The organism is Brevibacillus sp. NRRL NRS-603 (assembly GCF_003013445.1).
GTDB classification, from domain to species: domain Bacteria; phylum Bacillota; class Bacilli; order Brevibacillales; family Brevibacillaceae; genus Brevibacillus; species Brevibacillus formosus.
Genome location: NZ_PXZN01000038.1, coordinates 1 through 57671, shown reverse-complemented (window position 1 = coordinate 57671; position 57671 = coordinate 1). Strand labels below are relative to the sequence as shown.

54 protein-coding genes (1 of these 54 running past the window's edge) are annotated in these 57671 nt (G+C 44.7%); 9 read left to right on the top strand and 45 right to left on the bottom strand.

Annotated features, from left to right (window positions below; translation table 11 throughout):
* Positions 1-284 carry the beginning of an excinuclease ABC subunit UvrB gene (uvrB, locus tag C7R94_RS24550; RefSeq protein ID WP_106785331.1) on the bottom strand. The gene continues 1693 nt to the left of window position 1, outside the view, so 284 of the gene's 1977 nt are visible here — the first part of the coding sequence; it begins with the start codon at positions 282-284; the stop codon falls past the left edge of the window.
* 180 nt (positions 285-464) lie between these two features.
* Here uvrB and C7R94_RS24545 point away from each other — a divergent pair, with 180 nt between their 5' ends.
* Entirely contained in the window at positions 465-1397 is a 933-nt protein-coding gene (locus C7R94_RS24545; RefSeq protein ID WP_106785330.1) for a flagellar hook assembly protein FlgD, read from the top strand.
* Between the two features lie 62 nt (positions 1398-1459).
* Here the strand turns inward: C7R94_RS24545 and C7R94_RS24540 are convergent, their stop codons facing one another.
* From C7R94_RS24540 to ftsE, 6 genes are all read right to left on the bottom strand, one after another.
* Positions 1460-3160, bottom strand: a complete 1701-nt coding sequence (locus C7R94_RS24540) for a hypothetical protein (protein ID WP_106785329.1) — start codon at positions 3158-3160, stop codon at positions 1460-1462.
* Positions 3161-3289: 129 nt separating this feature from the next.
* Complete coding sequence (locus tag C7R94_RS24535) at positions 3290-4651, bottom strand: PDZ domain-containing protein (RefSeq protein WP_106785328.1); 1362 nt, start codon at positions 4649-4651, stop codon at positions 3290-3292.
* A 15-nt stretch (positions 4652-4666) separates the two neighbouring features.
* Positions 4667-6136, bottom strand: a complete 1470-nt coding sequence (locus tag C7R94_RS24530; protein ID WP_106785327.1) for a S41 family peptidase — start codon at positions 6134-6136, stop codon at positions 4667-4669.
* A 92-nt stretch (positions 6137-6228) separates the two neighbouring features.
* Complete coding sequence (locus C7R94_RS24525; protein WP_106785326.1) at positions 6229-7431, bottom strand: murein hydrolase activator EnvC family protein; 1203 nt, start codon at positions 7429-7431, stop codon at positions 6229-6231.
* Between the two features lie 27 nt (positions 7432-7458).
* The gene (gene ftsX / locus C7R94_RS24520; RefSeq protein ID WP_106785325.1) at positions 7459-8355 is read right to left on the bottom strand and encodes a permease-like cell division protein FtsX; all 897 of its coding nucleotides are present in this window, start codon (positions 8353-8355) and stop codon (positions 7459-7461) included.
* Positions 8345-9031, bottom strand: coding sequence for a cell division ATP-binding protein FtsE (ftsE, locus tag C7R94_RS24515; RefSeq protein ID WP_069850788.1), 687 nt, complete (start codon positions 9029-9031; stop codon positions 8345-8347). The genes ftsX and ftsE overlap by 11 nt, the downstream gene beginning before the upstream one ends.
* A 331-nt stretch (positions 9032-9362) precedes the next feature.
* Between ftsE and C7R94_RS24510 the strand changes: the two genes are divergently transcribed.
* Positions 9363-10520 (top strand): iron-containing alcohol dehydrogenase, encoded by a 1158-nt coding sequence (locus C7R94_RS24510; RefSeq protein WP_106785324.1) that lies wholly within the window; start codon positions 9363-9365, stop codon positions 10518-10520.
* 56 nt (positions 10521-10576) lie between these two features.
* Here C7R94_RS24510 and C7R94_RS24505 read toward each other — a convergent pair whose 3' ends face one another.
* A complete protein-coding gene (locus C7R94_RS24505; protein WP_106785323.1) occupies positions 10577-11677 on the bottom strand; it encodes a GerAB/ArcD/ProY family transporter in 1101 nt (366 codons plus the stop codon).
* 139 nt (positions 11678-11816) lie between these two features.
* Between C7R94_RS24505 and C7R94_RS24500 the strand changes: the two genes are divergently transcribed.
* Positions 11817-12728: an acetamidase/formamidase family protein gene (locus C7R94_RS24500; protein WP_106785322.1), complete on the top strand. Its 912-nt coding sequence runs from the start codon at positions 11817-11819 to the stop codon at positions 12726-12728.
* A 60-nt stretch (positions 12729-12788) separates the two neighbouring features.
* Here C7R94_RS24500 and argH read toward each other — a convergent pair whose 3' ends face one another.
* Positions 12789-14234 carry an argininosuccinate lyase gene (argH, locus tag C7R94_RS24495; RefSeq protein ID WP_047069727.1) on the bottom strand — a complete coding sequence of 482 codons (1446 nt, stop codon included), beginning with the start codon at positions 14232-14234 and terminating at the stop codon, positions 12789-12791.
* Entirely contained in the window at positions 14231-15490 is a 1260-nt protein-coding gene (locus tag C7R94_RS24490; protein WP_047069728.1) for an argininosuccinate synthase, read from the bottom strand. The genes argH and C7R94_RS24490 overlap by 4 nt, the downstream gene beginning before the upstream one ends.
* Positions 15491-15767: 277 nt before the next feature.
* On the opposite strand from C7R94_RS24490, the gene C7R94_RS24485 reads away from it, so the two are divergent.
* Positions 15768-16307 carry a histidine phosphatase family protein gene (locus tag C7R94_RS24485; protein WP_106785321.1) on the top strand — a complete coding sequence of 180 codons (540 nt, stop codon included), beginning with the start codon at positions 15768-15770 and terminating at the stop codon, positions 16305-16307.
* A gap of 28 nt (positions 16308-16335) precedes the next feature.
* Here C7R94_RS24485 and C7R94_RS24480 read toward each other — a convergent pair whose 3' ends face one another.
* The 10 genes from C7R94_RS24480 to C7R94_RS24435 form a co-directional block, all read right to left on the bottom strand.
* Entirely contained in the window at positions 16336-17673 is a 1338-nt protein-coding gene (locus C7R94_RS24480) for an HD-GYP domain-containing protein (RefSeq protein WP_106785320.1), read from the bottom strand.
* Complete coding sequence (locus tag C7R94_RS24475) at positions 17657-18208, bottom strand: DUF5317 domain-containing protein (protein WP_106785319.1); 552 nt, start codon at positions 18206-18208, stop codon at positions 17657-17659. The genes C7R94_RS24480 and C7R94_RS24475 overlap by 17 nt, the downstream gene beginning before the upstream one ends.
* Positions 18209-18639: 431 nt before the next feature.
* Positions 18640-19611 carry an ornithine carbamoyltransferase gene (gene argF, locus C7R94_RS24470; RefSeq protein WP_106785343.1) on the bottom strand — a complete coding sequence of 324 codons (972 nt, stop codon included), beginning with the start codon at positions 19609-19611 and terminating at the stop codon, positions 18640-18642.
* On the bottom strand, positions 19556-22798 hold the full coding sequence (gene carB, locus C7R94_RS24465) for a carbamoyl-phosphate synthase (glutamine-hydrolyzing) large subunit (protein WP_106785318.1): 3243 nt from the start codon (positions 22796-22798) through the stop codon (positions 19556-19558). The genes argF and carB overlap by 56 nt, the downstream gene beginning before the upstream one ends.
* Positions 22791-23897, bottom strand: a complete 1107-nt coding sequence (locus C7R94_RS24460; RefSeq protein WP_106785317.1) for a carbamoyl phosphate synthase small subunit — start codon at positions 23895-23897, stop codon at positions 22791-22793. Before C7R94_RS24460 ends, carB begins: the two co-directional genes overlap by 8 nt.
* A 148-nt stretch (positions 23898-24045) precedes the next feature.
* Positions 24046-25227, bottom strand: coding sequence for an aspartate aminotransferase family protein (locus C7R94_RS24455; protein WP_106785316.1), 1182 nt, complete (start codon positions 25225-25227; stop codon positions 24046-24048).
* A complete protein-coding gene (gene argB / locus C7R94_RS24450; protein WP_106785315.1) occupies positions 25190-26035 on the bottom strand; it encodes an acetylglutamate kinase in 846 nt (281 codons plus the stop codon). The genes C7R94_RS24455 and argB overlap by 38 nt, the downstream gene beginning before the upstream one ends.
* A gap of 13 nt (positions 26036-26048) precedes the next feature.
* The gene (gene argC / locus C7R94_RS24445) at positions 26049-27089 is read right to left on the bottom strand and encodes an N-acetyl-gamma-glutamyl-phosphate reductase (RefSeq protein ID WP_106785314.1); all 1041 of its coding nucleotides are present in this window, start codon (positions 27087-27089) and stop codon (positions 26049-26051) included.
* 136 nt (positions 27090-27225) lie between these two features.
* Positions 27226-27615, bottom strand: a complete 390-nt coding sequence (locus C7R94_RS24440) for a c-type cytochrome (protein ID WP_106785313.1) — start codon at positions 27613-27615, stop codon at positions 27226-27228.
* A gap of 76 nt (positions 27616-27691) precedes the next feature.
* Positions 27692-27961 (bottom strand): YciI family protein, encoded by a 270-nt coding sequence (locus C7R94_RS24435; protein ID WP_047069739.1) that lies wholly within the window; start codon positions 27959-27961, stop codon positions 27692-27694.
* A 143-nt stretch (positions 27962-28104) separates the two neighbouring features.
* Between C7R94_RS24435 and C7R94_RS24430 the strand changes: the two genes are divergently transcribed.
* Positions 28105-29541 carry a PAS domain-containing sensor histidine kinase gene (locus tag C7R94_RS24430; RefSeq protein WP_106785312.1) on the top strand — a complete coding sequence of 479 codons (1437 nt, stop codon included), beginning with the start codon at positions 28105-28107 and terminating at the stop codon, positions 29539-29541.
* Here the strand turns inward: C7R94_RS24430 and prfB are convergent.
* From prfB to hpf, 4 genes are all read right to left on the bottom strand, one after another.
* A protein-coding gene (gene prfB / locus C7R94_RS24425) for a peptide chain release factor 2 (RefSeq protein WP_106785311.1) occupies positions 29531-30644 on the bottom strand; the annotation gives its coding sequence in 2 pieces (ribosomal slippage) (positions 29531-30562 and positions 30564-30644; 1113 coding nt in all). The genes C7R94_RS24430 and prfB overlap by 11 nt on opposite strands.
* 114 nt (positions 30645-30758) lie before the next feature.
* Positions 30759-31220 (bottom strand): hypothetical protein, encoded by a 462-nt coding sequence (locus C7R94_RS24420; protein ID WP_106785310.1) that lies wholly within the window; start codon positions 31218-31220, stop codon positions 30759-30761.
* 245 nt (positions 31221-31465) lie between these two features.
* The gene (gene secA / locus C7R94_RS24415) at positions 31466-33985 is read right to left on the bottom strand and encodes a preprotein translocase subunit SecA (protein ID WP_106785309.1); all 2520 of its coding nucleotides are present in this window, start codon (positions 33983-33985) and stop codon (positions 31466-31468) included.
* 197 nt (positions 33986-34182) lie between these two features.
* Entirely contained in the window at positions 34183-34746 is a 564-nt protein-coding gene (gene hpf / locus C7R94_RS24410; protein WP_047069744.1) for a ribosome hibernation-promoting factor, HPF/YfiA family, read from the bottom strand.
* A gap of 209 nt (positions 34747-34955) precedes the next feature.
* Here hpf and C7R94_RS24405 point away from each other — a divergent pair, with 209 nt between their 5' ends.
* A complete protein-coding gene (locus tag C7R94_RS24405; protein ID WP_106785308.1) occupies positions 34956-36008 on the top strand; it encodes an HD-GYP domain-containing protein in 1053 nt (350 codons plus the stop codon).
* A gap of 64 nt (positions 36009-36072) precedes the next feature.
* Here C7R94_RS24405 and C7R94_RS24400 read toward each other — a convergent pair whose 3' ends face one another.
* From C7R94_RS24400 to C7R94_RS24380, 5 genes are all read right to left on the bottom strand, one after another.
* Positions 36073-36270 carry a cold shock domain-containing protein gene (locus tag C7R94_RS24400; protein ID WP_047070322.1) on the bottom strand — a complete coding sequence of 66 codons (198 nt, stop codon included), beginning with the start codon at positions 36268-36270 and terminating at the stop codon, positions 36073-36075.
* Positions 36271-36355: 85 nt separating this feature from the next.
* On the bottom strand, positions 36356-37030 hold the full coding sequence (locus C7R94_RS24395; protein ID WP_047069746.1) for an amino acid ABC transporter permease: 675 nt from the start codon (positions 37028-37030) through the stop codon (positions 36356-36358).
* Positions 37031-37117: 87 nt separating this feature from the next.
* Positions 37118-37921, bottom strand: coding sequence for a basic amino acid ABC transporter substrate-binding protein (locus C7R94_RS24390; RefSeq protein WP_106785307.1), 804 nt, complete (start codon positions 37919-37921; stop codon positions 37118-37120).
* Between the two features lie 289 nt (positions 37922-38210).
* A complete protein-coding gene (locus tag C7R94_RS24385; protein WP_106785306.1) occupies positions 38211-38996 on the bottom strand; it encodes an OmpA/MotB family protein in 786 nt (261 codons plus the stop codon).
* Entirely contained in the window at positions 38989-39798 is an 810-nt protein-coding gene (locus C7R94_RS24380) for a motility protein A (protein WP_106785305.1), read from the bottom strand. The genes C7R94_RS24385 and C7R94_RS24380 overlap by 8 nt, the downstream gene beginning before the upstream one ends.
* 157 nt (positions 39799-39955) lie before the next feature.
* Between C7R94_RS24380 and C7R94_RS30390 the strand changes: the two genes are divergently transcribed.
* Together C7R94_RS30390 and C7R94_RS24375 are read left to right on the top strand one after the other, a co-directional pair.
* A complete protein-coding gene (locus C7R94_RS30390) occupies positions 39956-40132 on the top strand; it encodes a putative motility protein (RefSeq protein WP_167403221.1) in 177 nt (58 codons plus the stop codon).
* Between the two features lie 57 nt (positions 40133-40189).
* Positions 40190-41278, top strand: a complete 1089-nt coding sequence (locus C7R94_RS24375; protein WP_106785304.1) for a DUF2920 family protein — start codon at positions 40190-40192, stop codon at positions 41276-41278.
* A gap of 69 nt (positions 41279-41347) precedes the next feature.
* Here the strand turns inward: C7R94_RS24375 and fliT are convergent, their stop codons facing one another.
* From fliT to C7R94_RS24295, 16 genes are all read right to left on the bottom strand, one after another.
* A complete protein-coding gene (gene fliT / locus C7R94_RS24370; RefSeq protein ID WP_106785303.1) occupies positions 41348-41707 on the bottom strand; it encodes a flagellar protein FliT in 360 nt (119 codons plus the stop codon).
* A gap of 10 nt (positions 41708-41717) precedes the next feature.
* Positions 41718-42095 carry a flagellar export chaperone FliS gene (gene fliS, locus C7R94_RS24365; protein WP_106785302.1) on the bottom strand — a complete coding sequence of 126 codons (378 nt, stop codon included), beginning with the start codon at positions 42093-42095 and terminating at the stop codon, positions 41718-41720.
* Between the two features lie 15 nt (positions 42096-42110).
* On the bottom strand, positions 42111-43589 hold the full coding sequence (gene fliD, locus C7R94_RS24360) for a flagellar filament capping protein FliD (RefSeq protein WP_106785301.1): 1479 nt from the start codon (positions 43587-43589) through the stop codon (positions 42111-42113).
* A gap of 12 nt (positions 43590-43601) precedes the next feature.
* Positions 43602-43958, bottom strand: a complete 357-nt coding sequence (flaG, locus tag C7R94_RS24355; protein WP_106785300.1) for a flagellar protein FlaG — start codon at positions 43956-43958, stop codon at positions 43602-43604.
* Positions 43959-44034: 76 nt separating this feature from the next.
* Positions 44035-44739, bottom strand: coding sequence for an acylneuraminate cytidylyltransferase family protein (locus tag C7R94_RS24350; RefSeq protein ID WP_106785299.1), 705 nt, complete (start codon positions 44737-44739; stop codon positions 44035-44037).
* Positions 44736-45785, bottom strand: a complete 1050-nt coding sequence (locus C7R94_RS24345) for a nucleotidyltransferase family protein (RefSeq protein ID WP_106785298.1) — start codon at positions 45783-45785, stop codon at positions 44736-44738. The genes C7R94_RS24350 and C7R94_RS24345 overlap by 4 nt, the downstream gene beginning before the upstream one ends.
* 28 nt (positions 45786-45813) lie before the next feature.
* Positions 45814-46479: a class I SAM-dependent methyltransferase gene (locus C7R94_RS24340; protein ID WP_106785297.1), complete on the bottom strand. Its 666-nt coding sequence runs from the start codon at positions 46477-46479 to the stop codon at positions 45814-45816.
* Positions 46480-46513: 34 nt separating this feature from the next.
* Positions 46514-47176, bottom strand: coding sequence for a class I SAM-dependent methyltransferase (locus C7R94_RS24335; RefSeq protein ID WP_106785296.1), 663 nt, complete (start codon positions 47174-47176; stop codon positions 46514-46516).
* Between the two features lie 14 nt (positions 47177-47190).
* Positions 47191-48189 (bottom strand): hypothetical protein, encoded by a 999-nt coding sequence (locus tag C7R94_RS24330; protein ID WP_106785295.1) that lies wholly within the window; start codon positions 48187-48189, stop codon positions 47191-47193.
* On the bottom strand, positions 48173-49264 hold the full coding sequence (gene neuB / locus C7R94_RS24325) for an N-acetylneuraminate synthase (protein WP_106785294.1): 1092 nt from the start codon (positions 49262-49264) through the stop codon (positions 48173-48175). The genes C7R94_RS24330 and neuB overlap by 17 nt, the downstream gene beginning before the upstream one ends.
* A gap of 107 nt (positions 49265-49371) precedes the next feature.
* Positions 49372-50538 (bottom strand): UDP-N-acetylglucosamine 2-epimerase, encoded by a 1167-nt coding sequence (gene neuC / locus C7R94_RS24320; RefSeq protein ID WP_106785293.1) that lies wholly within the window; start codon positions 50536-50538, stop codon positions 49372-49374.
* The gene (locus C7R94_RS24315; RefSeq protein ID WP_106785292.1) at positions 50531-51712 is read right to left on the bottom strand and encodes a LegC family aminotransferase; all 1182 of its coding nucleotides are present in this window, start codon (positions 51710-51712) and stop codon (positions 50531-50533) included. Before C7R94_RS24315 ends, neuC begins: the two co-directional genes overlap by 8 nt.
* Positions 51709-52719 carry an NAD-dependent 4,6-dehydratase LegB gene (locus C7R94_RS24310; RefSeq protein ID WP_106785291.1) on the bottom strand — a complete coding sequence of 337 codons (1011 nt, stop codon included), beginning with the start codon at positions 52717-52719 and terminating at the stop codon, positions 51709-51711. The genes C7R94_RS24315 and C7R94_RS24310 overlap by 4 nt, the downstream gene beginning before the upstream one ends.
* Positions 52720-52734: 15 nt before the next feature.
* A complete protein-coding gene (locus C7R94_RS24305; RefSeq protein ID WP_106785290.1) occupies positions 52735-54600 on the bottom strand; it encodes a motility associated factor glycosyltransferase family protein in 1866 nt (621 codons plus the stop codon).
* Entirely contained in the window at positions 54587-55192 is a 606-nt protein-coding gene (locus tag C7R94_RS24300) for a DUF8042 domain-containing protein (RefSeq protein WP_106785289.1), read from the bottom strand. The genes C7R94_RS24305 and C7R94_RS24300 overlap by 14 nt, the downstream gene beginning before the upstream one ends.
* A 159-nt stretch (positions 55193-55351) precedes the next feature.
* Complete coding sequence (locus C7R94_RS24295) at positions 55352-55900, bottom strand: serine O-acetyltransferase (protein WP_106785288.1); 549 nt, start codon at positions 55898-55900, stop codon at positions 55352-55354.
* A gap of 115 nt (positions 55901-56015) precedes the next feature.
* On the opposite strand from C7R94_RS24295, the gene C7R94_RS24290 reads away from it, so the two are divergent.
* Entirely contained in the window at positions 56016-57485 is a 1470-nt protein-coding gene (locus tag C7R94_RS24290) for a hypothetical protein (RefSeq protein WP_106785287.1), read from the top strand.
* The last annotated feature ends 186 nt before the right edge of the window (positions 57486-57671 follow it).

The window sequence follows — 57671 nt, the reverse complement described above, 5'->3', positions numbered from 1 at the left end:
TAGTAATCGTAGTAGCTGACGAAGTATTCCACCGCGTTGTTCGGGAAAAACTCCTTAAACTCTGCACAAAGCTGAGCTGCCAGAGTTTTGTTATGTGCCATCACGAGTGTTGGCCTGTTCACCTGAGCAATTACTTGGGCAGCCGTATAAGTCTTTCCCGTTCCCGTCGCACCAAGCAATGTCTGGTGTCGCTTGCCAGCCTTTAACCCTGCCACCAGCTCGGCAATGGCGGTCGGCTGGTCACCGGACGGTTGAAACTCCGATACCAATTCAAAACGCTCCATTCCCTCGTTCATCTCCTCATAGCATGACTGTTTCTACTTCCATTATAACACAATTCCGGCTAGTTTAAGCCCAAAATTCGAACAAACGTTTGTCTTCATCTTTCCGCCGATTTTTCCGATATAAGATGAAGGAAGTACAAACATACGCAGATAGACTCGCCACCTTCAGGGAGGATTGACATGTCAGATACCGGAACAACCGTCAAAAATAACCCTTATATACAACCGCATATGAGCTATAAAGGCAAAAAAGAATTCTCCACAGAGCTCGACCAAAATGCCTTTATGAAGCTCATGCTGGAGCAGCTAAAGCATCAAGACCCTATGTCCCCCATGGACAACTCTCAGTTCATCCAGCAAACAAGTATGCTGACCATGGTAGAAAAAATCACAAAAATGACCACGCTGATGGAGCAATCGAACAACAGCATGGTCACTTTGGAAAAGTATGAAAAGCTGGTAGGTCGCACTGCCTCGTATTCTCTTACTACAAAAGACGAGATGACGGGAGAAACCAAGACGGAGAAGAAAGAAGGCGTACTTGATGCCGTCTACATGGATCAAGGCAAAATCTACTTCCGTATTGCAGGCGAATCGACACCGATTCCGCTGGCAGACGTCTCCGGACTGGAATCACAAGGTCTGGCAGGCAATACGCTCGATAACAGCGTGAAGTACATGGAAATGATCGGTCGAGAGATTTCCTATAAAGTAACCAAGGAAGTAGACCGGGATGGCAATCCAGATACCACTAACGACGTTTCCAAGGTTGATGAAATCTTGAATGGCGTCATCACTGGCTTTACCACCAAAAACGGTACCGCACAATTCCAACTGGATAATGGATCAACCGTAAAAGCCGAAGAAATTGTAGGCATGACAGTGAAACCTGAAAACAGAACAATGGGCAACTCGCTTGCCTACGCGCAAATGATCGGCTACAACATCACGTACAACCAGTCTACAACGAATCCGGACGGCACCACTTCCAATACTCCTCTTACCGGAGTAGTCAAAGCGGTCAGCATGAAAAACGGAGTAGTCGAATTCGTCCTTCAGGATGATAAGAAAGTCGCTCTCAATCAAATCACAGGATTCGAAGCAACTGCCTAGAATCCTATACAAAAAGCCGCACATCTTCGAATCGAAGAAGGCGGCTTTTCTTTTGCAGGGTCCTATTCGTTTACGATCACTTTTCCGGTTATCGCATCCACGTAAAACGTATCATCTACTTTAAATTCTCCCCCGCAGAAGCAATGCGGGCGAGTTTGACGAAACGAAAGGTCATAGCCAAGCTTCCATGTAATCGTGTTTTTCTTATGATCTGGCTGGTGAATGTAGGTCAACTCAAGTGGATAGGTTTGCAGTAATCGGGTCATGGCCACTTGTTCTTTAAGGGCTTGGGAACCGGCCGGGTATTTGACACTGGCCGGTTTGTTTATTCTCACCTGCTCCCATGTCCCCGTCCATGAATCGATCCGAATCGTATACATCCCGTCCTCCGCACTTTGATTGATCCCATAAACCGGAATCCCGTTCACAATGGGATCAGCTATGATCGAGGTATACCTTTCATCTCCATCCTCCGTTATTTGGAACTGATTGCTTCCAGACGGAGTCAGTCTGGTCAAAAGCTTATCCGCTTTCACTCGATCCCGCTTCTTATCCGTTTTCACATTAGACCATTGCGGATTGTTTACCTTCGTGGAAAATTCAAGAAATTCACCAGTCCTCGCATCTGTCACGAGGAGATGATGCTGCTCGCCGTTACTGCTTCCCTCAGGAAAGCTAGCCATTCGAGATATCTTGTCAGCATCGGGAACCCCCTCACCAAAATTTCCCCATATGAAATAACGAAGGGCTGGGCCATTATCGTAACTCGCCTCGTAGATGGACAGCGGCAGCTTTTCTGTTTCGAGTTTAAACAACATGCGTAACAAATCACGCGCTTGCGTTTCTGTTTGCGCAACCCACTTCTCACCTGTTCCATTCACATTGATGGTCTGAGACGGGCTCGTTGTCGCTCTTGAATTCGTTGTTACCAATCGGTTGCCACTGAAGGCATCTAATGCACTACCTGTATGTTGTTGGGTTATGATTCCATTTTTCAGGACATAGGCAAGCTTTGCTTCCACCTGATCGCTATGATTATGAGTAGGCAATAAATAAACAAGCTCCAATGGCCGGCTTTCTTGCCACTTTCGTACAGCTTGTTCGGCGGAGATGACGCGCTGCGGAGATGGGAGTGAAGAAGGACTTACTTTTTCATATAGCCTGCCATCAAACGTGGAAAACCAAACAATTCTTCCCGATGCATCAAAACTGACGAGACAGTCATAATCGTCATCAAGCACCACATTATTTATCACTCGCACCAGTCGAACCGTCAATAGGTCCTTATTTTTATAAACCTCTCTCGCCTGATAAGTATTACCTGTACCAGTTCCCTGCAAACCAGCGACAAAAGCCAACGCTCGTGCTTTGGCCTGCTGCTCATTCGGGTACGCAGGCTTTGTTGCTGCTTTAGGGGTAAGATTCAGTCTGAGAAGCTCTCCTGTCTGTCCGTCAAAAATCGCATCATCCATGGACGACTGAGCCTCAGCAGCAGACTGCGCAAAAGTGACCGCCACCCCGCTAACACCAGGTCCATCCACATCTCCACCGTAAACGACATAGCGCGAAGACAACTCCGGTACAAGCTTGACTAGCTTTTGGACACCTTTCGTCACATGCATCGGCACAGCTACAACCGATTGAGCCTGCGCTACGGTCACAGGACTCATTGCGCCTGCTCCTGATAAGGGTGCAGCAAAGACCGTGGCAGCTGCTAATGTACCCGACAAAAACCACGAGACCGTTCTTTTTACTTTGGACACCGAACCAACTCCCCCTTATTTCCTCCTCCATTGAGACGCAACAGCCACCAGTAAGTTACCGAATAGACGAGCTTTTCTCAAAAAAAGAAGGTATGCACTTTTGTCTGCATACCTTCTCCCCAACTATCCTTATGCTCCTACATTCAGCTTCTCCAGCTTTTGCTTGATCAGCTCGACTACACTGGCGCGTTTCAAATCAACAAATGCACGGGTATTTGCATCCGGAACCACAATGATCCCCAGTTGGTGATGATTGCCCGCATAGACCGCACACTGTACGAACTTCAGCTCGCCTTCACGCGTAAGTACTTCCATTTTGCAAAAGGCAGGATTGGCTTGTAGTGCTGGATATAAATCTTCTTTTTCCCGCACCGAAATGCCGTTTACTTTCACGATAATCTCACCGGGTGTGATGCCGATCTCCTCTGCTCTTGTACCCGGAATGACTCCCATTACTTTTACGCCACGCGAAGACTGGATGAAATAAGGCGAACGTTTTCTTTCTTGATACTGACTCCAGAAAAACAGCGCCTCATGACCGAATAGCGCAAAGATCGCAGCCAGCAAGATCAATGGATAAAACCATGCAGCGAGAGCGCATAAGCCCAGCAAAATGATCGCATACAGCATCAAATTTTTCGCAACCTGCGTCGCTTTTCTATAAGGTGTCATCGTTTGCGTCATATCGGAGAATCCTGTCACTGTCGGCAGAAGCATCAGTCCGAATGAAGCAGCTCCCGGAGAGAAGAACGGCCACCCTGGATACAACGCACCACTCATAGCACCTGGCTCCATCTGTACGAACAGCACGGCTGGCGTCAGCCAAAAAGAATGAAGCAAATAGGCACCGACAATCCGTCCACGCTGCCCTTCCACGAACAGCGGAGAAGCGTCCCGCCCGCCATTCCAGCGTACGAGCATCGCTTCAATCAGGTGCATGACTGCAACTAACGCAAGCAACGGCAATGGTTTCGCCTGACGAATCATTTCCCAGACAAAGCTCAATCCAGGAACATCCGTAACCGGTGGAATGACCTGTGTGATCGCGTGTAAAATCGCCAAAATCCCTGCAGCATATGCGAAACAGAGAAACCGTAAACGAATCAGCGCCAAGATGAGCGCCAATCCCCATAGTATCCACAAATCCTGTGCTTGCACGACCACGCCGAGTCCTGCACTTAGAAGAGAAATCAGCAAGCCTCCCACCAAGCCCATCCCTACAGCCCGTATCGTCGAGAGCAGAGGGGACTGAATGCGCGCAGAGAAAAGCTGTCTTTCCAGGTTCATCTGTCTGCGATAATGCAAATAAATAAACACCAGAAAGAGATAGAAGACAGGATTAATAAAAAATGCGGCAAAGCCATATGCAATGGTAAGCATATCTGCCTGTATCGCCAATTGCCTCACCTCAACTGAAAGAAAGAAAAACCACGGCATTTGATTTGCCGTGGTTATCATTTCTACGGAAAGCAGGGAATTACCTGCTTCCATTTTCTTGATTATTCATTACTTGCCGGTGACTACATCCAGAGCTTTTTGCAATTGCAGGTCATTCTCTGGCTTCGTCATCGTTTTACGGAGACTTTCTTCCAGCGACGAGCGTGTCTTCGCGTCTACTTTGCCAGTTACCTCGAGTTTGTTAGAGGTTTGGAACTGCTTGATTGCTTCCTCTGTCTTTTCATCGAAATAGCCATCTTCACGTCCTGGGGACAGATTCAAGCCCTTCAGGATGAGCTGCAGGTTTTTCACGTCAGTGCCAGCCATGTCGCGTTGCAATATTTTATCTGCCGGCAACAGAGTCGCGTTGAAATAATCTGGTTGCTTGACTGCAAAATCTGGCGTAATGCCTTTTTTATGGACCCATTCACCACTCGGTGTGACCCACTTGGCAATCGTCAGCTTCAATTGGCTCTTGTCGTTCATTTCCATTGTACTCTGAACGGTTCCCTTACCAAAGGTCTTCTCACCGACCAGCTTGTAGTTGCCACTATCCCGCATAGCACCCGCGAGAATCTCCGATGCACTGGCGCTTCCGCCATTAATCAGTACCGAGATTGGATAAGGCTTGGCAGCTTCTGTAGTCGAGAAATACTCCTCTTTTTGCTGTCCGCCATTTCCATACTCGATTTGCACGATCTTGCCTTTTTTCGGTACGAGGATTTCTCCGATTTCTTTCACAGCTAGCAAATACCCGCCCGGATTGCCTCGAACGTCAATTACCAGACCGCCAATCCCCTTCTGCTCAAGAGCAGCCAGCTGTTCTTTGAAGTGCTTAGCTGTGTCTGTCGAGAATTGGGTAAGGCTGATCACACCTACTTTAACACCGTTCTTCTCGATGATTTGACTGTTTACTGTCTCAATCGGAATGTCGTCACGCACACACACGATGGTAAGAGGCTCTGGCACTCCGGCCCTCACTACTTTGAGAACCGCCTTCGTTCCTTTTGGACCACGAATCTTCGTCACTGCCTGATGCAGGTCCAATCCTTCAAGGGATTCATCATTTACACTCAAAATTTGGTCGTTTGGCCGCAGCCCTGCACGCTCTGCTGGAGAGTTTTTGAATGGCGAAACAACCGTTACCCGACCATTTTGCATCGTTACCTCTGTCCCGATCCCTTGGAAAGTCGAGTGCAGGGTAGATGTGAACTCCTCAGCAGAACGAGGGTCCATGTAATCACTGTACGGATCCTCGAGAGACCCGACCATTCCGCCAATTGCACCCTCTACTAACTGCTCATTGGTGACATTTTGGATGTAATCTTTCTTGATTGCTGAAAACGCCTCGTACAGCTTCTGGAACTCTTTCGGATAATCTCCGCTCCCAGAAAATAGCGCCATGCTGGATGCTGTTAATGCCCCACCTTGACTTGAACTGGCGCTAGCCGATGTCTTCATGATCGCCATCGTAATAAAACTACTGGCTACCATGGAGATGAGTACAAGCGCGATTACGGTACGTCCTTTCCATCTCACTGTTACGTCACCATCCTTTGTGCTACCGGAAAAAGATATGCTGCTAGTGTATGCATGTTCCGCTAACAATATTTGTCTGGTCGCACGAGGGTCTACTTCAAGTATGGCATTGGGTTAACTGCTACGTCGTTTTTATAGACGGTAAAGTGTACGTGATTTCCGGTTGAACGACCTGTTGATCCTACCTCTGCGATCTTTTGACCTCTCGATACGGATTGCCCAACAGAAACCTTGATACCTCCCTCGCGAATATGACCGTACAGAGTGGTATATTCTGCGTTATGCTTGATCATTACTGTATTCCCGAAGCCGCCGTTATATCCTGCAAAGAGAACGATTCCGTCAGCCGCAGCCAAAATTGGCGTTCCCTTCCGTGCTGCCATATCTACACCATTATGCCCAGCCGAGCGGCCTGTAAACGGGTCTGACCGCATTCCGAAGCCAGAAGTGAAGCGAAATTGTCCACTTGCGATAGGCAAGGCAAACTTCCCACCCTTGTAGCCTGTACTGGATGCGCTCATTGCACGTACTCGCTCCGCGTATTTGGCTGATTCTTGTTTGGTGATAGCCAAAAGCTCCTGCCCATACTGCTCCAAATCCACTTCAAGAGCAGATTGTTTCTTTTCCAATTCAGCCTTGACCACCATACTTTGCTTGTACTGCTTGTCCAATTCGGCTTTGAGCTCCTCAGCCTCATCGAACATCCCGGCGTACACAGTCAGCTGATGATCAATTTCTTTCTTTTTAGTCTCGATGGTTTCCTTATCGCGAATGTTATCCTCTAAAATACGCGTGTCCTGCTCTAAAATAAGCTGCAAGGCCTGCATACGCGTCAAAAAGTCCCCAAAGTCAGAGGAACCGAGAAGGACATCCAAATAGGAGACCGTACCGCGTTCATACATGGAAGTCACACGTGTTCTGAGCAAGGCATCCCTTTTCGCCACGCGGTCTTTTGCCTCATCCAGCTTATCCTGCGCGTTTGCTGCTTTTTCCTTGGTCTCATCCATTTGCTGCTCAAGCTTGTCCAGCTTTTTCTGTGTATCGTTGCGACGCAAATCGATTTGCATCAATTGCGTTTCCAAGCCTTTTTTCTCTTTTTGTACGACATTGATTTGTTCTTCGGTCTTCTTCAATTGCTGCTGCTGGCTTTTCTTCTTCTTTTGGATCTCTTTTAGCTCTCGATTAATCTTGTCCAAAGAGGCCTTACTAGGCGCTGCCAAGCTCACATTCGTCGGGAGCACCGTACCGACTACAAGACCAGTGATCACGAGTGCTAGCAGGATTCTCTTTCTCATGATACTCCTCCCACGCTCTTCAAATTATTAAACTCGCAAGAAGCGACGTACGGACACCAAACTTCCCCAAATCCCGATAAACGCGCCAATCGCCAGCAATGCCAACGCCACTTGATACACGAGCGGGAATAGCGGCAACAGTTTAAACAGTTGGGAAGCTTCAAAGCTGGAGTGAATGGCATCCAGGAGGTAGTAATAGCCAACCATTAACATAATGGTCGGAATCAATGCCCCTGCCACCCCCATCATGAGCCCTTCCACAAAGAATGGCCAACGGATAAACCAGTTCGTGGCACCAACCAGCTTCATGATTTCAATCTCTCTGCGACGTGCCACAATTGTCAGCTTAATTGTGTTGGCAATCAAGAACATCGCTGTAAAACCAAGTCCAATAATAAAGGCAATCCCGACATTTCGGACTGCTCCTGTCAAGGAAAACAGCTTTTCCACAGTGCCTTCCCCATAGGTTAGGCTTTTGACATACTGGAGATTCTTAATTTGAGCGGCAACAGCAGCAGTGTCTTGCGGTTGCTTCGTTTTTACGGTAAACGCATCCGGCAGAGGATTGCTTTCCTCCAATCCCTCAAACAAATACGCTTTTTCACCAAGGCTCTCTTTAAATTGCTTCAGCCCTTCGTCTTTCGGAACAAATGAAACAGACTCCACTTGAGGAAGTTTCTTGATGTTGTTCTCAACCTGTGTGATGTTTTCTTTTGTCGCCAGCAAGTCCATGAAGACCCGAATTTCTACTTGCTTTTCCACGCTTTGCGCAAAGTAATTGACGTTCATCGCCAGAATGAGGAAAACGCCCAAGATAAAGAGGGTAATGGTCACGGCACTAATAGAAGCGAACGACATCCAGCCGTTCCGCCCGAGGTTTTTGACCCCTTCACGGACATGGCGCCCCAGCGTCCTAATCTTCATAACCGTATTCCCCTCTCTGCTCATCACGGGCAATTTGGCCTGCTTCGATCGCAATCACCCGTTTTCTCATGGTGTTGACAATTTCTCTATTGTGGGTAGCCATGACGACTGTCGTGCCACGCTGATTGATTTCTTCAAACAGCTTCATGATCTCCCATGAGGTCTCTGGGTCCAGGTTCCCCGTCGGCTCGTCCGCGATAATAATTCCCGGACTATTCACCAGTGCACGCGCTAAGGCAACACGCTGTTGCTCACCGCCGGACAGCTCGCTTGGCAGCATTTTTGCTTTATGCTTGAGCTTTACCAGTCCCAAAACATCCATCACACGCGGCTTGATTTGTTTTGGATTGCTCTCGATTACCTCCATCGCAAACGCGACATTTTCGAAAACGGTCAATGTCGGCAGCAGCTTGAAGTCCTGGAACACGACACCAATACTGCGGCGGACTAATGGAATTTGTCTCTCTTTGATTCTGCTGACATTGAAGCCACCCAAAAAGATTTGTCCTTTCGTCGGCTTCTCTTCACGGTACATCAATTTGATAAACGTAGATTTACCCGCACCACTGGGGCCTACTACGTACACAAATTCACCTTTCTCAATCCGAATGTTGATACCTTTCAAAGCATTCGTTCCATTCGGGTATGTTTTCCACACATCGAACATTTCGATCAAGCCAATCACATCCTACTTCGTCAGATCCTTGTCTATGTATCTTGATCCTGAATTTTAAAGTAAAAATCGACAAAACCCCTCTACCCACTAGCAACCGCTGCCATACCTTGTTGAAAAACAGCGGGATTTCCCATCTTATCTATTATACCATCACGAATCACGGATGGTATCCACTAAATCTCTCATTTCTTGTCGAAACAGCTTCGATTGTTAACAACTGTCACGAATTAGGGAGAAAATAAGATTGCACATTCCTAACTAGCTTCATGGAAAACAGTTGGCTACAATGAGTGTGACAAGAGGGCATCATAAAAAAGGAGCTGTTTATAACGTGGAAAATTTTGTTTACCATAACCCGACACAGCTAATTTTTGGACGGGGTCAATTGGCCCAGCTCGAGGAAAAAGCAAGACAGCTAGGTCCCACTGTCCTTTTGGTATATGGTGGTGGCAGTATAAAGCGAACCGGTCTCTACGACAAAGTGATTTCTCTCCTCCAGTCTGCGGGCTGCCGCGTGCATGAGTTGCCAGAAGTGGAGCCAAATCCACGTCTGAGTACCGTGAACAAAGGAATTGAGTTATGCCGCCAAGAGGGCGTCAATTGGATACTCGCTGTAGGTGGTGGCAGTGTAATCGACGCGGCCAAAGCAGTCGCGATCGGTGTGCCTTACGAAGGAGATGTATGGGATTTTTATACACGCAAAGCGGTCGCACAAGAGGCTTTGCCTCTCGGTACCGTACTGACACTTGCTGCTACTGGTTCTGAAATGAACCGGGGAAGTGTCGTCACCAATTGGGAGACACAAGAAAAGCATGGGGCTGGGACAACTTTTCCTGCGTTTTCGATTCTGGACCCAGAACATACGTTTAGCGTACCTCGCGACCAAACGATCTACGGAATCAGCGACATTTTGTCCCATGTATTCGAGCAGTATTTCACGCATACAACCGAAATTCCATTGCAGACACGTTTTGCCGAGTCGATCATGAAGACCGTCATCGAAAATGCAGAACGCGTCCTCGCCAATCCGGAAGACTACGATGCGCGAGCCAACATTATGTACTGCGGAACAATGGCATTGAACGGCACTCTCCCGGTTGGTGTCACAACAGACTGGGCAACCCACTCCATTGAGCATGCTGTGAGTGCTGTTTACGACATCCCGCACGGTGGCGGTCTGGCGATCATCTTCCCGAAATGGATGCGCTATGTGTTCCGTGAAAACGTCACTCGCTTTGTGCGGTTCGCGACAGAAGTGTGGAATGTCGATCCTGTCGGCAAAACAGATGATGAGGTGGCATTGGAAGGGATCGCCGCTACGGAAGCTTTCTTTGAGCGAATCGGTGCCCCTACTCGCTTGGCTGATTACGGTATCACCGACGAGCATTTGCAGCTCATGGCTGAAAAAGCTACTCCGTTTGGACCGATCGGCCAATTCAAAACGTTGACCAGCGATGATGTGGTACAGATTCTTCGCATGTCTTTGTAAACACAAACAAACGCCGCCTTCCAGAAATGGGAGTACGGCGTTTGTTAATTTGATCGTCAGTTTTGATTCAGCCATTTTTTCCGAATAAGATTTCCACATAACAGCACCACCGGCACACCGACGCTATAGGTAAAATCATAGAATGGCCAGTACTTCGCAATGATGTCGCCATAGACGATCATATTGGGCGAGAAAATCGTAGACATCACCATGAGCAAAACAATGTACGGAAAGATTAGAACCTTGAAGTTGTCGATTCGAAAGACGTGACGGATTCCCAAATGGAAAAACAAGCAGTACAGCGTAATTTTGACACTTACCGCGATAAACCAGATCACCGCGATAATCGCCTCTAGCCGTTGAATGAAATCCCCGAGCTTTAGCTGTTTGATGAGAACATAGGTCGGATAAAAATGCCGCGAAGTCTGTTCTGCCCCCAAAACAAGGATGCACATCACCATGATGATGAACAGCACAATTCCCCCAAGCAACGTCCCCAGAAAAAAAGATCTCATTCGTTTTTGAATGGGCGAGACAAACGGAAGAACCGCCATAAATATGACCAGCTCTGAAAAAGGAAAGGCAAATGCCGCTGTAGATCCCTGCAAAATAGGCTTCCACCCATTTTCAAAAACAGGTTGAATTCGAGACATTTCCACCTGTGGCAGAAGAGTAATCATGAGTAAACCAAAAAAGAAAAAGAACCAGACAAAATAGATTTCTGCCGATTCTGCGACTGTTTGCAATCCTAAACTCACACCAAACATAATCACAATGACAAACAATAGCTGTATCGCGAATCTCGGTGTCGAGACTAATAGATGCGTGCCAACAAAGTCGCCAATTTCCATCACATGCGCCCCTGCTGAAAACAGAGTATAGCAAATGAACGAGAGTGTAATGATGGTTCCCAACACTCTCCCAACGGTTTGATCAACGAAGGTGAAAAAGCTTTGATTCCGATAAAGCTTTCCCACAGCTATGAGTAACATAATATTGAGCAGTCCCACCACAAGCCCGATCAGGACGGATATCCACGCATCCTGTTTAGCAAGTGCAGCCGTCGTGCCAGGCAGGACGAGAACGGAGTCCCCAATGGTAACAAGGGTGACGAGCATCAATAGTTGACGGGGACTGATCTTGTAGCTCTCTTGCATGATTGTTCCCTGCTCTCTTTAGGCCTTCGATCCCTTTGTACAATTATTTCCTCCATGATTTGACGCTAAACACACAGGCATTTCATGCTATGATAAAGAAATATATGTAAATTCTGAAATGGAGTGGAGGACTGCAATCATGTACAGAGTAAAAAAGCAGGACGTGATTTATGCCATGTCTCCTGAGAATCTTCCAGTCTTGAAGGTGGAAGCAGGCAGTATCGTAACGTTTGAAACCTGCGATTGCTTCGAGGACCAAATCCAATCGGATGACACCGTGTTTCAAGAGCTTGATTGGAATCGGATCAACCCTGCTTCCGGCCCTATTTATATAGAAAAAACAGAACCAGGCGATATTTTGGTTATTCATATTCAGAAAATTGAGATTAAAAACCAAGGCGTAATGGTTACTGGACCAGAACTGGGTGTAATGGGATTCGACCTGCAAGAAAATGTGATTAAAATGATTCCGATACAAGATGGAAAAGCTGTATTGTCAGACAAGCTTCAGGTTCCGATCAACCCCATGATTGGTGTAATTGGAACAGCTCCTGCCAAAGAAGCCATTTCATGCGGTACGCCGGGGGATCACGGCGGCAACATGGACTGCAAGCAAATCCGTGAAGGTACTACATTGCTTTTACCGGTAAATGTTCCGGGCGCATTATTTGCCCTTGGTGACCTCCATGCTGCAATGGCTGACGGTGAAGTAGCTGTATGTGGTGTAGAAATCGCAGGGGAAGTAACCGTAAAGCTCGATGTGATAAAAGGAAAGCAGTGGCCGTTACCGATGGCAGTCAACCAAGAGCACCTGATCACGATTGCGTCGGAAAAGGAGCTGGACAAGGCTGCGGATCGAGCGGTAATTAACATGGTGCAATTTCTACACGAAGAGCTGGGCTTAGAAAAAGCCGAAGCCACCTTCCTGCTCTCCGCTGCGGGAGATTTGCGTATCTGCCAGGTCGTCGATCCTTTAAAGACAGCCCGCATGGAGTTGCCTCTTGCGTACGCAACCGCAGTAGGCTTTGATTCGAAAATAGTCGGTAGATAAGGATAAAGCGCAAAAAAACCCCAAAGCTTGGGGTTTTTTGCTTTACCTACAAGTACGTTTTTATGCGGGCGAACCGACATCGATCAAGGATTCAATCATGACCTTTTGACTGTTTTTGTCCACCCACGCATGTGTTTCTACCAGTTGCTTGCGGTACCAATCAATTTGGACTTCCACCTGATTACGGGCAGTTCCGCCCAACACGTTGCGTGCATTGACAACTGTCTCAACAGCTAGAGCGTCATACACATCTGCCCCAATAGCCTCTGAGAAGTTCTGGAATTCTTCCAAGGTCAAATCGAGAAGATATTTTTGCTGCTCGATGCAGTACAAGACGGTTCTCCCTACAACTTCATGCGCCTGACGGAATGGCATGTCTTTGCGAACCAAGTAATCTGCCAGGTCTGTCGCATTGGAAAAATCGTTGGTAACTGCTTGACGCATGCGATCTGCTTTGACTTGCATCGTCTTAATCATCGGCGTGAGCAACGCTAGCGCACCATGAATGGTTGCTACCGTATCGAACATGCCTTCTTTATCTTCTTGCATGTCCTTGTTGTACGCCAGCGGCAAACCTTTCAATACGGTCAACAATCCAAACAAATTGCCGTAAACACGCCCAGTTTTTCCGCGAACCAGCTCTGCTACATCAGGATTTTTCTTTTGCGGCATGATACTGGACCCCGTGCAAAACGCATCGTCTAGCTCCACAAAGGAGAATTCCTGACTGCTCCAGATGACGAGCTCTTCGCACAGACGGGAAAGATGGGTCATGACCAAAGAAGCGTCTGCCAAAAATTCGACAATGAAATCACGATCACTCACTGCATCCATGCTGTTTTGATAAATGCCGTCAAATTGCAGCAATTCCGCTACAAACGTGCGGTCGATCGGGAATGTCGTACCTGCGAGGGCACCTGCTCCAAGCGGCAGCACATTCACACGCTTCCACGTCTCCGTCATCCGTTCGATATCGCGTTGCAGCATGGACACATACGCCATCAGGTGATAGCCGAACAATACTGGTTGCGCGCGCTGCAAATGTGTATAGCCTGGCATAACGGTATCAAGATGCTGGCTGGCTTGCTCAAGCAATGCCTCTTGCAAATACATTGCCAATTGGATAATCTCCATCAGCTTTTCTCTGAGGTACAGGTGCATATCCAACGCAACCTGATCATTGCGGCTGCGGCCAGTGTGGAGTTTTCCCCCCACCGGACCGATCTCTTCAATCAGCATCTTTTCAATATTCATATGCACATCTTCGTGCGCAACGAGAAACTCAGCTTGCCCGCGCTCAATTTTCTCTTTTACTTTTTTCAAGCCAGCGATGATCTGTCTTACTTCCTCCATCGGCAGGATGCCACACTTGCCCAACATGGCAACATGAGCCAGGCTTCCGACGATGTCCTGTCGCCACATTTTCTGGTCGAAAGAAATAGAAGCAGTATACTCTTCTACGAGTTGATTCGTCGGCTTCGTGAAGCGTCCTCCCCAGAGTTTCATTGCTTGATCGCATCCTTTTCATCCAAAATCTTAATGGCAGTATTTTTATTCTCGTGCAGTACACCCTCGTTTACCTGTGCGTATACCTTTGTAGGCAGACCCCACAGTTTGATGAAACCGAGTGCTGCTTTGTGGTCGAATTGGTCACCCGCATTATAAGTCGCCAGTTCATGGCTGTAGAGAGACGATGCAGAGGTGCGGCCTACGACGATCGCATGTCCTTTGTGCAGCTTTACGCGTACGACACCCGTTACATGCTTTTGCGTTTCTTCAATGAATGCCTGGACAGCATTGCGAATTGGCGAATACCAGAGACCCTCGTAAATCACTTGCGCCAGTTTTTGCTCGACAATCGGTTTGAACTGAGCGACCTCACGAGGTTGCGTCAGGAATTCCAGCTCGCGGTGCGCCAAAATCAAAGTAGTTGCAGCCGGTGTCTCGTAAACTTCGCGAGATTTGATGCCCACCAAACGGTTTTCCACATGGTCGATACGGCCTACTCCATGGTTTCCAGCGATTTTGTTCAGCTTGAGGATCAGCTCGGCCAGTGGGAGCTCTTCGCCGTTCAATGCAGTTGGCTTCCCTTGCACGAAAGTAATTTCGATTTCTTCTGCCTCGTCTGGAGCATCCATGATCGACTTCGTCAGGTCGTATGCACCTTCTGGAGGAGCGGCCCATGGATCTTCCAGAACACCGCACTCGCAGCTTCTGCCCCACAGGTTTTGGTCAATGCTGTATGGATTGTCCAAATCGATTGGGATCGGGATATTGTTCTTTTTCGCATATTCAATCTCTTCGTCACGCGTCCAGCCCCATTCACGAACCGGCGCCACGATTTTGATATCCGGGTTCAGTGCAGTGAAGGAAACATCGAAGCGCACCTGATCGTTTCCTTTTCCTGTGCAACCGTGTGCGACAGCTACCGCGCCTTCTTTTTCCGCGATTTCAACCAGCACGCGCGAAATCAAGTAACGCGACAGTGCAGACACCAATGGATACTTGCCTTCGTACATCGCGTTTGCCTTCAAGGCTGGCAATACGAATTCCTCTGCGAATGCATCTTTTGCATCCACTACGATTGATTTCAATGCCCCTACCTGCAATGCTTTTTTCTGTACGAAATCGAGGTCTTTCCCTTCCCCTACATCCAATGCAACTGCAATGACATCGTAGTTATACGTATCTTGCAGCCATTTAATTGCTACCGATGTATCTAAACCGCCTGAATAGGCCAACACAATTTTTTCTTTTGCCATCATTCTCTCTCCCCGTTTCGAAGTTTCTCTTATGCGAGTAATTATACAAACGAACTAATAAAAATACAACTATTTTTCTTGTGAATTTCTTGTTAATTCGCAGTCAAAAACGGAGATACAATGAAAATATACAATTCTCGCATAAAAAGCATCTTGTTTTTATGCATACTCATCATCTGTTTATGCATAAACGTTTGCGTCAGCAAAAGGGAAACTTATCCAAGGCAGCGAATGAGTGAAGGGAGGAATTCCATAGGAGAAGTCTGTTGGAGGGATTATGAAAACAATTTATTTGGTACGTCATTGTCAGGCTGCTGGCCAAGAACCCGAAGCCCTGCTCACGGAAAAGGGAGAAGCACAAGCTCGGGAGCTTGCCACCTTCTTCGCAGGTTCCCCCATTGATCGAATCATTTCGAGTCCGTATCATCGGGCGATTGCCACCATCCGGCCACTTGCACAGGAACGCGGAATCGTGGTTGAAGAAGACACGCGTTTGGTCGAGCGCGTCCTTAGCGGAGTACCACGTGGGGATTGGTTCGAGCGGCTGCGCGATACGTTCGATGACCTGACTCTTGAATTCGAAGGAGGCGAATCCAGTCTTACTGCTATCAACCGGGCAAATTCGTTGCTTACTGAGATTTTAGCAGACGAGCATAACGATATCGTGCTTGTCAGCCACGGATGCCTGCTGGCCTTACTCATGAAATCGATTGATGACCGCTTTGGCTTTCACGATTGGGAGAAATTAAGCAATCCAGATGTATTCAAGCTTACCTGTCATTTAGAAACCAGAGAGATCGTCCGCATATGGTCGTAAACGAATAAAAACAGTTACAAGGGGCAGCTCATCTGATTGCCTCCTGTAACTGTTTTTGTGGGATGGACTCTATTCCGATAATGCTCTGTAATTCTTCGCACGGCAGTCGCTGAACGATTCTGATAAAATGCTCCGCCAATATCGGATCAAATTGGGTACCAGAACCCCGTCTGATTTCTTGAAGCGCTTCCTCCACGGGCAATCCTTTTCGATAAGGCCTGTCCGCAACCATCGCATCGAAAGCATCAGAAATGGCTAAAATTCTCGCCATCAGCGGAATCTCATCCCCGGCTAAACCATCCGGATATCCCCTGCCATCTATACGCTCATGATGTGAGCGAATCGCAGGAAGCAATTCATTGAACATCCCTGCTTGCAAAATGATTTCGTAGCCAATGACCGTGTGCTGCTTGATCTTGTCATACTCTTCGGGAGTGAGCTTTCCTTTTTTATTAAGAATTTCGTCTTCGATACCGATTTTTCCAATGTCGTGCAGGATTCCTCCGATATAAACATCCTCCACTTTTCGTTCGGCCAAACCAATATCTCTCGCAATTTCTCTTCCCCAGTAAGCTACACGCTGAGAATGTCCACTTGTGTATCGATCTCGTGCGTCAATAGAAGCAGCCATCGTCGTTAAGAAGTTGTGATTGAATGATTTGACCTCTTCTACTTTTTGCTGAAGCCTTTGAAGATTGTCATAGTAATGATGAAATACGTAGCTGATCGTAATAAACGCAATCATCATAGGAATTAGTGTTAACGGACCATATAACTCTACTAATCGTGAACCTACCCCGGCAAGAATCAAAAGCAACAAGTAAGTCGAGGTAAAGCCTTTTGCCATCATCTTTACGGTTCGCGCCCAGGTCATTTGATGAAAGTAGGAGATACCCAATCCACATAAAGTCAGGTTCACAAACCAATACACAACAGCCAAAAACAAATCGCTAATAATGGGAGAAACAGTTCCAAAGCCCTCGATCCAATCCTTCAAAAACGCTACTGTCCATATAGTCATTAACAATTGCCCAATGTTAATAATAGCTTTTAGCGGATTAAACCTTACCAGGAAAGCAATGATTAAAGATTCAATAACAGCAGCCCATACTCCGACCCATACTCCGTACAACAAGATACCCGAAAAGATGACAGCATTGTTCACTGTTAAAATCGTATTAGATATACGCACGGGAGCAAAACAGGAAAAAATGGTCAGGAGGGTGTAGGTAGATATTACCCCCCAATGCTCACGGGCAGCCCATTCGGATGAAGATGTGTAAAAAATATAGATTGCTGCAATGACAAATCCAACCTGGACAACAATCCCTTTTATCCAAACCGCAAAATCAGTTTTTTGTCGCATAACTTTTACCTTCGCGAAGTTGTAGTAATGAAATCGGTTTATTCATCAATCGCTGAACAAGTAAAAAGGCACCTAACATAATAAAAATATCGCCGATGCTAATAATCCGAGGAATGAAAGATGGCATGTAAATGACATCCGTCAAAAACGGAAAATTTGAACTTTCCGTCAATACACTATGCTTGAAATTCGTTCCGTTTATAACTGGCTCTAAATCATAAGGAAGCTTTGCTGCTTGAACTAAATCGATTGGCATTTTTCCATTGTTAGACCAAATTGCAATCGCATTCAGAAACCAGCCGATTAAAAAAATCCGCATATCTTCAAATTCTCGATTAAAAACGAGGAAGGCCAAAATAAACACATACGCGATCGATATGAAAATGCCACCGATCGTAGGGAAGAAGGCTGCACAAGCCTGCAGCAATATGGTAACGATAAGAAGTTTCTTTTGGTTGAACTTAGGTAATTCTTTGATTCTTCCCCCTCGCAGCAATGCTACGAGAAAAGATAGGGCAATTACATCCAATAGCATGTTGTTTCCTCCAAGCTTGAAGAAAAAACACCACTCAGCCAAGCGGTGTTTGTTTCTCCAATACGCTTATTTATCCAATATGGAAGTTTGCAGAAGTAGCTGCTACGATTGCTACCACCATCATAATTGCCGCGAACCATTTTTTCATTTTCTTTTCCCCCCTTTAGGCATAGTGGAGAAAGCTGGCTTCGCTACTGTCCGTGATGCAGAGGCCAAGCGACCAAGTACAGCCCCTGCTCCCCTTTCCTTTTCCATTTCGGAAAAGGGCGGATTCGCTACTGGCTCCATACGGACCAAGCGACCAGATACAGTCCGTACTTCTTCGCTTCTTTCCTACCTTTATTTTACACATAAGTGACAAAATTCGGCAATCATAGATTCATAGTCTATTCGATTTAATTGCAACTAGTTCTATTTAACTAGAACTATGTTCACACCAGCGCCGCCAAAATCGCTTTTTGGGCGTGCAATCTATTTTCAGCCTGATCAAAAATGACAGAGCGCGATCCGTCGATGACCCCGGTTGTCACTTCTTCCCCACGATGTGCTGGCAAGCAGTGCAAGAAGAGATAATCACGATCTGCCGCTGCTACCAATTTTTCGTTCACTTGATAGTCGGCAAATGCTTTCAATCTCACCTCATTTTCTTCTTCAAAACCCATACTAGTCCAAACGTCCGTGTATACAGCATCTGCCCCCATGACAGCCTCTATCGGGTCAGTGGTCACCATCATTTTTCCACCGCTTTGTTTTGCGTACCCTGTAGCTTTTGCGACAATCGCTGCATCCATTTCGTAGCCTACCGGAGTCGCCACCCGCACATCCAGGCCTAGCAGAGCTGCGCCCAGCACCAGTGAATTCGCCACGTTGTTGCCGTCTCCTACATAGGCGAGCTTGACTCCTTTCAGCTTGCCTTTATGCTCCCAGATCGTCAGCAGATCAGCCAAAGCCTGACAAGGGTGGTACAGATCGGTCAAGCCATTGATAATAGGGATCGACGCGTGCTCGGCAAGCTCTTCTACATAGGAGTGGGAAAAGGTGCGAATCATGATGGCATCCACGTACCGCGAGAGAACTTTCGCTGTGTCGCTGATCGGCTCCCCGCGTCCGAGCTGTAGCTCTTTTCCGCTCATGAACATCCCCAGGCCACCCAACTGATGCATTCCCACTTCAAAGGACACGCGCGTGCGAGTAGAAGCCTTGTCAAAGATCATCCCCAACGTCTTGCCTTGCAAAGGCTGGAATGGCTGTCCCAGCTTTTGCAATTGCTTGACGTGAGCAGACAGATGGAGCAGCTCCATCAATTCCTCCCCGTTGAATTCATCGACGCGCAAGAAATCCTTTCCTTTATGCTTTTGTAATGGCAAGTTTTGAAAGTGTTCCAATATCTTCACTGGCTGCATGCGAGCCACCTCTTTTCTTCATAATAGACTTCACGTATAACTCGAACGTATCGACAGCGGAGAACAATGGCACACCTTGTTGCACCATCCGGCTTCGCAGGGCAAATCCTGTCCGGCCGTGACGATTGCCTTTCGTCGCAGTAACAAGTGCGAAGGCCGCTTCTTTCTCTTGCAACAGGTCGATCCACGCCGCTTCATCTGCCACGATATGCTTCACGACAATTCCTTCGTTTTTCAGCCATTCGGCCGTTCCCGGAGTCGCCGCCAGATCGGCACCGTCTGCTTGCATTTGTCCGATTGATTCTCTTACGCCGTCCTTCTTATCTCCATCTGCCAAAGAAATCATGACCAACTGTCCTTTTTGCCAGTCGCCGTACAAATTATCCTTGAAAGCAAAGGCCTTGCCTGCTGCCTCTTCGAAAGAATGCCCCAAGCCGAGAACTTCGCCCGTCGATTTCATCTCTGGACCTAGTACCGGATCTACACCATTCAGCTTGATCGTGGAGAAAACCGGTGCCTTGACGACTGCAAACGGAATCTCTGGCAAAAGCCCTGTACCATAGCCCATCTCCGACAGCTTTTCACCCAATTGTGCGCGAACCGCCAATTGGACCATCGGGATGCCAGTCACCTTGCTCGTAATCGGTACAGTCCGTGAAGCACGAGGATTAACCTCCAGTACATAAACCGTCTCGCCATCAATGACAAACTGAATATTGATTAACCCAACGGCTTCCATTTCCCCCGCGATTGCTTCTGTATAGCTCGCGATTTTATGCTTGATGTCATCCGTCAGATGTGGAGCTGGGAACAAGGCTACACTGTCACCTGAGTGGATGCCCGCTCTCTCCACATGCTGGAAAATCCCAGGGATGATGACAGAGTGTCCGTCACATACCGCATCTACTTCTGCTTCCTTACCTGGAACGTATTTATCCACGAGGAGCGGAAAGAACATACTCATGTTCGGATGGTTCAACCAGTCTTGAATGGTAGCCTGCAGCTCGTCGATATTGTGGACTACTACCATACCTTGCCCTCCGATGACGTACGAAGGTCGCATCAAAACAGGGAAGCCGATTTCCTCCGCTATCGCGGTCGCATCCTCCAAGGACGATACTCCTTTACCGGGGATATGCGGAATGTCCAGCTTGCGCAGCATGGTGTAGAATAGCTCGCGGTCCTCCGCGCGTTCGATGGCTGCAAGCGACGTACCCATTACTTTCAGACCCGCGTGCTCCAGCTTGGCTGCCAGATTGATCGCGGTTTGACCGCCGAACTGAACCATGACGCCCTCAACCTGTTCGCGTTCTGCGATATGCAGGACGTCTTCTACGTGAAGCGGTTCAAAATAAAGATGGTCGGCTGTTTCATAATCAGTGCTGACCGTCTCTGGGTTGTTGTTCACAACGACAGCCGCAATACCGCTTGCCTGAAGCGCTTTAGCTGCATGCACGGAGCAGTAGTCAAACTCGATTCCCTGGCCAATGCGAATGGGACCTGAGCCAAGTACCAGTACTTTGCGGCCAGCCAGTGACTCTACCTCATCTACTCCTTCCCAATCCGAATAGTAGTAAGGAGTTTGGGCATCAAATTCTGCCGCACAAGTATCCACAATTTTATAAGTAGGCGTAATGCCCGATTCTTGGCGAAGTGATTTGATTTCAGCAGGTGTAGCACCAATCAGTGAAGCGATCGTTTCATCTGCAAATCCGCGACGCTTTGCTTCCAACAACAGCTCTGAGGTCAGTGTTTTGCTATCGTGGCAAGACAGCTCTACCTCCAAGTCCACGATTTTACGCAAGCTCCGCAAGAAAAACGGATCTACACCAGTCAGATTGTGCAGCTCACTTTCTGTAAAGCCTTTCCGGATCGCCTCGGCAAAAACGAATAGTCTGATATCAGTCGCTTCCTGCAGGGAATGTGCAAGCTCCTCACGCGTCCAGGATGCCAGCTCTGGTCGAGTCAAATGTGTGCATCCCTGTTCCAGAGAGCGAACTGCCTTCAATAGTCCTGCTTCCAGATTGCGGGCGATCGACATGACCTCGCCAGTCGCTTTCATTTGCGTCCCCAGCTTGCGGTCTGCCAGTGGGAATTTGTCAAACGGGAAGCGCGGGATTTTGACAACGATGTAGTCCAACGCTGGTTCAAAGCTAGCGTACGTATAGCCTGTGATTGGATTGAGCACCTCATCCAGTCCGTAGCCTAATGCGAGCTTGGCGGCGATCCGCGCGATTGGATAGCCTGTCGCTTTGGACGCCAACGCACTGGAACGGCTTACACGAGGATTTACCTCGATCAGTACATACCGATCGGAATTCGGATCAAGCGCAAATTGAATATTGCAACCACCTACTACCCCAAGCGAACGAATCACTTTCGTTGATACGCTGCGCAGCATTTGGTACTGACGATCTGTCAGCGTCTGAGATGGCGCAACGACAATGCTGTCTCCCGTATGAATCCCTACCGGGTCCAAATTTTCCATATTGCACACGATGATGCAGGTATCATTAGCATCACGCATAACCTCGTACTCAATCTCTTTCCAGCCTTTTACACTCCGCTCAATCAGCACCTGACCGATTGGACTAGCTGCAATGCCACCTGCTGCAACCTTTCGCAATGACGCTTCATCCGCTGCGATCCCGCCACCTGCTCCTCCGAGCGTATAAGCAGGACGGACAATCACTGGATAGCCGATAGCGTTCGCAAACTCGATGGCTGCTTCTACAGATTCGACAGTATCGCTCTCTGGAACAGGCTCTCCGATTTGCTGCATCAATTGCTTGAACAGCTCACGGTCTTCCCCGTTTTGAATGGCAGCCAGCGGCGTACCCAACAACTGCACACTGTACTTTTCCAACACGCCCGCTTCTGCTAGAGAAACAGCAAGATTAAGTCCCGTTTGGCCGCCTAACGTAGGCAAGAGGCCATCGGGACGCTCTTTTGCGATAATAGCTGTCACGGATTCCACCGTGAGCGGCTCCAGATACACTTTGTCCGCTACTTGTTCATCTGTCATGATCGTAGCCGGATTGTTATTCACCAGCACGACCTGCACGCCAGCTTCTTTCAGGGAAAGGCACGCCTGTGCACCTGCATAATCAAATTCCGCTGCCTGCCCGATGACGATCGGACCAGAACCGATGACCAATACTTTATGAATGTGTGGCAATTTAGGCATATCTCTTCGCTCCTACTACGCGCATCGACTGCAAGAATTGGTAGAAAATGTGGGATGTATCACTTGGGCCTGGATGTGCTTCCGGATGGAACTGCACACTGAAAACAGGCAAACTGACGTGACGCAGTCCTTCGACTGAACCGTCATTGACATTGCGATAGGAAACCGTTAACTGACGTTTATCCAGAGACTCTTCCTTGACCACGTACCCGTGATTTTGTGAGCTCATATATACTTTGCCAGTCATCAGATCCTTGACCGGATGATTGCTGCCGCGGTGACCGTATGCGAGCTTTTCTGTCTTGCCGCCGTACATCAGCGCCAATACTTGATGCCCTAAACAAATGCCCAATGTCGGGTACTGCTCCACGGCTTTGCGCCATTCGCTGCAATACGCAAGCAAGTGCTCTGGATCGCCAGGCCCATTGGAAAACAACAAGCCATCTGGTGCGAGTGCATTGATTTGGGCAAAACTCGTATCAAAAGGAACGACCGTAACACGGCAGCCCTGCTGGAGAAGTGCATCCAAAATCGATTGCTTCATGCCGAGGTCAATCAAGACGACATGCTCGCCTGTTCCCGGATAACGCTCCACTTGTTGTCTGGATACGTTGGCAACTAATGATTTCTTGGCGTGCTTATAGCGCAGGGACACCACTTCCTCTACCTGCATAGGCTGATCGGAAATGACACCGAATATGGTACCGTCTTGACGGACGCGCTTGGTAATCGTTCGCGTATCGATCCCCGCAAGGATTGGGAATCCAAATGCTTCTGCCGCTTGAGCCAAAGTCATGTTTGATTCGTAATGGCTTGGCTCCATGCATAGCTCGCTGACAATCATCCCTGTCAACGCTGGCTTGGCTGCCTCATAATCCTTTTCGTTGATCCCGTAGTTTCCGATCAAGGGATATGTGAAGGTAACAATTTGCCCTGCAAAAGAAGGGTCTGTCATCACCTCTTGGTATCCCGTCATTCCTGTATGAAAAACCACTTCTCCGAATCCGTTAATGGGGGCGCCATACAGCTTCCCTGTAAAAACCTCGCCGCTCTCCAGCGTTAAATATCCTGTTCCTAACGATTGATTCTCTCTATCCATCTATAAAGCCACTCCTCTCCAATAGGCACCGGGCTGATCGCTCTTACCGAAAATTTATGCAACCTTTTGTATTAATATACATTCGAGATTATAAAAATGCAACGAGTTTTTTGATCACTTCCACCCGTTGCATTCTTTGCTTTTTTATCTAAACCTGCGACAGCGCCTCGCTTAATACGGTAATGGCTTGCTTTACTTCATCGTCGGTCGTCACAAACGAAGGCAAGAGTCTCACTACTTGCGGGCCAGCTATCAGCATAATGACTCCTTTTTCCCGTGCATACGCGACCGGCTCACCAGCAGGAATCGTAAGTTCCACACCGAGAAGCAGTCCTTTTCCCCGAACCGTAACCACTTTGTCTGGATGCTCTGCCTTGAGCTTCTCCAGCTCTTTGATCAATACGTCATGGATATGGGCTACCCGCTCCAAAATCTGCTCCTCTTCCATCGTCGCAAGCGTCGCGATTCCAGCAGTTGCTGCCAATGGATTCCCGCCAAAAGTGGTACCATGCGTACCCGGAGCAAACGCTTCTGCTACTTCTTTGGTCGCGACGACCGCTCCAATCGGGAAACCACTTCCCAAGCCTTTTGCCAATGAAATCGCATCTGGCTTTACGTCATACTGCTGGAAGGCAAACCATGTACCCGTGCGGCCTATCCCAGTCTGTATCTCATCAATCAACAGGAGCAATCCGTGCGCATCGCACAATTCACGCAGCGCCTTCACCCACGCCTCTTCTGCCGGATGAACGCCACCTTCTCCCTGAATCAGCTCCAGCATGATCGCGCACGTCTTGTCTGTAATGGCTGACTTGACCGCATCAAGGTCGTTGTAAGGAACGGTGACAAATCCCTGCGGCAATGGTGCGAAGCCATCCTTCACCTTTTCCTGTCCAGTAGCCGTCAGGGTAGCCAATGTCCGTCCATGAAAAGACTGTTCAAAGCTGATGATTTCGTAACGGTCGGTCCCTTTTATTTTTTGTGCATAGCGGCGGGCGAGCTTGATCAAGCCTTCATTCGCCTCTGCTCCACTGTTGCAGAAAAAAGCCTGATCCAGTCCAGACAAACGGCTCAGCTTTTCCGCCAAAATCTCTTGCTGAGGAACATGCACTAGATTCGAGCAATGCCACAACGTATCGAGCTGTTCGTGCAGCTTTTCCGTTACTTTTGGTGGGACATGCCCTAACGAGGTCACGGCAATTCCTGAGGTAAAATCGAGATATTGCTTGCCTTGATCATCCCACACCTGGTTTCCTTGTCCTTTTACCAAACTGATTGGCCATCTTGCATAGTTATTCATGAGATGCACAGGCGCTGTTGTTGTATGCATATTCATTTCCCTCCTCATTGAGCATATTCATACGGACTGTTGTCCCCACTGCCTGCCCCGCACAAACACCGAGCAGATCTTCAGCGGTTCCCCGGCAGATGACAACCTGCTCCACACCCTGTCCGAGAGCGTCGATAGCTGCCTGAACCTTCGGAATCATTCCGCCAGTAATAATCTCTTCCCGAATCATTTCCTGTATCTCTTCTGCACTTGTAGCTGGCACTACTGCCTTGGTTCCGTCTGTCTGTGGCTGCATGATGCCCGGAACATCTGTCACCATGATCAGTTTTTCGGCGCTAAGTGCTGCTGCAATCGCTCCTGCGGCTACATCCGCATTGACGTTATATGTCTCTGTGCCATCTTCACTAACGGAAAGGGGAGCAATCACCGGGACGTAGCCCTGCTCAAGAATCGCTTTCGGAATGGTGGTATCAGCCTTCTTCATTTCTCCTACCCACCCGAGTGGCTTTGGCGTTTTTGTTGCCAAAAGGGTCTGACCATCGATTCCACTTACTCCCCAAGCCTTGGCTCCTGCCTGTATCAGCCTTTTCACCAGCGCCTTGTTGATACTGCCGCATAAGACCATCTCTACAACACGCAGCGTGTCCTCGCAGGTAACACGAAGCCCATCGACAAATTGCGGAGTGATCTGAACTCGATCGAGCATACTGTTAATAGCAGGTCCGCCCCCATGGACGATGACGATCTTTTGTCCTTGCGCCTGCAGTCCGGCGATCGCCTGAAAGAAGGAGTCAGGCAGCTGATCCATGGTGCTTCCGCCACATTTGATCACAACAATTCCTTGCATCTGCTCTCCTCCTCTACGGGTATACAGGTACCAGCGGCAAGCCCGTTATCTCAGGCAAATCAAACATGACATTCATGTTTTGTACAGCTTGACCGGCTGCGCCCTTCATCATGTTATCGATTACCGACAGCAAAATAACACGCTTCGTGCGCTGGTCAACATGGATGGCGATATCGCAGTAATTGGAGCCATAAACTTCTTTGGTACGTGGATGACTGCCTGCAGGACGTACACGCACAAAAGGCTTATCCCCATAAGCAGCTTCATATAGCTCCTGGATTTGTGTTTGTGTGACGTCAGTTGCTAGTTGTCCGTAAGCCGTGACTAAAATCCCTCGGGTCATCGGCACCAAATGCGGAGTAAATTGAACAAGCGTCTCTTCCCCGCTCTGTTTTTCCAGCTCCTGTTCAATCTCAGGTGTATGCTGATGACTCGCAACTTTATAAGCATGAATGCTTTCATTAATTTCGCCGTAATGTACACCGAGCGATACTCCACGTCCAGCGCCGGACACACCCGATTTGGCATCGACAATCCAACTGTTAGGCTGTACCCAGCCTGTCTTTACCAGCGGAAGCAAGGCGAGGAGTGTAGCGGTGGGATAACACCCTGGATTCGCTATGAGACTGGCACCCGCCACTTGCTCTTGATTCCACTCGGTTAAACCGTAAACCGCCGCGTCTACCCATTGGGACGGAGCTGGCTCATGTTTGTACCACGTTTTGTAGACCGCACCGTTTTCTAGACGAAAATCCCCAGATAAATCAATCACCTTCACGCCTTTTTCGACCAGCTTCGGAGACAGCGTGCTACTTACTCCCGCAGGTGTAGCTAGGAAGATCAAATCGTTCACATCGCTCATGCTGTCTGCATCAATTGGTGACAATGTGGGCAACCCGAGCCCAGCTGCATGTGGAAACGATTTCTCCAAGCTCTCCCCTTCTGATGAACTTGAATATAAATTGGCAATCTCAACATGCGGATGCCCAGCCAAAAGACGGATCAACTCCGCGCCACCATAACCCGTTGCCCCAACAATCCCGACCCGAACCATGCTCTCTCCCCTTTATCCTGTAGTGTATTTTTATACATGAATAATAATAAAAATCCATTCAGAATACAACAGAAAATCTTTTTTACGGCCAAAGAAAAAAGCGCCCGATTGCTCAAGCGCTGGTTTGTTGCCCTGTTTACTTTTTATCCGCTAACCATGCAGCAATGTTTTCTGCATCTTTTCCGGTAACGAGACCCGGAGGCATTGATCCTTTTCCTTTTTCCAAAATGCCCATGATCTCGTCCTTGTTCAACTGGCTGCCGATCTTTTGCAAGTTCGGTCCAACTGCCCCTTCCAACGTCTGTCCGTGGCAGCCTGAACAAGTATTTTTGTACATGGTTTCTGCAGTTGCTGCATCATAGCTGCCGGATGGTGTCGTCGAAGGTGCTTCTGTTGCTGGTTGTTCGGCTGCCGGCGTGTCTGTCGCTGGTTGTTGTGCTGGCGGCTGTGTTTGATTACTGGTACCACAGGCACTTAGCGAGAATGCGAGTACAGCCGCTGTCAAAACGAGTGGAATACGTTTCAAGGCTGTTCCCTCCTTTATTCGGATTTCTTCGCTAAGTATGCCTCCGACTTCCACTTCTCATTCTTAGGACAGCCATTTAGGACAAAGGAAATTCCAACGGACTCCATTCACGCAACTCTAACGTCCGAGCGCCTTCTACAACAACTGGATCAGCCTCCGCCAATTTACGAGCTTCTTCCAGAGAATCTGCTTTGTAAATAACCAATCCCCCGAGCTTGTCTGTGAAAGGTCCTGCCATAAACACTTTTCCCTGCTTGTACAAATCATTGATATACGTAAGATGCGCAGGTCTTACTTGAGCATTCAGCTCTTGATTCACGATTGGCAAAAATGCGGCATATAACATGGACGGTTTCTCTCCTTTTTCATGACCTTTTTCTTTCATGAAGTATAACATAATTATGAATACGGACTTTGGTCTGGTAGGATTTTTCCTTTCAACAGCGAACGATTCAAAGGTAGCAAGTAGCAACAGAGAGGCGGATAGGTATGGACACGCAGATACAGTTATATACATCTCTCTTCCACAACAATCCTGACGCTGTTTTCATGTTCGATATGCAGGGCAGATTCACAGGCGTAAACGCTGCTGGTGAAGCATTGATAGGATTCACCTCTCAAGAATTGCTGCGCATGCACATTTGGGAAATTCTCGCTTCTACTGAGGGTCTCGACAGTAAGAAACAACAACAAATCCTCTCTGCAGGAATCAGAAAAAATAAGCATTATCAGTTGCTCCATAAAAACGGGCAGGTTGTGGATATTATCGCTTCCAGTTTTCCCATTTTTCAAAACGGCGAAATCATCAGTCGCTATACGATTGCCAAAAACATCACGCAGCAAAAGAAAATGGAAGAGGCTCTTCACCAGATGCAAGAGAACTTTCGGTTAATATCCGAAAACATTATGGACTTGATTTTCATTGTAAATGTGGATGGAATGATTACCTACGCTTCCCCTTCCGTTCAGGCGGTAACTGGTCTCACGATTGATCAAGTGATCAACCAGCATTTTTCGATCTTGATTCATCCTGAGCAAGTTTCCAACGCCAAGAGCGATTTTGCTCAAATGTTGAAGCAGAAGATCACACTCGACGCCGAGTACCATTACCTGCACCCAGACGGTAGAATGTTGCTATTCGATGTGAAAGGGACACCTGACGTTTGTTCAAACGGTCATATTCTCAGCGCGGTTTTTGTGGCGCGTGATATTACAGAACGTCGGCAATCAGAGGAATTGCTTCGTTACTCTGACAAGCTGTCCGTTCTAGGAGAGCTTGCCGCGGGTATCGCCCATGAAATTCGCAATCCGCTTACGGCCTTGAAAGGGTTTATTCAACTCATGGAAGGGGACAAGTTCGCCAATCAGCAATACTTGCAAATTATGCGTTCCGAAATCGACCGGATCACCTCGATTACCAGTGAGCTTTTGATAATGGCGAAGCCGCAAACGTTGCGATTTGCTCCCAACGGCCTTTTGCCATTGCTTTCGTCTGTCATTAAGCTTTTGGAACCGCAGGCACTTCTTAAAAATGTATCTATTCTTACTGATTTTCCGCAAGTCACGTCCCTCATATTGTGTGAGGAATATCAAATCAAGCAAGTCTTTATAAACATCATAAAAAACGGCATGGAAGCCATGCCGTTAGGTGGAAATCTCACAATCAAGGTTGTAGAGCGCACTTCCGATGTTATCATCCGAATCAGCGATCAAGGACAAGGTATCCCTGCCGAGCTACTTCCCCGATTAGGAGAGCTTTTTTATAGTACAAAAGAAACAGGAACTGGCCTGGGGTTAATGGTAAGCTCAAAAATTATTCGCGATCACGGCGGTACAATCAACATCGCCAGCGATGTCGGCAAAGGAACCACCGTATCGATTTCCATACCAAAAGCCTTGAAGCCTACTGTTTCGTTTAACGATTAATCTGTGCGCGCAAATAGGCATCGATAAACGAATCAATTTCACCATCCATGACGGCTTGAACGTTTCCTACCTCCATATTCGTCCGGTGGTCTTTTACCAGACTGTATGGATGGAAGACATAGGAACGAATTTGGCTGCCCCACGCAATATCTTTTTGTTCACCTTGAATAGCGGCCAACGTTTTCTCTTGTTCTTCCCGTTTTTTCTCAAACAGTCGTGCCGTCAGCATCTTCATCGCACGCTCCCGGTTTTTAATCTGGGAGCGTTCTGTTTGACACGTCACCACAATCCCAGAAGGCAAGTGAGTAATCCGTACAGCGGAGTCCGTCGTGTTGATATGCTGGCCACCCGCCCCACTGGAACGATACGTATCGATTTTCAGGTCTTCTGTACGTATGTCTACCGCATTATCGTCTTCGATCTCCGGCAGGACGTTGCAAGACACAAACGATGTGTGTCGGCGTCCAGAGGCATCAAACGGAGATATCCGCACAAGACGATGAACCCCTTTTTCTGATTTGAGGTAGCCATACGCATTGTAGCCCTTAATGAGGAGAGTAACACTTTTTACACCGGCTTCATCGCCAGGCAAATAGTCCAATGTTTCGACCTTGAAGCCCTTGGCATCCCCCCAACGTGTATACATACGCAGAAGCATGGACGCCCAATCCTGGGACTCCGTACCACCCGCTCCCGGATGCAGCTCCAGAATGGCGTTGTTTTTGTCGTATTCATCGCTCAAAAGCAATTCCAGCTCAAAGCTCTCAAATGACTTCCGCAGCTCCTGCGTACTGTCATACAGATCTTGAATGAGCGACGTATCCCCTTCTTCGATGACGAGCTCCAGCATTACCTGGAGATCCTCGTACTGAGAATCCAGCTTGGCCATCGTCTCCACGAGGCTTTTGATTGCATTCAGTTCACTGATTGTCTTCTGCGCTGCATCATTGTCATCCCAAAAATCGGGTGCCAGCATGCGCTCTTCCAGTTCACCGATTCGTTCCTGTTTTACTGGGAGGTCAAAGAGACCCCCTAATATCCGCTAAACGCTTAGCCATGCTAGACATCTCTTGTTTGATGTCCGCAATATCGATTAATGCCATGTTGCGAATCACCTTCTCTTTACGTAAGCTATGTTTTATTGTAACGTAATTTGCCCGATGCGCAAATACGGCAGCTTGTCACGTTTAGAAAAGGGACTTCGCCGCTACTCTTTGTCACGTTGCCACCGGTGGTGATGGCGAGGATCTCAGGTCTCGGATTTCATGCGGTTGTTTATTTTCCGTCTGCGATGCAGCAACCAGAAAGAGATGGGTACGCCGAGCTTTGTTTGCTTTCAGCTGGTATGCTTGCTTGATGATAGCTTGTCGCTTTCCACTGTGTGTTTTTCGATATTTTTTGGCTAGTGGACTTTCACGCGTTCGATCTACCATTCCATTCGGATGTGCAATTAAGGCCTCCTTCCAATTCGGTTCCGGAATTTCCTCCATCAGTCTCTTGTCCTCAAAGACCGGGTCTTGCGCTGAGATGACTCTCGGTAATTCGATCCCCTCCTCCTTTTCAATGAGCTGTACTTTTTTATTTTCTTTTCCTGTCTGTAAGACTGCTTTTAAAGTAACGGAAATGCGCTCCATAATATTTTTTGTTTGTATCCCCATCACGTTCACTGACGTTCTCATTTGTTCATTCCCCCGTCTTCGTGAATTTTTGGTAAAAGTGTTGTACTTACGATTCTATTTATTTTTCAGATAATTACCACTTGAATCGTTCGATCACTTTTACCAGTGTTAGACAAATAGATCGTTAATATCAGACGAGGAAGAATGGATGAGGACGAATACTGTCAAGGCATTAGGAATGGGCAAGAAAAAAACATTCCCCTCGTACCGAATTTGCCGATACGAGAAGAATGTTCTGTTATTGCTTAGTGTTTCTTATTTTGGCGCTTGCGTTCTTGCTCCTGAGCGCGACGCTGTGCGCGGTTTTTCGGATCAGCATCACCGGAGGTCTCCGGATCTGGACGATCAGATGGTCCGGAGGTTTGCAAGCTACTCGGATCGATTCCTTGACCGCGAATGACATCTTGACGCTCAAGGTTTTGGCTGACTTCGGCCTTCATGATATACATAGCGACTTCTTCTTGAACAGCAGCCAGCATACCTTGATACATTTCGTATCCTTCGAACTGGTACTCACGAAGCGGGTCGTTTTGTGCATAAGCGCGCAAGTGAATACCTTGACGCAGCTGATCCATCGCATCGATGTGATCCATCCACTTGCTGTCGACAGCACGCAGAATGACGACTTTTTCAAACTCGCGAATCGATTCACCGATTTCTTCTTCACGCTGTTTGTACTGCTTATCGACTTCTGCTTTCAACAACTCGAGAATTTCTTCTGCTTCCTTGCCTTTCAGCATTTTAGCCGTAATCGATTCTTCATGGAGGAATCCATTATTGGCTGCATCGGCCAGTGCTTGCAGATCCCAATCCTCTGGTACCTCTTCTTTTGGACAATGCAGAGACACTGCACGCTCCATTACTGCGTAGATCATATTCAAAGCAACATCGCTGAGGTTTTCCTGTTCCAGGATGTCTTTACGCTGTTTGTAGACAACCAGACGCTGCTGATTCATGACATCATCGTACTGGAGAACGCCTTTACGTGCGTCAAAGTTCGAACCCTCTACACGCTTCTGCGCAGATTCTACCGCACGAGTAACCAGACGGCTCTCGATCGGCATATCCTCTTCCATCCCCAAGCGATCCATCATATTCATGATATTGTCCGCACCGAAACGACGCATGAGCTCATCTTGCATCGAGAGGAAGAACTGGGATGAACCCGGGTCCCCCTGGCGACCAGCACGACCGCGCAGCTGATTGTCAATCCGACGGCTCTCGTGACGTTCTGTACCGATAATATGAAGACCGCCCAGCTCCGCAACACCTTCGCCAAGCTGAATGTCCGTACCGCGACCCGCCATGTTTGTCGCAATGGTAACCGCTCCGTACACACCTGCACGTGCAACGATTTCCGCCTCGCGTTCATGCTGCTTCGCGTTCAATACGTTATGCGGTACGCCTTTTTGCTTCAGCATTTGGGACAAGCGTTCCGAGTTTTCGATGGAGATGGTACCTACCAGAATCGGTTGACCCTTTTTATGACGCTCGACAATGTCGTTTACAACTGCACGATATTTGGCTGCCTCTGTTTTGAATACAAGGTCAGGTGAATCGATACGCTGTACTGGCTTATTCGTTGGAATAACCACAACATCGAGACCGTAAATCTTTTTGAATTCTTCTTCTTCCGTCTTCGCTGTACCTGTCATACCCGCCAGCTTCTCGTACATACGGAAGTAGTTTTGCAAAGTAATAGTCGCCAGTGTCATGCTCTCGCTTTGGACACGCAGACCTTCTTTGGCTTCAATCGCTTGATGCAAGCCATCGCTGTAACGACGTCCAACCATCAGACGGCCAGTGAACTCGTCGACGATCACAACTTCGCCTTCCTGCACTACATAATCAACATCGCGCTTGAACAAAACTTGAGCCTTCAACGCCGCTGTAATGTGGTGGTTCAACGTGGTATGTGCCGTATCGTACAGGTTGTCGATGTTGAATGCCTGTTCGACCTTGCTCACACCATCATCTGTGAGGCTGACGATTTTCAGCTTCTCGTCGATGGTGAAATCTTTTTCTTCTTCCAGACGCTTCACAAAATGCGAGCAGATATAATACAGCTCTGTCGATTTGTTAGCAGAACCGGAGATGATCAACGGCGTACGTGCTTCGTCAATCAAAATGCTGTCCACCTCGTCGATGATAGCGAAGAAGAGTGGACGTTGCACCATTTGTTCCTTGTACAAAACCATATTGTCACGCAAGTAATCGAAGCCAAATTCATTGTTCGTACCATACGTAATATCACACGCGTATGCTTCGCGTTTTTCTTCAGGGCTCAGTCCGTTCTTGTTCAAACCGACTGTCAGTCCGAGGAAGTTATACAGCTTACCCATGATAGTCGAGTCACGCTCAGCCAAGTATTCGTTCACGGTAACGACGTGGACGCCTTTTCCCATCAGAGCATTCAGGTATGTAGCCAGTGTCGCAACCAGCGTTTTACCTTCACCCGTCTTCATCTCGGAGATACGGCCTTCCTGAAGCACCATACCACCAATCATTTGGACATCGAAGTGGCGCATGCCCAGTACACGGATCGATGCTTCACGCACAACGGCAAACGCTTCGTTCAAAATTTTGTCCAGTTCTTCTCCATTTGCCAAGCGCGCCTTAAACTCAGCTGTCTTCTCCCGCAATTGGTCATCCGAGAGTGCCTTAATCGTTGGTTCCAGCGCGTTGATACTTTCTACACGCTTAAACATTTTCTTTACTTCACGTTCATTGCTATCGCCAAATATCTTTTTAACGAGTCCTAACATGAGGACACCCCTTCCATATACTGCCAAACAAAATGCACAAGCCGGCATGAGTCCAATAATAAAAAAGGATACCGATTCTACGAAAATAATACTTTCTAAAAAGATATTTTATCAAATAGAGCATCCTCTACACAAGTAAAGGGAGTTGCCAATAGCAACTCCCTAGTCTTATACGAATGAGAATGTGTAAAGTTTCGTTATTTTGGTTCAATCAATCCGTAACGCCCATCATTGCGGCGATACACCACACTGACGTCATTAGTGTCACTGTTTTGGAAAACGAAGAAGCTGTGTCCCAGCATATCCATCTGCATGACCGCTTCCTGTGCATCCATCGGCTTCAGATCGAAGCGTTTGGTTCGAACGATATCGATGTCTATGTCGATATCATCCTCATCCACTTCCGGGATCATGACTGCTACTGGCTGACTCTCACGCTGTGCGATTCTTCCTGTCGAATCAACTCGAAGCTTCCTCATCAGCTTCGTTTTGTGTTTACGAATCTGACGCTCCAGCTTTTCTACTACCAGATCGATAGCAGCATACATATCTTCGTGCGTTTCCTCCGCTCGGATAATGACCCCACTCAGTGGGATAGTTACCTCGATCGTGCCTTCTCCACGATGTACATGCATGGTGACTTGTACTTCTGTAGGCTGTGGAGTTTCAAAATACTTTTCCAGACGGCCGACTTTCTTTTCGACATATTCTCTAAGCGCAGCGGTGACTTGAATGTTTTCTCCACGAATGTTAAATTTCATGGTTCCAACCTCCTTCCGTCTATACATAGGTATTCGCCACTTCTGTAAATAATCCTCCCACTCAGCTTAAAAAAATCTTTGCAAATCTTTTACAAACCATCAATATCCGACATTATTTTACCAATACTTACTAGATTCCCTATGCTATAATAGAAGAGGTAGTCATCCCATCTTATATCGCGGTCGTACATCGCACTGGAGGAATCCTCATGGCCGAGGTAAAACCTTCCCATTCACTTATCGGAACAACGCTCGCTCAAGACGTCTACAATGAGTATGGCCTGCTTTTATTACCCGCTGGTGCAAACCTTCATCTTAGTGATATACGATTGCTTGAGGCTCATCAAGTGGAAGCCGTACACGTTACTACTGACTCGGAAGCACCCGAAATGCCTTTTCCTCTCCTTCATTGGAGTGAGGCAGAGGCTGCAAAGGCCTATATGGTAGCGGTACAAAAAACCGAGTATTTATTTAACCAGCTCGCAAATGGGGATACTCCCCGACTGCAACAATTTAGCGACGCTGTTCATCCGATGCTCGATCAGGTTCTTCATCACATGAGGTTTCTGCGCTTCATTTATTTGAATGAAGGAACAGAAAGTTACACGTATCGCCACTCCCTGCATGTAGGTATCGTGGCAGCCTTAATTGGAAAAATCATAGGATTGCCGCAACGCGATGTTCATTTTTTGGGCCTTGCAGGTCTTCTCCATGACATCGGCAAGATGAAAATTCCCGATGAGCTGCTGTCCAAGCCAGAGCGTTTGACAGACGAAGAGTATACGATTATGAAAAAGCATACCGTATACGGCTACGAGCTCCTGCGCACCATGGACGATGCCGACAACTTGCTGGCACAATGCGCTCTGATGCACCACGAACGTTGGGATGGAAGTGGATATCCCCTCGGACAAAAAAAAGATGGCATCCCTTTTGAATGCCAAATCATCAGTGTCGCAGACACATTTGATGCGATATGCACAGATCGCGTGTATCGGAAGGGAACCTCTCCCTTTGAAGCCGCGAATGTTCTGTGGGAGTCAGCTTGTACAGGCCAATTAAATCCGATGATTGTATCTCGTTTTATCCATTACATCATCTTACTTTACGTCGGCTCCCATGCGCTTTTGAACAATGGCGACCACGTCGAAATCATTATGATTCATACTGATGAGCCTATGCGGCCTCTCGTTCGTAGAGGGAATGATTTTATAGACCTGAGACTCCAGCGTTCCCTACGCATTCAAAGAATGATCAGTTAAACACGTGGAAAAAACGAATCCCCCTGTCCGATCAAGGAACCAGGGGGATTTTGCTATTGTTTGTTTATAACTTCACGACGTTCGCCGCTTGTGGACCGCGGTCCCCTTCCACAATGTCGAATTCTACAGCCTGTCCCTCATCTAACGAACGAAACCCGTCCGACTGAATCGCCGAAAAATGGACAAATACGTCATCACCGTCTTCTCGTTCAATAAATCCGAACCCTTTTTCTGCATTAAACCATTTTACTTTGCCTTGCATGAAACAGCACAACCCTTTCTTTTGTGAAAATAAAATCAAGTCTAGCTTTCCCCAATTCAGGCGATTGATTCCACTCGCTCACTCTTCACCGTGTGGAATATTTTTTCTCTAGTCCTCTCACGACTACACGGGACAAGAACAACGTAAGTACCAAATAAACCGCCGCCTCCGTTAAATACGGGGGGTACCGCTCAAAGGTGCTTTTCGCCACGTTCATCGCCGCATAATTTAATTCCGGTGTCGCGATTACTGCCAGAAGAGACGAATCTTTCAAAAGAGCAATAAACTCATTTCCGATCGCGGGCAGCATTCGTGTAAACGCTTGCGGAAGAATAATTTGGCGCATGGCAAGTCCCTTGTTCATGCCAAGCGATCGTGCCGCTTCCATTTGCCCCGGATCAATTGATTGGATGCCAGCCCGAAAGATTTCCGCCATATAGGCAGCTGCATTAAGTGAAAGCGCGACGAAGCCTGAATAAATCGCTTCCGGGCTGCTCGCTCCCGGATACAGAATACCCCAAATCGACGGAATCACCGCAAAATGAATCAGCAAAATCTGGACCAGCATCGGAGTTCCCCGAAACAGCTCTACGTAAATCGAACAGGTCCAACGCAAGATTCGCTTGGAGGACATTTTGCCCAAGCTGATGAACAACCCTAAAAATGTTCCGCAAACCGTAGCCACAGCTGTTAGTAAAATCGTATTAATAATGCCTCGGATAAACAGTTCACGGTAGTCGTAGATGACACTCCAGTCCAATGGCTAATCCTCCCTTCTTCATGTCAGCACGCCAAGTTGCGAACAAACGCCGGCTACGTCGAAGGACGCACCCGGCCATTTTGCTGCCTACTTATTGCCAAAGTACTGGGTGTAAATTTCCTGCAGCTTTCCATTTTCTTTTATCTTTTTCAATCCGTCGTTGATTTTGTTCATGGCATCCGTATTGCCCTTTTTTACTATAATTCCGTAAAATTCCTTTTCAAAGGAATCATCTTTTATCAGCTTGAATTTCTTATCTTTTACTTTATTCACGTAGTATGACAAAACGCCATTGTCGCCAATCACAGCTTCTACTCGACCATTAAAGAAATCATCAACAGAGGACGGCATGTCGTCATAGCCTTTCAAGCCTTCATACGTATCTCCAAACGCCTTTTTAACCACTTCTTCACCTGTGGTAGCAGCTTGAACTCCGATCTTCTTTCCTTTCAAATCTGCCAGCTTCGTCACTGGAGAATCTTCCGCTACCAAAATGAGTTGGTTCGCTTCAAAGTATGAGTCCGAAAAATCGTATTTCTCCTTGCGCTTCTCCGTGATCGTGATGGACGAGATTCCAATATCAACCGTCCCTTTGTCCAGTCCATCAAAAAGCGGGTCCCACCCTGTGTTTTTCCACTCGATCTTGAATCCGCCAGCTTCCGCGATCGCGTTCATCACATCGATGTCATGGCCACTAATCTTGTCAGCCTCAAGCATTTGGAACGGTGGATATGCCGCATCTGTACCGACTACGTACACCTTGTCACCTGAACCACCACTCGCTCCGCCATTGCCAGACGTTTGCTGACCACCCGATCCACAGCCTGCGAGGAGTACCCCCACACCGACGACCAACGCGAGCGATTTGAACCAATTTGTCCCGATACGCATTTCGAAATCCCCCTTGTGACTCTCTATCTGCCCATTTTGTCCCCAGCAATGTCCACATGGAAATTACGGATTTTTTGCGTTCTCCACAGAGTTATCCACATTATCCACATACCATTGTGCACAAGCTGGGTATAACTATTTTCCTGTATATTCTGCCACTTTAGTACGAAAGTAAGGGGAACGAAATGGGAGAATAAGTGGATCTAGCAGCAAAAAAACAGGATTCATATATACGGGATATAGTTCTATCCTGCATATAAAAATCCTGCTTTTATCTGAAAATAATGAATTATTCTTTTTCCCCCAAAATCACGATCTCTACCCGGCGATTCTTCGCACGGTTCTCCGCGTTGGAGTTGTCCACAAGCGGTTTGTATTCGCCCAAGCCAGCCACAGTAAAGCGAGACGCTGGCAAGGAGTGAGCATCGACCATTTCACGCATGACAGAGATCGAGCGCGCCGAGGATAGCTCCCAGTTGGATTGGAAGGAACTGCGAGATATCGGCACATCATCTGTATAGCCCTCGATTCTCACCTTGTGTTCAAAGCGCTTCAAAACCCCTGCTACCGTCCCTACGACTTGCTTCCCTTGAGCCTGTAGGTCTGCCGAACCACTCGTAAACAAAATCGTTTCCGGCAAACGGATACGCAGGCCTTCTTCGGTCTCCTCGTAGTCGAGATTCAGCTCAGCCAAAGCGGAGGATAACTGGTTGCGTACCGTCTCCATATCGCGCTCACTCGAGTCAGACATGCCCATTGGCCGCTTCGGCACGTTCACTGTGTCTTGGGAGCCTTCTTTTTCTGTTTCGCCCTTGAGCTCCTTCTGGCGAGCCTCCAATTGGTAGACCTCGCGCTGCAGCTCCAGCTTTTGCAGATTGAGCAGGTCGAGACTCTCATGCACCTTCTCCAAGCTCGCTTTTTCCTTTTGGACATCTTCCTTTTGTGACTGAATGCTCTTCGTCTGCATCGCAGCGATAATAATCACGATCACGAATAACAGCGTAATCAGGTCACTGTAGCTAAGCAGCCAGCTTTTTTCTAGCTCTTTTTCGTCGTATAAGCGTTCGTCATGCATAGCGGTCCTGCCTTTCAATCGTGCCCTTCATGCTGCCTGCTTCTTTAATCAGCACCAGCTTTTGGTCACCTGGCAAGAATGAGTTCAGCTTTTCAAACAGCAAGCGTGGTGTCTCCATGCGCTGGAGACCAACACAGCCTTCGATGAAAAGACGCTTTTCAAACATTTCCCGGTCGTACAGATCCATCAGGCGGTAGTAGCATGGCAGCGCGAACAAGTTCGCTAAGAGCGCGCCATACAACGTCGCTACGACCGCTGCGCTCAGGCTGTGTCCGGTCAAGGCCATGTCTTCGAGCGACTTCAGTACACCCGTCATCCCCAGAAGTGTACCGACCAGCCCCATCCCCGGCGCCAACAAGCTGATGAGGCGGAAGAACCCTGCTGATTGTTGGTAGCGGTACTGCTCGCCCTTGAGCTCGTTCTCCAGGATCAGGCGCAGCTCTTCTTCCGGAACACCCTCGATCGCCAGAAAGCATCCTCGTTGGACAAATGAATCGGGTTCCTGTTGCAGCTCCTTTTCGAGCGCGATATAGCCCTGTTCCTTCTGGACGAGCGCGTAGTAGTAGAAGCGCTTGATCGTTTCTTCGACGTTGCTTTGCCGGCCGTGGATAAGCAGGCGCCCGATTTTTTTCAAGTCGAGATGCTTGCGTTTAACTGCGTAGGACATGACTACGGAGAGCGCGACTAGCTCGATGGCGGTTACGTTGAGGAGGTCCGATAAGGTTCCGTTTAGGTAGACCGCGTGTATGAAGATGAGGAGGACGGCTCCGATTAAGACGAGTGAGCGGCGTTTCGTGGACAAAAGTGATTCACCTTCCTAGTTTTTCAGCAAGTTGTTCTTAAAGTATAGCAGATGGTGGAAAAAAGATGAGAGAATAGAGTCATGGTTATAGTGAAGCATTGTATAGAAAATGTCGATAAAGATAAAGAAAGTAATTCTGGCAAAGAGGTGATCATCTGTGAATGCCGTACAATTAAAGCAAGCTGTTACTATTAGTTTGACGAAGCAAGTACAGGAGACTGCGCAAGCGCAAGCTTCCATCATGTTGGAGGGTTTTGCTAAGACGCAGCAAAATGTTCAAGCGGCTCAGGCAAGTCATCCAACGTTGGGGAAGGTATTGGATATTAAAGCTTAAGCCTGTAGACCGGGTTACTCCGGTCTTTCTTTATATTTAAAAATAGGAGTGTTCATTTTGGCAAAGGATTACCATGTGAATTGGTCTGCACACCCTAACATCTACAACAATTATAGTGAAAGAACGTTTAATTTTTACTTTTCCGAACCAGAAGCTGGAGTAAATACAGAAACTGGTTTATTGCTACTAATAGCCGGATTTGGTGGTAATGCTAATTCGAATGTCTATAAGAAAATGCGAAGAGTGTTTGCAGATCAATATAACCTTGTTACAGTACAATGTGATTATTTTGGCCATGAGTTCATGCAAGGCTATCAATCACCACAATTTAACCTTACTTCACAAGATATGGAATCGGTGTTTACTCCAGATGAAATTAAAATGATCTATAAGGAAGGTTTTAATCCATCGCTATTCTTAGACATAGCAAGCAAATATCATATCGGAGTGGCTGCATATGAAAAACTAAACGAAAGTAAGGAAAATTTTAATGATATGGGAATAATGCAAGCCCTGGATAACATCACTGCTATTTGCTACGTCATCCAAATTCTTAAAGATAATAACTTAAAGTTTAACCCTAAAAAAACGATTATTTATGGCCACTCTCATGGAGCTTATCTAGGCTATTTATGTAATGCATTTGCCCCGAACCTTTTCAATTTATTAATTGATAACTCATCATGGTTATTCCCTGTTTACTTGAAAGGTGATCGTCATTTATACTCTAAAATTGGTAATATGCTATTAGACATTTCCTTCAAATACATTGCTTCTACAACCGATTATGATGCAGAAATCCTCCACTTACCTACGCTTTACAAAAAGTTTAATAATCAATGTGAAATTCAATCATTTCATGGTACAACTGATAATTTGATTAGTCATATTAATAAACAGCGCTTTTGCACTTCATTAGCAAACTGTACATACCATGAAATCTCTGATGAGAAGCTGGACGGGACAATCTTTCAATCAACAAATCATGGTTTGGATTCAGATTTTTTAGCTTTATTTGATTATGTTATGAAAAATATGACCTTTGTACAGTCTGACATATTACACTTAAATTCCACTCATTTAAAAACGCAAACCCACAATTATCATTTCGATTACACTTCAGGTATCCCCCTACTCCACTTGTAATCCAATATACGTTTAAAACGGCTAATGACATTTATTTCTGTCAGCAGCCGTTTTATTCTTCTCTGTGTTTTACTTTTTGCGGTCGAAAAAGGCACCATAGCCGTTTGGACCTACTTCGTTGTACGTATTCATTGCGAGCTTGCTCCGTTGGAGGTTGTTTAGTTGTTGCTGGACGCCTTGCATTCTTCTATCGATAAGGGGAATGAGGCGTTGGTTAATCTCGTACATTTGCTCCAGTTGCTGCTTTTGCATTGCAGATAGAGATTCATTCTCTATACCCATCTGCTGAATTTTAGAAATCACTTCTTCTCGTTCGTCCAATAACGACAACCACGTATCCGGTTCCGAATCCTTTTCACTTACTACATTCTCTAAGCGTAATGTTGTTTCTAGTAGACTATTTAGAAGAACGTCGATTGTCATTTCCATATTGTATACCTTACCCTTGTTTCTTCGCCAAAAGCATGGCTTCTTTCCAAGTGTCTCGGAATTGAATAAACAGGTCTTCAACTTCTAAAAGAATGTTAACGTCTTTATGCATGTTCGCCTCAATCGTACGCTGAAGCATATATTCGTAGAGTTTGGCGAATTCCTTAGAAATCTCGTAGTCGCTGTTTAAAGTGGACATGAGCTCATAAAGGATATTCTGAACTTTCAATGAGGCCTCGTGAGATTTTATTACGTCCTTTTCCTCTAAAGCTACTTTTGCCTGTTTAATGAACTTAAGTGCTCCATTGTACAGCATTAGTGTCAAATCAGCAGGAGTAGCGGTTGTTACCTGATTGGACTGGTATGTTTGTGCAGCATTTTGTAACATCTGCATCACTCCCTGTTATTTCTGCCCTAACATTTGTGCAAACCAAGCACCTTGGGACTGCGATTTCGACATAGCTCTTTCCATTGCAGTGAATTGCTTCCAGTAACGATCTTCAATCATTTTTAATCGATCTTCCCAGCGATCGATTTCTCTATCGGTTTCTGTTAATTTCTTACTTAAGTTACTGTCGTCAAATGCACGTCCTGCTGACCCTGCCTCTTTTGTTACTTTTTCCATTACATCTTTAAGTTTATCATAAAGGCGTTCTGCGACACCCGACTCGTTGTACTTCTTATTTCGATCTATCGTTTCATTACTGTAATTCGTAAACAGTTTGAGAACATCTTCTCCATTCGTTCTAATGGACTCACGAAGCTTGGTCTCGTTTATATAGAGCTTCCCATTTTCCTCGTAAGCATACTTTCCACTAGGAGGACCACCGATCCCAATTTCAGAAAGAGTGTCAAAGGACTTATTAACTCCAGTCCCTTGTAACGGAGTACTAAGTGCACGACGCAATTCGTTTAATCCACCTGTTAAAATAGGATCACGCAAAAGTAATCCACTGCGTGCCATGTTATCCATTTTTTCCGCAGTTTTTTCAGGCAACGCTTCTTTCTCTTCATCTAATAGGGGCTGGTAGCCCTTATATTTCGGCTCGGAGATTTTTTTATTCATGGTATCGATAACAGCATTATACTTGTCTACGAAGCCTTTGATCATATTAAAAACTGCATCTTCGTCAGTTTTTGTGTTTACGACTACTGGATTTCCACCATTAGCCTGTTTGAATGTAAAATCGATTCCATCAAATAAAACAGAGTTTGTTTTAGATGTGTATTCTACTCCATTAATTTTAAAAGTAGCAGGAGTTCCTGCTGTTCCAGCAGTTGATGGCGTAGAAGTCCCCATGTTTAAATTATTGCTTCCAGATGCTTTAACCTCAAACTGTTTTCCGTCCTCAGAGGTAAGAACTAATTTGTTATTGAAAAAACTAGCTTTAACACCAGATTTTGCATTATTGATCTTATTTAAAACACCTTCCATAGTATCTGTTCCCAAAACAGAAATAGGTACTTCTACTCCATCCTTGTTAATCGCAATAGTAAAGTCTGCGCCTCCAATCACACCTTTACTATCAGTTAAACCGGTTGTAAACTCTGCGCTTGGAGGTGATCCTGCTTTGGCTAGATTTAAAACCTCGACTGTGTAAGAAGAAAGAGTAGGCTTACCGACTACCCTAGCAGAAGTAACATTATCGTTTTCTGAAGTTGCCGTCTTTTTGTTAAAACTGCTAGATAAACGTAAGTCTTTCAGAGTATTTTGCAAGTCTGCTAGAATCGTATTCATATCCCGATACGCATCGCGTTTCCACTCAATAGAGGTTTTACTTCGTTGTAATCGGTTTACTGGCTCTCTTTGAGCTTTCATGAGATCTTTGATCATTTTTTCTGTATCCATTCCCGAAGCCATACCACTAATACGAATTCCCATAATGATCCCTCCCTATCTTTTTTCGTCCACTAGTAAGCCAATCATCTCATGCATTTTAGCAACCATATCCATGACTTTCTTAGAAGGAATTTCCCGAATTACTTCGTTCGTTTGATCATTCACTACCTGGACATAGTATTCATTTAGTTTTTCATGAAGAGTAAACTTAATGTGAGTAGTACTAGATTGCATAAACTTATTTAGATTGTCTACTTCCCGTACCAATTCTGTTGATGTTAGGTTTTTCCCACTGGGTTGCTGTTGTCCGTCAATGTCGTCTTTTCCTTGATTACTTCCATTGACTTTTAGCATCTTATCTGAATAACCTGATACACCGTTCACTGCTACTCCTTTGCTATTAATATCCATTTTTCCTCCCCCATTGATCCATTCTCCCTTTAATACCTTTATCGGAAAAACAGGGATAGGGATTTACTTATCTTTCTTATCTTTCAAGTCTATTTTTCATTTGTCTCAATACTGCTTCGAAAATTACTATGTCCATTTCATTATCAATATCTATTGAACGCTCTTTGGGCATTACATACCCAACTGTTTCGGGCTCCAAAAAAGACTGCGTTTTTTTCAGCCAGTTGGTATCGGCTATGTACACTGCTCCATTTAAAGAGAATACTGGTGGTGTATCTTGTCTTCTTAAAAATCGCTCTTCTATTTTAATTACTGGTTCAAGCACATCATTATCAGACAAATGATACATCCAATATGGCGTTTTCTCTGCCACTGTAATTGAAACACATGAATTTGCTTGTTCTTTCAAACATTTCTCAATACACCCATCAATATCTATCACTTGTCTTAGTGGCGAGGTTGGTTGTAGGAGAACAACATAGTCATATTTCGGGAGGACCTCCAATGCATGCAATACCGGAGCAACACCCGGAGCATCATCCTTAGCCAGTTCTTTCGGACGCAAAAATGGAACTTCACCGTCATATTGGCGTGCCACATCTGCAATCTCTTCATCATCTGTTGATACAATAAGTCGATCAATATAAACTGATTTTTTAGCCTCTTCAATCGTCCATGACAATAATGGTTTTCCGCCAACTTCTCGAATATTTTTACGTGGTATCCCTTTTGAGCCACCTCTAGCAGGAATAATTGCTAAAACAGATTTCCCCTGAATCATCCAAATACCTCCGCAAACTCAACATTCGCTCTTTCAAAATCAGCCATACGTCCAATATCCATCCAGTATTCACGTATCGGGAAAGCTATTGTCTGGCCTTGCTGTTCGCCCAGAACGCCAAAAAGACTCGTCATATCGTAATACTTATTTTTCGGGATCAGATCAAGCACACTTGGATCCAAAGTATAGATTCCTGCGTTTACGAAGAAGCGTTGAATTGGTTTCTCTTCTATTTCTAATAATTGATGTTTCGCTAATTTAACAACCCCATAAGGAATCTGATGATCATATTCTCTAATGCACATGGTACCTTTCGCACGATGTGAAGAATGGAAATCAAGTAGATGACCAAAGTTTACTTTCGTCAGGAGATCCCCATTCATTACAAAGAAAGGTAACGTAGGCTTTTCTGGAATCAGACTCAGTGCCCCAGCTGTTCCAAGAGACTGCTCTTCTTGTAAATACTTTATTTCTACATTCCAGCGACTACCGTCCCCAAAATGATTTTTTATCATCTCCGCCTTATAATTAACTGAAATATAAAAACGGTGAAACCCTTGTTCTACAAAACTAAGTAAAATAGTTTCCAGAATGGGTTTATTGCCAACGTTTAAGAGGGGTTTGGGACAATCATAAGTCAACGGCTGCAAACGGGTCCCTAATCCTCCAGCCATCAGAATGACCCAATTATCTTTCTTAATTGGGTCAATCAACTGATTCAATATTTCTACATGGATAACACGTCCATCTTCGTCGACAACGGGTATCTGATGCAATTGTCTAATTTTCATCAGAGCCAAAATATTCTCTCGAGAATCATATGGAGATGCTACTGTTGGATATGCATTCATTATTGTCGACACTTGGTCATGTAACTGTCTGCCTTTTAACAATCCACGTCGAATATCCCCATCTGTTACAGTTCCAAGCAATCTTTGATTCTCATCAACAATTAAGGCTAACTGTCTCGCTCCTGCATCAATTATCTCCAATACTTCTAGAATAGGGGTCGTAGGCTTAGCTAAGATACTAGTCCAATCCTTCATAGATGCTTCACACCTTTCATCAAGGAGCTTACTTTTTCTCTCCAATAATGACCCATTCTTTTACTGTCTTTTTTATATCCATGTATTCTCTACTAAGCAATTGCACTTCTTGTATTGTAAAATCGCTTACTAATTTCTCAATATCCTCATATTTTGTAAATCGGATGTATCCCTTTCCCAGCAACGGGCCCTCGTCCACAATGTAAGCATCATACCCCACATGCTCACCTGTCTCATCTCCCCAACTTCCTTTGGCAATTGTACGGGAATATAGCTTTCCTTGTTTTTTTGCTACACGAGCCATTTCGCTATATATTAAAATTGAGTTTTCATGTGAATTGCATGTAACTGCACCATTATCTATTACTGCATCAAAATACTCGTCGGGAAAAGGTAACGTACCGATATCACCTACGAAGAGTTGCCCTTTCCAATTTGGACATTCTGAATCTAACCGAATTTGTGCCTGTTCAATAGCAGTGTGAGAACCATCTATACCGTACACCTGAAATCCTTCATTAGCCATATACCAGAGATTAGCGCCCGGACCACAACCTACTTCTAAGATCTTTATATCTTTGCGAGACTCTGACTTGTAAAAATTTCGAGCAACAAAACGAATTAAATCCTCTCCTGGGTATTTTCCCCATGCTTGCTGGCGAAAAACCTCTTCCCATACTGGATCCCATGTCATTAGTATTCATTCCCTCTATCAAATTAATGAAACGTTACTTCTCTCCAGTGATAACCCATTCTTTCACTATTTTGTTTTCTTGTAAGTATTCTCTACTCAGCAATTGTATTTCTTGTATAGTAAAGTGTTTAATAAGTTCTGGAATATCATTATAATTGGTGAAGCGTGCAAAACCCTTTCCTAGCAAAGGTCCTTCTCCTACTAGATATGTATCATAACCTACCTTCTCACCCGTCTCGTCTCCCCAACTTCCTTTTGCGAATGTACGAGAGAAAAACTTCCCGCTACGCTTAGTAACACGAGCCATTTCCGAGTAAATAAGTGCTGCGTTTTCAAATGTATTACAACACAATGCCTCACTATCAATTACTGCATCAAATGTTTCATCCGGAAAAGGAAGTCTATTAATATCTCCAACAACTAACTCTCCTGTCCATCCAGGGCATTCAGAGTCTAGGCGAGTCTTAGCTTGTTCTATTGCCGTTTTGGAACCATCCACTCCATATATCGTAAAGCCTTCTCTTGCCACGTACCAAAGATTAGCCCCTGGTCCACAACCAACCTCCAGAATTTTTACTTCGAGTCGTGATTTAGCGTTATAAAAATTACGGGCGATAAACCTAATAAGGTCTTCCCCTGGATACTTTCCCCATGCTTGTTGACGAAAAACCTCTTCCCATACTGGATCCCAAGACATTTAGACTCCCCCTGTTACGATCGGTAAAACAAAATACGACTGGAGATAGTGAGATTTCTTCTAAGCCAGTCCGCTTTTATTTCGTCATATATTTTAGGTAGATGAATCTTTTTACCAACCTTAAAATTCCCTCTTTGATTAGAAAAACCTGATTTAAAAAAGAATAACGGATTGTCGAGTTGATTATTAGTTCCTCCGCCCAAATGCAATTGCTTATATCCCAAACGTTTGCCAAGTAATGCAGCCTCATGAATGATCAAAGGTGTGGCTGCCAACTCTTTCCCCAAGTCAGTCGCAGCAGATAAATGATATTCCATTATGCTACTGTTTTGATAGAAAAACACAGTTGCGACTACTCTATCTTCTTGTTTACATAGAGCAAAGTGAACATTATTTACAGTTTTCCAAGCTTCAAAGTAGGCTTCTGGAAAAAAATAAAAGTCATCTGCTTGTAAGCTATTCATTACCTCTTTGTAAATAGCAGGAAAATAGCTAAAGAATTCCTCATAAGTTACCCAATGTACTACGAGTTCATTTTTTATAGCTTTTCGAATCTTTCTCTTTGCACGAGTTTGATATTCATTAAACAGATTTTCAGTAGTTAAATCTATCCATACAGTTTCCCTATCACAGATCACTTCACCTTGATAGTAGCGCCAGTTCTCCAAAATCGGATGAAATCTTACAAATTCGGCGACTATTTGTTTCTCATGGACCCACTCCGAGTAAGCATTCCATGCACACTGTAAAAAAAGGGGATCTTCAGTGGTGGAAATTGGCCCGCCATAGCCATATGGAGTCTGAACATCATAATAAACAGAATCAGGAATTGGAGATTTATGTAAAGAGTGATAGTATATTTCTCCATTATCTTCATATACAAAAAAAGTGGGCTCTAAGTCTTTTTCACGTTTCGCATCTATCACAACATAATCTGGAGCCTGTGAAGGGCATTTCAGAGAATTTTCTATCCTATTAAAAATCGCTTTTGCTTGTTCAAACTCGACTTGCATAATTAGTAATGACCTCATCTTCTTGGTAGTCTTTGTCAGCCTTTACCCCTAACATATCCCAAAAACACATCGGTGAGATGCCATTACCTGGACGCTTGCTAGTCAGGTTTTCAATAGTAAATGTCTCACCAGCCGCTATATTTTTTGAAGCTACCAGACTCTTCCTAGCAATATCCTTATTTTTCAGCTCTGATGAGGCGGGAGCTTTAATTGGAGAACCAATAGCCATTTCTACTTGTCGAATCGATCTTACCATGTCTATTAATTCCTTTGGATTCAGAGAGGCTTTGTGATCTGGACCTGGTAGGGTTTTATCTAATGTAAAATGCTTCTCAATTATCTTTGCACCACGAGCAACTGCTGCTATCGAGACTGCTATTCCTTCCGTATGGTCGGATAAGCCAACATTGAGACCAAATGCTTGTTTCATTGTGTCTATAGCTTGAAGGTTCACATCTTCATATGGGGTTGGATATTCAGTAGTGCAGTGCAGCAAAGATACTTTTGATCGAAGAAGCTCTTGCCCCTCTCTGCTGTAAAATGCATTTTGAAACATTTTTCTTGAAGGCTTTACATCAACTGCAGTATATCCAAAAGCGAGAACACCAAGTGCCTGTTCAATTTCGGCCAGTGTAGCCATGCCTGTAGATAAAATTACAGGTAGACCTGATTGAGCAACCCTTAATATTAAAGGAGCATTTGTAATCTCGCCTGACGGAATTTTTATCAATTCTACTCTCATTTCGTTAACCAATAAATCAACGCTATCCAAATCAAAAGGTGTCGATAAAAACTTTATTTTTTGTTGATTACAATACTCTTGAAGCTCGTAATGTGCCTCAGTATCAAGTTCTAGCTTGCGTACCATCTCTAGCTGAGATTCATTGGAGCCTGTGGTTTGCTTTTGATAATCTGCCTTCTCAGCAAATTTACTTATTACTTTATTTGCTTTAAACGTCTGAAATTTGACAGCATCTACTTCCGCTTCAACTGCTACATCAATGAGCCTTTTAGCCATCTCGATAGAGCCGTTATGGTTCACCCCAGCCTCAGCAATAATAAAAGTTTTATTCATAGACTATAGAACCTCCTTTGATAGCATAAAAGCTTCTGCAGACTTACAACCCAATAACTAAACCATTTTGTGCAAGCGAAAACTTGCATCGCAAAATACCGCATCATTTATGTGCCAAGATCACAAAATGGTTTCATTAAAGAATCTTTATAATCTACGTTTTTTAAAATCTCTAGTATTTTTAATGAAACATACTCTTCACCGTAAGGGGATCGAAGATTTTGTAATTCTTGTTGAAATTCGATTGAAATCCCCTTCTGAATCGCATTAATTATTGAACTTCTTTGCTCTTCACAGTCAATGATAGAATCGGTTCGTAAACGTCCGCGTTGACGATTTCCTAAATTGATCGTTGCCTTTTTAAAAGATGGGACTTCAATTATTCCACTTGATGAGTTTCCTATCACAAGGTCCACATGTTGAATTGCACTTAGATAACGTAGTTGTCCTAATGAAGTAAAGGAGATACTTCTGTTTTGATTGACGGAAACATATTCATCTATCATTTTAGAAATAATTCGTCCATCTGTATCAGAATTAGGTTTTGTAAATATTATTTTTGCATTCGGAAAATGATCAAGGGCAGCAAATAATTCAAGCATAGTCTCTTCGGGACCACTCCTGTCTAAAGTGACCGGATGATAGGTAACAAGAAAATTTAGTTCTCCCAAAGTGAAATCAATACTATTCTCAAATTCTGTTTTGGTAAGCAGTTTCATTTTCCGAATATTATCTAATCCAATTGCACCTACATTAAAAACTCGTTCTGGATGTTCTCCTAATTGAATCACTCTTTTGCGATAAGAGTCAGTTGAAACAAAATGATAGTGAGCCATCTTTGTAATAGAATGTCGGATAGCCTCATCTATAACTCCTTCAGTAATTTCGCCACCATATAGATGGGCAATAGGAATTCTTGCAATCATTGCAGCTTGAGTAGCTGCCATTGTTTCAAATCGGTCTCCTAAGACGACAACAATATCTGGTTTAAGACGATCAAAAGCAGAAGCAAAGCCAATGGTTCCTAATCCAAGCGATGTCGCAATACCAACCGGAGTGTCACTCGATAACAACATTTCTATTTTCTCATGAATAGTAAAGCCATCTTGTTCAATTAATTTATACGTTAGGCCGAACTCTGGCGAAAGATGCATTCCTGTAACAGCGATTTGCAGCTCAAAACTTTCATCACTTTCAATTTCCTTCATGAGCCAATATAAAAGGCCATATTCGGCACGCGTTCCCGTAACAACACAAATTTTACGTCTATTCATGATTTCCCCCAAGAAATGGACTACTTGGTACGTTAATTAATTTTCTTTCTAAACGTTCTGCAATTGAAAGGTCCATTTTAGGACAATTCTCATACATTGCTAACCGATGCATCAAAGTCCATACTGGTCTTGTCATAAAACCCTGCTCATTTGTAAAGTTTAAAATATCATCACGAGCACCCATATATGTATCGTCAAGGATAATAGTTTGTAACCAGTAATTACTTTCCGCAAATGAAGGTTCAAGAAAGAGTCTTGCCCCATCTGTTTTAGATAAGGCTGCTTGATACATGACTGCTAATGACCGTTTGTTCCGAATAAACTGAGGCAACCTCTCCAATTGGGCACAACCTAAAGCGGCATTAATATTCGGTAGGCGGTAGTTAAATCCCACTTGATCGTGCAAAAAAGCCCACGTGTGTTTGACTTTCGCAGTTGTCGTTATATGCTTAGCTAATCTCGCTAATTCATCATCATTTGTTAAAATTGCGCCACCACCACCGGTAGTTACAATTTTATTGCCGTTAAAGCTGAGGGTCGATAACTTCCCCCAGTTTCCCGTATGTTTGCCTTTATAGTATGACCCTAACGATTCAGCCGCATCTTCTATCAGATCAATATGGTATCGTTGGCAAACTTCAAGCAAGGGATCCAAATCAACTGGATGACCAAATGTATGCATAGGAATAGCTGCTTTAATCCGTCGACCAGAAAACTTGTTATAGCAGAATCCGTCACGCACTTCAGCAATTTCCTGTAAATATTGCTGGAGTTTTATCGGATCCATACCAAGTGTTAGTTCTGAGCTATCTACAAAGTGAGGAACTGCACCACAATAAGATACTGCATTGGCTGTTGCAATAAAGGTTAAGGTAGGCACTAGCACCTCATCACCCTGTTCTACGCCGGTTAGCATAAGACTTATATGCAATGCAGCTGTTCCATTCACTACTGCTACCGCATGCTTAATTCCCGTGTAATCCCTTAGCATATCCTCGAATTGATCTACATACTTCCCTACAGAAGATACCCATCCTGTATCGAGACAATCCTTCACATAAGTCCATTCATTCCCTTGAAAAGACGGTTCATGCAAGGCAATGAAATCATTGTCTATAGCTACGACACTCTTAAGTTGATTAACCAGTGTTTGGATATCCACGTAATTATTCATAGATTATAAAAACCTGCTTTGTATTGTTTTAGATTATCAGGATTGCAGAACCATTCAATTGTTTGAGACAAACCTCTCCTCAAGCCATCTACGCCAGCATATGTTGGTTCCCATCCTAATAACTCTTTTGCTTTCGTATTATCTGCCCAAAGTCGTTCTACCTCACTCTTTACAGGGCGGATCCGTTGATCATCAGAAAATATCTCAATTTTACTTCCCATTAATTCCGCAATCATCTCTACAGTCTGTCCGATCGATACTTCATAGTTACTTCCAATATTAATAACTTCTCCAATTGATTTATCTGATTGAGCTACAGCCAAGAAACCTCGAACTGTGTCTTCCACATAATTAAAATCACGAGTTGGATGAAGAGAGCCTAATCGAATAGATTGTTGTCCGTTCGCGATTTGTGTGATGATTGTAGGGATTACCGCTCGTGCTGACTGTCTAGGACCGTATGTATTAAAGGGCCTTATTATTGACACAGGCAATCCAAACGAGCTATAGTACGCGATTGCCATCTGATCTGCACCAATTTTGCTCGCTGAGTACGGCGATTGCCCTTGAAGTGGATGTTCTTCTGTAATCGGTACGAACTGTGCCGTTCCATAAACTTCACTCGTAGAAGTATGAACAACTTTTGAAACCCCTAATTCCTTTGCAGCCTGCAAAATGTTAAGGGTTCCTTTCACATTTGTATCGACATAAGTATCTGGAGAGTGATATGAATACGGAATGGCGATCAATGCGGCTAAGTGATACACTGTATCACAATCTTTCATTGCCTGCTTTATTCCGTGTGGATCACGAATATCGCCAGCGAAAACATCTAATTCACTTACTATTTCATTTGGTGAATGGTCTAGCCATCCCCAAGAATTGAAGGAGTTATAATTAACGAATGCTTTCACATCATATCCTAAGCGAACCAACCGTTCAGTTAAGTGAGATCCTATGAATCCATCTGCACCTGTAACCAGTATCTTTTTTCCCCTTGTTGTCATTGTTTTCTCCCCAAACTATTCAACTCTCTGCATATGTTCAGTCATATTTTCAGAAGTAGACTCAAGTAGCTTTTTCACACTTTCTAAATCAGCCCGGCAAGAAGAAAGATAAGTACTAAATTCACTAATAACTCTCTCTGCTTTCGCAATTTGGTCCCTCGTAATCCGAAGTTCTTGAAACATTTTCAGGATACTCTCAAAGTGATTTGTGTTCATCGACTGAATAAGTAGTAAGTACACTTTATTATCTTGCAGCTTATCAAATAATCGGTCAAATTCTGTAAATAATCTCCCAAGTCTTTTTAAATTTTTTGAGCTTGATGCTTGTCTCATTTCTTCCAAAATATTCTCAAATGAATCGTACATGTTTTCTAGCTTCAATTGCTGCTCCAAAATCCACTCAAATTGCTTTTCAAAGAAACCACGATCATAGCTAGTTTCCTTCTTTATTATCCAGTTTTGATTTACAATCTGCTTCTTCGTTAAACGTTCAGCAATTACATGTTCTAAAGATAGGTAGCTTGTACCCGCGATTTTGGCTCCGCCTTTTGTCGTGTTAATTACCTCTAAATCATGGTATTGATTAACATAAAACTCCATTTCCTTTCTAAATACCTCAAATCCTCTGTTCGTATATATATCGTTGTCTTCTACGTCTTTGACAACTATTGCATCTTTCTTTTGCAGTTCACTTATTTCCCTGTAATATTCAATTCCCTTTGAGTACCAACGGTCTTTTGAATATGCAAGGTTTTGCCCTACTAACACAACCATATCGAAACCTAATTTATATAATAACTGTAAAGTTATGATTGCGATCGACTTTGAGTTATCAACGTAATCTAATTTTTTGCCGTCTTCTCTTTTCAAAAGTAGTGGAGCAAGAACATCTCTCGCGACTAAGAAATTTAAAAGTGGCCCAGGATATTTACGAATTGTCTCATATCCGACAATACTTCCATAGATTAAAGGTATATTAGTTATCCCAAGTTCCACTACCTTTTTAAAAACAAGGTGATTTTCTGGGCTTCCATCGTAAGTACAAGCAGCATCAGGTAAAATATTATTTTCTATTAACGAATTAATAGAAGAACCCACCGAAAAAATATAAGCTAACCCGTTGTCCTTAATGTAACGTAGGTTTTCATACTCATAATCAAGGGATGGACCAGCTGCAACTAGTATGGCTGGCTTTCCCTTAAAATCTTGTGGTAATTCATGCAGTATATTCGGTGTTTTAAATGTTGTAGGCAGATTGATTATGCTATTAATTGGAATCCATTTTTCATAGAACATGTTTGCTGCTATTCCTGCACGCTTATTGAAAACTTTATCGCGGAATTCTTCGATAAACTGTATCGTTTGTTCTTTAAAAATTCGCTCGTAACTAGGAAGAATCACAAAAATAACTTCTTCGTTTACAGAGTTAATAAAGTTTTGAAGGTTTTGAGAGAGACTTGATATATCTTCTCCTACAAATATATTCTTTGTATGTTTATTGGCTATATCCGATATTTTCTTGTGTAACAAAAGTCCATAAAAAACCTCGAGGTTCGGTTCATAAATACTAAAAGATACTTCAGGGTTTCTTCGAATAAATTCTTCAACGTGATATCCCAATCCAATCCCATAGAAGAAAACATGTTTTCCTGCATAACTTTCGTTCAGGCTCAGAATTTGTTCGGCTTCTACCTCCGGATTGTATTTACTGTGAAGGTAGTTCCATCCCGTCTCAGTCTTTACTACAATCGTAAGTTTTTCATTTTTTGTTGTTTCAACACGGATATTCTCATGCCGGATGTGTTCTTCCCTATCTTTTATATACTGCCAAGTAGTCGGGCAAAATTTTCTTAGGAAAGTAATATTATCAATTAACAACATTATCCAATACCTCATTACTGTTTATTTCGCCAATGTTACCGGATATTCCCTCGAATTTCGGCAGTATTTCATAGAGAATGATGTCGCCTATTAGAATAACATCCTGCTGTTCTACAGCTTCCTCAAGACTTCTTAACTCATCTGTAAAATCTAAAGTTTCTGCTGCAAAATTTAATAATTCTGGCTGCAACGCTTGCTTTTGAATAAACAGAGAGATCTGCTGAAACCATTGCAATCCCTCTAACATTTCTCCAAATGCCAACCATGTATCATTTGTCGCTCCCTGATAAAATTGTTCAGACAGACTTTTCACTTGTGGAATTGCTCTATCCACGTATTCTTCAGTAGATAGCATTATTTCGTTAACTAGTTTACTTGAGTTCGTTGTATAGACGACTACTATTTCGACATCCGATAAATTTTCATTTAAGTAACTCTCGAAATTCGAAAACACTTCTACACCATTAACTGTAAGATGACTTACGAGAAGGTCATTGTCTTTTATTTTAGCGTTGATAACTTCTAGAAGTTGCATCATGGCTGAACTTGTATTTTCAAAAATATATTCCTCGTCTAAAATAGACAATCGCATATTGTACGCCTCCCATAATCACACTCTGTTTATTTTATCGGCGAAATTCAACTGAAAAGTTAAAAGCAATTTTTGACTTTTCATTAGTTTGTAATCCCGATAAGATCACAACCGTGTTCCTTACTAAAGAACACGGTTGCTTTTTATAATAAGATTATATTATTTTCGCGTAGTACTGATCAAACGAGCTGGACTGCCCGCAATAATCGAGTTTTCTGGGAATGAGTCTAAAACTACCGAGTTGGCTCCAATAATAGAATTGGCTCCTATAGTAATACCGCCTAAAACTTTACTACCTGCAAAAATTGTTACGTTGTCCTCAATTCTAGGCCGTCTTCTACTTCCATCACCTTTATCACCTAAAGTAACATTTTGATAGATAGTCACATTATCCCTAATTTCAACACGTGCTCCAATAACTGTACCCAACCCATGAATAATCCTTAAATTAATTCCTATTTCAGCAGAGTAATAAATTTCCACTTGAGTATACATTCGCTGTATATAGCTAAGCACTTGTAATAGTTCTTTGGAGTTTGATTCACCAAAACAATCAATGATTTTCCGTTGAATAATATAAATATGTAAAGCCAATTCTTCGGGAGTCATATTTAAGTCATACTCTAATAGCTCTATTACCTTTTTAGCATTTACTATTTGAGGGGCAATAGTAAAATTATTTCGTATAACCGTCAGTAAATTTAACATTATCTTCCCCCGTAAAATGTAATAATAATTTCATTATGCAATGGAACTCAATTTAATCCGAAAGAAATAGTAGTAGCTACTTACTGTAACAATCTCGTTAAAGGAGAGGTACACCATGAAGCAAGATATAATTGAAAAAAACGATAAAATAACCATTTCCCAACGTGATAATTTTAACAAAAAATTTGGTCTGGTACTCCGATCATCTGCAATATTTTACTATAAGTCCGCTCCTGATATTTCAACAACCCTCTCATTCATGAACTATTGGAAGTTAAAAAGAGGAATCGAAGTTGCTATTGTGGCTTCAACTCGTGATATGGCTGGTACTTTAATAAAAAGAGAAGAGCTATCCTTTGAAAATGGCGAGGTAATTAATTTCTCTCCCGACTTACAGCCCCACTCATTTTTTGAAGGAAGTATTGAAATTGAAGTCTTTAGTACAAAAAACTTATTCATCCCCTACGCCGCTATAATGGCCATTTATGAAACAAAGCAGAGTATTTCCATGGTTCATAGCTATTCACGAACCTATTCTCCATATGAAATAGAAGAGGGTCAGACCATAACGAAAGGAGAAGAGTCTTGCTGGACCCTTCGCGATACGAATACCGTTCGCTCATTCTGCGTTTTCCATAATGGGGGCAAAGCAAAAGATAGCCAAACGATTACTCTTCGCATAACGGGACCTAACAATGAGATTCGCCAAACTCTCATTGAGCTGCCTAGTCTTTCACCTTATAGCACTGTAAAACTCTATCCGTCTGATTATTTTCCAGATTTGTCTCACTGGTTAGATGGTCAAGTAGCGAACGCCAATATTTCCTTTGCTGTTTCAGATGCTTTTACAAGGCTTTTAGTGGGGAATGAGTCATTAGATGGATTAGATTATCAAATTACTCATTCAAACTTTAATTACTCAAATCATGGCACTGATAAAGTTGATATGGATGATATTCATGCCTACATGAATGTGCCTGATTGTGACGTCGATGATAAATACGTTATCATTTATCCAGATTCTGATCCGGGTTCATATGAAGTTTCTTACCTAAATAGTCAAAAAGATTTTCAAACAGGTGAACACGTTCTACTCCCAATCAAAGGCGAGCAATCGTTAACTTTCAAGAAAAAAGACGGGGTACTGCCGACACGTCTCGTTACCGGTTTAGTTTGTGAAAATGATACAGGATTACTCCCAGCCGAATGCAGCCTAGGAGTTATGACTTGCCTGAGACCTCCCAAAAAGCTATGGTGGTGCTTGTGCGTAAGTAGCTTCTCTCACCATTCAAAACTGATTATTGTAGATAATCCCCAAATATATAAGTCTACAGAAAGCACTCCATTAAATATTCGTTTGTACTCTAGTGACAAGAATACATTCATTGAAACCACTATACTCTATGAGAAGCATTTAGAGAATTTTAGTAAAGGAATGGATATAAAAACGTTATTCCCTAATGCACAGGAATTTTTAAATAATACTTATGGTTATTTCACAGTATATAGTGAATACGGGGGGTTATACTGCTTTACAATGATTAGTAACCTTAATGGCTCTTATACGTTAGAGCATGGTTTCTAAAAGAATTAAATAAACCTCAAGAAATTGGCTGCCGATAACAATCGGCAGCCTTTCATTTTTACCTTTTAAAAATCCCAGCACTACTCTAGTAGAAAATAAAGATAGACTTCGATTACTCGAAGTCTATCAATGAAACTGCAACAGTTCTTAACGGAGCAGTTGCAGCACGCCTTGTGGCAGTTGGTT

What these genes read in the sequence shown, in the direction of transcription:
- C7R94_RS24330 (WP_106785295.1), bottom strand. Translation starts at nt 48,189, where the DNA reads ATGCAAGTCGAGTTTGAACAAGCAAAAGCGATTTTTAATAGGATAGAA.
- C7R94_RS24295 (WP_106785288.1), bottom strand. Translation starts at nt 55,900, where the DNA reads ATGTTAAATTTACTGACGGTTATACGAAATAATTTTACTATTGCCCCT.
- ftsX (WP_106785325.1), bottom strand. Translation starts at nt 8,355, where the DNA reads ATGAAGATTAGGACGCTGGGGCGCCATGTCCGTGAAGGGGTCAAAAAC.
- C7R94_RS24490 (WP_047069728.1), bottom strand. Translation starts at nt 15,490, where the DNA reads ATGGCAAAAGAAAAAATTGTGTTGGCCTATTCAGGCGGTTTAGATACA.
- C7R94_RS24350 (WP_106785299.1), bottom strand. Translation starts at nt 44,739, where the DNA reads ATGATTCAGGGGAAATCTGTTTTAGCAATTATTCCTGCTAGAGGTGGC.
- C7R94_RS24500 (WP_106785322.1), top strand. Translation starts at nt 11,817, where the DNA reads ATGTACAGAGTAAAAAAGCAGGACGTGATTTATGCCATGTCTCCTGAG.
- fliS (WP_106785302.1), bottom strand. Translation starts at nt 42,095, where the DNA reads ATGTTACAAAATGCTGCACAAACATACCAGTCCAATCAGGTAACAACC.
- C7R94_RS24475 (WP_106785319.1), bottom strand. Translation starts at nt 18,208, where the DNA reads ATGCTATTGGATGTAATTGCCCTATCTTTTCTCGTAGCATTGCTGCGA.
- C7R94_RS24480 (WP_106785320.1), bottom strand. Translation starts at nt 17,673, where the DNA reads ATGCGACAAAAAACTGATTTTGCGGTTTGGATAAAAGGGATTGTTGTC.
- C7R94_RS24335 (WP_106785296.1), bottom strand. Translation starts at nt 47,176, where the DNA reads ATGTCTTGGGATCCAGTATGGGAAGAGGTTTTTCGTCAACAAGCATGG.
- C7R94_RS24400 (WP_047070322.1), bottom strand. Translation starts at nt 36,270, where the DNA reads ATGCAAGGCAAAGTAAAATGGTTTAATGCAGAAAAAGGGTTCGGATTT.
- C7R94_RS24310 (WP_106785291.1), bottom strand. Translation starts at nt 52,719, where the DNA reads ATGACAACAAGGGGAAAAAAGATACTGGTTACAGGTGCAGATGGATTC.
- C7R94_RS24525 (WP_106785326.1), bottom strand. Translation starts at nt 7,431, where the DNA reads ATGAGAAAGAGAATCCTGCTAGCACTCGTGATCACTGGTCTTGTAGTC.
- C7R94_RS24455 (WP_106785316.1), bottom strand. Translation starts at nt 25,227, where the DNA reads ATGCATACAACAACAGCGCCTGTGCATCTCATGAATAACTATGCAAGA.
- C7R94_RS24485 (WP_106785321.1), top strand. Translation starts at nt 15,768, where the DNA reads ATGAAAACAATTTATTTGGTACGTCATTGTCAGGCTGCTGGCCAAGAA.
- neuB (WP_106785294.1), bottom strand. Translation starts at nt 49,264, where the DNA reads ATGAATAAAACTTTTATTATTGCTGAGGCTGGGGTGAACCATAACGGC.
- C7R94_RS24290 (WP_106785287.1), top strand. Translation starts at nt 56,016, where the DNA reads ATGAAGCAAGATATAATTGAAAAAAACGATAAAATAACCATTTCCCAA.
- hpf (WP_047069744.1), bottom strand. Translation starts at nt 34,746, where the DNA reads ATGAAATTTAACATTCGTGGAGAAAACATTCAAGTCACCGCTGCGCTT.
- neuC (WP_106785293.1), bottom strand. Translation starts at nt 50,538, where the DNA reads ATGAATAGACGTAAAATTTGTGTTGTTACGGGAACGCGTGCCGAATAT.
- flaG (WP_106785300.1), bottom strand. Translation starts at nt 43,958, where the DNA reads ATGGATATTAATAGCAAAGGAGTAGCAGTGAACGGTGTATCAGGTTAT.
- C7R94_RS24460 (WP_106785317.1), bottom strand. Translation starts at nt 23,897, where the DNA reads ATGGATAGAGAGAATCAATCGTTAGGAACAGGATATTTAACGCTGGAG.
- C7R94_RS24305 (WP_106785290.1), bottom strand. Translation starts at nt 54,600, where the DNA reads ATGTTGTTAATTGATAATATTACTTTCCTAAGAAAATTTTGCCCGACT.
- C7R94_RS24435 (WP_047069739.1), bottom strand. Translation starts at nt 27,961, where the DNA reads ATGTTATATGCCGCATTTTTGCCAATCGTGAATCAAGAGCTGAATGCT.
- argB (WP_106785315.1), bottom strand. Translation starts at nt 26,035, where the DNA reads ATGCAAGGAATTGTTGTGATCAAATGTGGCGGAAGCACCATGGATCAG.
- fliD (WP_106785301.1), bottom strand. Translation starts at nt 43,589, where the DNA reads ATGGGAATTCGTATTAGTGGTATGGCTTCGGGAATGGATACAGAAAAA.
- C7R94_RS24505 (WP_106785323.1), bottom strand. Translation starts at nt 11,677, where the DNA reads ATGCAAGAGAGCTACAAGATCAGTCCCCGTCAACTATTGATGCTCGTC.
- argF (WP_106785343.1), bottom strand. Translation starts at nt 19,611, where the DNA reads ATGCAGCCAGTGAAGATATTGGAACACTTTCAAAACTTGCCATTACAA.
- C7R94_RS24300 (WP_106785289.1), bottom strand. Translation starts at nt 55,192, where the DNA reads ATGCGATTGTCTATTTTAGACGAGGAATATATTTTTGAAAATACAAGT.
- C7R94_RS24385 (WP_106785306.1), bottom strand. Translation starts at nt 38,996, where the DNA reads ATGCATGACGAACGCTTATACGACGAAAAAGAGCTAGAAAAAAGCTGG.
- C7R94_RS24430 (WP_106785312.1), top strand. Translation starts at nt 28,105, where the DNA reads ATGGACACGCAGATACAGTTATATACATCTCTCTTCCACAACAATCCT.
- C7R94_RS24340 (WP_106785297.1), bottom strand. Translation starts at nt 46,479, where the DNA reads ATGACATGGGATCCAGTATGGGAAGAGGTTTTTCGCCAGCAAGCATGG.
- C7R94_RS24420 (WP_106785310.1), bottom strand. Translation starts at nt 31,220, where the DNA reads ATGAGAACGTCAGTGAACGTGATGGGGATACAAACAAAAAATATTATG.
- argC (WP_106785314.1), bottom strand. Translation starts at nt 27,089, where the DNA reads ATGGTTCGGGTCGGGATTGTTGGGGCAACGGGTTATGGTGGCGCGGAG.
- argH (WP_047069727.1), bottom strand. Translation starts at nt 14,234, where the DNA reads ATGAAACTCTGGGGAGGACGCTTCACGAAGCCGACGAATCAACTCGTA.
- C7R94_RS24390 (WP_106785307.1), bottom strand. Translation starts at nt 37,921, where the DNA reads ATGCGTATCGGGACAAATTGGTTCAAATCGCTCGCGTTGGTCGTCGGT.
- C7R94_RS24345 (WP_106785298.1), bottom strand. Translation starts at nt 45,785, where the DNA reads ATGAAGGATTGGACTAGTATCTTAGCTAAGCCTACGACCCCTATTCTA.
- C7R94_RS24535 (WP_106785328.1), bottom strand. Translation starts at nt 4,651, where the DNA reads ATGGAAGCAGGTAATTCCCTGCTTTCCGTAGAAATGATAACCACGGCA.
- secA (WP_106785309.1), bottom strand. Translation starts at nt 33,985, where the DNA reads ATGTTAGGACTCGTTAAAAAGATATTTGGCGATAGCAATGAACGTGAA.
- carB (WP_106785318.1), bottom strand. Translation starts at nt 22,798, where the DNA reads ATGCCTAAATTGCCACACATTCATAAAGTATTGGTCATCGGTTCTGGT.
- C7R94_RS24545 (WP_106785330.1), top strand. Translation starts at nt 465, where the DNA reads ATGTCAGATACCGGAACAACCGTCAAAAATAACCCTTATATACAACCG.
- C7R94_RS24405 (WP_106785308.1), top strand. Translation starts at nt 34,956, where the DNA reads ATGGCCGAGGTAAAACCTTCCCATTCACTTATCGGAACAACGCTCGCT.
- fliT (WP_106785303.1), bottom strand. Translation starts at nt 41,707, where the DNA reads ATGGAAATGACAATCGACGTTCTTCTAAATAGTCTACTAGAAACAACA.
- C7R94_RS24315 (WP_106785292.1), bottom strand. Translation starts at nt 51,712, where the DNA reads ATGAATAATTACGTGGATATCCAAACACTGGTTAATCAACTTAAGAGT.